56 protein-coding genes (1 of these 56 cut by a window edge) are annotated in these 57,475 nt (G+C 64.3%); 25 read left to right on the top strand and 31 right to left on the bottom strand.

All coding sequences use genetic code 11. The features are described 5' to 3' along the window. The 3 genes from QF777_10015 to QF777_10005 all read right to left on the bottom strand — a co-directional run. Window positions 1-167, bottom strand: the 5' portion of a protein-coding gene (locus tag QF777_10015) for a hypothetical protein (GenBank protein ID MDP6911883.1). Its footprint begins 616 nt before the window's first position; only the first 167 of its 783 coding nucleotides appear in the window; the start codon lies at window positions 165-167; the stop codon falls past the left edge of the window. Continuing rightward, entirely contained in the window at window positions 164-1,096 is a 933-nt protein-coding gene (locus QF777_10010) for a class II glutamine amidotransferase (protein MDP6911882.1), read from the bottom strand. The genes QF777_10015 and QF777_10010 overlap by 4 nt, the downstream gene beginning before the upstream one ends. A gap of 86 nt (window positions 1,097-1,182) precedes the next feature. Further along, complete coding sequence (locus tag QF777_10005) at window positions 1,183-2,592, bottom strand: glutamine synthetase family protein (protein MDP6911881.1); 1,410 nt, start codon at window positions 2,590-2,592, stop codon at window positions 1,183-1,185. Window positions 2,593-2,914: 322 nt separating this feature from the next. Between QF777_10005 and QF777_10000 the strand changes: the two genes are divergently transcribed. After that, complete coding sequence (locus QF777_10000; GenBank protein MDP6911880.1) at window positions 2,915-5,227, top strand: DUF1989 domain-containing protein; 2,313 nt, start codon at window positions 2,915-2,917, stop codon at window positions 5,225-5,227. Here QF777_10000 and QF777_09995 read toward each other — a convergent pair. From QF777_09995 to QF777_09955, 9 genes are all read right to left on the bottom strand, one after another. Beyond that, window positions 5,224-6,441: an FAD-binding oxidoreductase gene (locus QF777_09995; GenBank protein ID MDP6911879.1), complete on the bottom strand. Its 1,218-nt coding sequence runs from the start codon at window positions 6,439-6,441 to the stop codon at window positions 5,224-5,226. The genes QF777_10000 and QF777_09995 overlap by 4 nt on opposite strands. 63 nt (window positions 6,442-6,504) lie before the next feature. Further along, window positions 6,505-6,855 (bottom strand): hypothetical protein, encoded by a 351-nt coding sequence (locus tag QF777_09990; protein MDP6911878.1) that lies wholly within the window; start codon window positions 6,853-6,855, stop codon window positions 6,505-6,507. A gap of 30 nt (window positions 6,856-6,885) precedes the next feature. Beyond that, window positions 6,886-7,050 carry a hypothetical protein gene (locus tag QF777_09985; GenBank protein ID MDP6911877.1) on the bottom strand — a complete coding sequence of 55 codons (165 nt, stop codon included), beginning with the start codon at window positions 7,048-7,050 and terminating at the stop codon, window positions 6,886-6,888. Window position 7,051: 1 nt separating this feature from the next. After that, on the bottom strand, window positions 7,052-7,270 hold the full coding sequence (locus QF777_09980) for a hypothetical protein (protein ID MDP6911876.1): 219 nt from the start codon (window positions 7,268-7,270) through the stop codon (window positions 7,052-7,054). A 17-nt stretch (window positions 7,271-7,287) separates the two neighbouring features. Continuing rightward, window positions 7,288-7,413, bottom strand: a complete 126-nt coding sequence (locus QF777_09975) for a hypothetical protein (protein ID MDP6911875.1) — start codon at window positions 7,411-7,413, stop codon at window positions 7,288-7,290. A 3-nt stretch (window positions 7,414-7,416) separates the two neighbouring features. Further along, complete coding sequence (locus QF777_09970) at window positions 7,417-8,790, bottom strand: hypothetical protein (protein MDP6911874.1); 1,374 nt, start codon at window positions 8,788-8,790, stop codon at window positions 7,417-7,419. A 246-nt stretch (window positions 8,791-9,036) separates the two neighbouring features. Then, window positions 9,037-9,336 carry a hypothetical protein gene (locus QF777_09965; GenBank protein ID MDP6911873.1) on the bottom strand — a complete coding sequence of 100 codons (300 nt, stop codon included), beginning with the start codon at window positions 9,334-9,336 and terminating at the stop codon, window positions 9,037-9,039. Window positions 9,337-9,356: 20 nt separating this feature from the next. After that, window positions 9,357-9,569, bottom strand: coding sequence for a hypothetical protein (locus QF777_09960; protein ID MDP6911872.1), 213 nt, complete (start codon window positions 9,567-9,569; stop codon window positions 9,357-9,359). A gap of 5 nt (window positions 9,570-9,574) precedes the next feature. Then, on the bottom strand, window positions 9,575-10,186 hold the full coding sequence (locus tag QF777_09955; protein MDP6911871.1) for an XRE family transcriptional regulator: 612 nt from the start codon (window positions 10,184-10,186) through the stop codon (window positions 9,575-9,577). Between the two features lie 174 nt (window positions 10,187-10,360). On the opposite strand from QF777_09955, the gene QF777_09950 reads away from it, so the two are divergent. Continuing rightward, on the top strand, window positions 10,361-11,632 hold the full coding sequence (locus QF777_09950; protein ID MDP6911870.1) for a cytochrome P450: 1,272 nt from the start codon (window positions 10,361-10,363) through the stop codon (window positions 11,630-11,632). Next, window positions 11,629-11,919 (top strand): DUF167 domain-containing protein, encoded by a 291-nt coding sequence (locus QF777_09945; GenBank protein MDP6911869.1) that lies wholly within the window; start codon window positions 11,629-11,631, stop codon window positions 11,917-11,919. Before QF777_09950 ends, QF777_09945 begins: the two co-directional genes overlap by 4 nt. Before the next feature lie 12 nt (window positions 11,920-11,931). On the opposite strand, the gene QF777_09940 is transcribed toward QF777_09945, so the two are convergent. Next, on the bottom strand, window positions 11,932-12,903 hold the full coding sequence (locus tag QF777_09940; GenBank protein MDP6911868.1) for a YHYH protein: 972 nt from the start codon (window positions 12,901-12,903) through the stop codon (window positions 11,932-11,934). Further along, the gene (locus QF777_09935; protein ID MDP6911867.1) at window positions 12,860-13,138 is read right to left on the bottom strand and encodes a hypothetical protein; all 279 of its coding nucleotides are present in this window, start codon (window positions 13,136-13,138) and stop codon (window positions 12,860-12,862) included. The genes QF777_09940 and QF777_09935 overlap by 44 nt, the downstream gene beginning before the upstream one ends. A 394-nt stretch (window positions 13,139-13,532) precedes the next feature. Here QF777_09935 and QF777_09930 point away from each other — a divergent pair, with 394 nt between their 5' ends. Then, the gene (locus tag QF777_09930) at window positions 13,533-13,799 is read left to right on the top strand and encodes a hypothetical protein (GenBank protein ID MDP6911866.1); all 267 of its coding nucleotides are present in this window, start codon (window positions 13,533-13,535) and stop codon (window positions 13,797-13,799) included. A gap of 37 nt (window positions 13,800-13,836) precedes the next feature. On the opposite strand, the gene QF777_09925 is transcribed toward QF777_09930, so the two are convergent. Together QF777_09925 and QF777_09920 are read right to left on the bottom strand one after the other, a co-directional pair. Continuing rightward, window positions 13,837-15,066 carry a reductive dehalogenase domain-containing protein gene (locus tag QF777_09925; GenBank protein MDP6911865.1) on the bottom strand — a complete coding sequence of 410 codons (1,230 nt, stop codon included), beginning with the start codon at window positions 15,064-15,066 and terminating at the stop codon, window positions 13,837-13,839. Further along, window positions 15,063-16,514, bottom strand: a complete 1,452-nt coding sequence (locus QF777_09920) for an aminotransferase (GenBank protein MDP6911864.1) — start codon at window positions 16,512-16,514, stop codon at window positions 15,063-15,065. Before QF777_09920 ends, QF777_09925 begins: the two co-directional genes overlap by 4 nt. Before the next feature lie 175 nt (window positions 16,515-16,689). On the opposite strand from QF777_09920, the gene QF777_09915 reads away from it, so the two are divergent. Beyond that, entirely contained in the window at window positions 16,690-18,339 is a 1,650-nt protein-coding gene (locus QF777_09915; protein MDP6911863.1) for a gamma-glutamyltransferase family protein, read from the top strand. Window positions 18,340-18,390: 51 nt separating this feature from the next. On the opposite strand, the gene QF777_09910 is transcribed toward QF777_09915, so the two are convergent. Then, window positions 18,391-19,050: a hypothetical protein gene (locus QF777_09910; GenBank protein MDP6911862.1), complete on the bottom strand. Its 660-nt coding sequence runs from the start codon at window positions 19,048-19,050 to the stop codon at window positions 18,391-18,393. Between the two features lie 75 nt (window positions 19,051-19,125). On the opposite strand from QF777_09910, the gene QF777_09905 reads away from it, so the two are divergent. Beyond that, window positions 19,126-20,007 carry a phytanoyl-CoA dioxygenase family protein gene (locus tag QF777_09905; GenBank protein MDP6911861.1) on the top strand — a complete coding sequence of 294 codons (882 nt, stop codon included), beginning with the start codon at window positions 19,126-19,128 and terminating at the stop codon, window positions 20,005-20,007. Further along, window positions 20,000-20,470, top strand: a complete 471-nt coding sequence (locus QF777_09900) for a DUF6130 family protein (protein MDP6911860.1) — start codon at window positions 20,000-20,002, stop codon at window positions 20,468-20,470. The genes QF777_09905 and QF777_09900 overlap by 8 nt, the downstream gene beginning before the upstream one ends. A 198-nt stretch (window positions 20,471-20,668) precedes the next feature. On the opposite strand, the gene QF777_09895 is transcribed toward QF777_09900, so the two are convergent. From QF777_09895 to QF777_09885, 3 genes are all read right to left on the bottom strand, one after another. Then, complete coding sequence (locus tag QF777_09895; GenBank protein MDP6911859.1) at window positions 20,669-21,541, bottom strand: alpha/beta hydrolase; 873 nt, start codon at window positions 21,539-21,541, stop codon at window positions 20,669-20,671. Between the two features lie 34 nt (window positions 21,542-21,575). Next, complete coding sequence (locus tag QF777_09890) at window positions 21,576-22,445, bottom strand: aldo/keto reductase (protein ID MDP6911858.1); 870 nt, start codon at window positions 22,443-22,445, stop codon at window positions 21,576-21,578. A 64-nt stretch (window positions 22,446-22,509) separates the two neighbouring features. Further along, window positions 22,510-23,490 carry a Gfo/Idh/MocA family oxidoreductase gene (locus QF777_09885; GenBank protein MDP6911857.1) on the bottom strand — a complete coding sequence of 327 codons (981 nt, stop codon included), beginning with the start codon at window positions 23,488-23,490 and terminating at the stop codon, window positions 22,510-22,512. A gap of 198 nt (window positions 23,491-23,688) precedes the next feature. On the opposite strand from QF777_09885, the gene QF777_09880 reads away from it, so the two are divergent. Continuing rightward, a complete protein-coding gene (locus QF777_09880) occupies window positions 23,689-24,576 on the top strand; it encodes a haloalkane dehalogenase (GenBank protein MDP6911856.1) in 888 nt (295 codons plus the stop codon). A 109-nt stretch (window positions 24,577-24,685) separates the two neighbouring features. Here QF777_09880 and QF777_09875 read toward each other — a convergent pair whose 3' ends face one another. Then, window positions 24,686-25,543: a phytanoyl-CoA dioxygenase family protein gene (locus tag QF777_09875; GenBank protein ID MDP6911855.1), complete on the bottom strand. Its 858-nt coding sequence runs from the start codon at window positions 25,541-25,543 to the stop codon at window positions 24,686-24,688. A gap of 234 nt (window positions 25,544-25,777) precedes the next feature. Between QF777_09875 and QF777_09870 the strand changes: the two genes are divergently transcribed. Then, window positions 25,778-26,581, top strand: a complete 804-nt coding sequence (locus tag QF777_09870; GenBank protein MDP6911854.1) for a crotonase/enoyl-CoA hydratase family protein — start codon at window positions 25,778-25,780, stop codon at window positions 26,579-26,581. A gap of 401 nt (window positions 26,582-26,982) precedes the next feature. Here QF777_09870 and QF777_09865 read toward each other — a convergent pair whose 3' ends face one another. Next, a complete protein-coding gene (locus QF777_09865) occupies window positions 26,983-28,095 on the bottom strand; it encodes a mandelate racemase/muconate lactonizing enzyme family protein (protein MDP6911853.1) in 1,113 nt (370 codons plus the stop codon). A 78-nt stretch (window positions 28,096-28,173) separates the two neighbouring features. Then, a complete protein-coding gene (locus QF777_09860) occupies window positions 28,174-30,597 on the bottom strand; it encodes an FAD-dependent oxidoreductase (GenBank protein ID MDP6911852.1) in 2,424 nt (807 codons plus the stop codon). 80 nt (window positions 30,598-30,677) lie between these two features. Here QF777_09860 and QF777_09855 point away from each other — a divergent pair, with 80 nt between their 5' ends. From QF777_09855 to QF777_09800, 12 genes are all read left to right on the top strand, one after another. Continuing rightward, window positions 30,678-31,595, top strand: coding sequence for a MurR/RpiR family transcriptional regulator (locus tag QF777_09855; GenBank protein MDP6911851.1), 918 nt, complete (start codon window positions 30,678-30,680; stop codon window positions 31,593-31,595). Window positions 31,596-31,599: 4 nt separating this feature from the next. Then, a complete protein-coding gene (locus tag QF777_09850; GenBank protein ID MDP6911850.1) occupies window positions 31,600-32,706 on the top strand; it encodes a histidinol-phosphate transaminase in 1,107 nt (368 codons plus the stop codon). 44 nt (window positions 32,707-32,750) lie between these two features. Further along, on the top strand, window positions 32,751-33,806 hold the full coding sequence (locus tag QF777_09845) for an aromatic ring-hydroxylating dioxygenase subunit alpha (protein ID MDP6911849.1): 1,056 nt from the start codon (window positions 32,751-32,753) through the stop codon (window positions 33,804-33,806). Further along, window positions 33,803-35,182, top strand: coding sequence for an MmgE/PrpD family protein (locus QF777_09840; GenBank protein MDP6911848.1), 1,380 nt, complete (start codon window positions 33,803-33,805; stop codon window positions 35,180-35,182). Before QF777_09845 ends, QF777_09840 begins: the two co-directional genes overlap by 4 nt. Continuing rightward, window positions 35,176-35,970, top strand: coding sequence for a hypothetical protein (locus tag QF777_09835; GenBank protein ID MDP6911847.1), 795 nt, complete (start codon window positions 35,176-35,178; stop codon window positions 35,968-35,970). The genes QF777_09840 and QF777_09835 overlap by 7 nt, the downstream gene beginning before the upstream one ends. Beyond that, window positions 35,971-36,702: a hypothetical protein gene (locus tag QF777_09830; protein ID MDP6911846.1), complete on the top strand. Its 732-nt coding sequence runs from the start codon at window positions 35,971-35,973 to the stop codon at window positions 36,700-36,702. It begins immediately after the preceding gene. A 6-nt stretch (window positions 36,703-36,708) separates the two neighbouring features. Next, window positions 36,709-37,968, top strand: a complete 1,260-nt coding sequence (locus QF777_09825; GenBank protein MDP6911845.1) for a Coenzyme F420 hydrogenase/dehydrogenase, beta subunit C-terminal domain — start codon at window positions 36,709-36,711, stop codon at window positions 37,966-37,968. Between the two features lie 289 nt (window positions 37,969-38,257). Continuing rightward, complete coding sequence (locus QF777_09820; GenBank protein MDP6911844.1) at window positions 38,258-39,796, top strand: aldehyde dehydrogenase family protein; 1,539 nt, start codon at window positions 38,258-38,260, stop codon at window positions 39,794-39,796. Further along, on the top strand, window positions 39,793-40,917 hold the full coding sequence (locus QF777_09815) for an aromatic ring-hydroxylating dioxygenase subunit alpha (GenBank protein MDP6911843.1): 1,125 nt from the start codon (window positions 39,793-39,795) through the stop codon (window positions 40,915-40,917). Before QF777_09820 ends, QF777_09815 begins: the two co-directional genes overlap by 4 nt. After that, entirely contained in the window at window positions 40,914-42,119 is a 1,206-nt protein-coding gene (locus tag QF777_09810) for a CoA transferase (protein MDP6911842.1), read from the top strand. The genes QF777_09815 and QF777_09810 overlap by 4 nt, the downstream gene beginning before the upstream one ends. After that, on the top strand, window positions 42,112-43,242 hold the full coding sequence (locus QF777_09805; protein ID MDP6911841.1) for a thiolase family protein: 1,131 nt from the start codon (window positions 42,112-42,114) through the stop codon (window positions 43,240-43,242). Before QF777_09810 ends, QF777_09805 begins: the two co-directional genes overlap by 8 nt. Continuing rightward, complete coding sequence (locus tag QF777_09800) at window positions 43,224-43,643, top strand: OB-fold domain-containing protein (protein ID MDP6911840.1); 420 nt, start codon at window positions 43,224-43,226, stop codon at window positions 43,641-43,643. Before QF777_09805 ends, QF777_09800 begins: the two co-directional genes overlap by 19 nt. Before the next feature lie 242 nt (window positions 43,644-43,885). Here the strand turns inward: QF777_09800 and QF777_09795 are convergent, their stop codons facing one another. The 8 genes from QF777_09795 to QF777_09760 all read right to left on the bottom strand — a co-directional run bounded on the left by QF777_09795 (window position 43,886) and on the right by QF777_09760 (window position 52,347). Beyond that, a complete protein-coding gene (locus QF777_09795) occupies window positions 43,886-45,433 on the bottom strand; it encodes an AMP-binding protein (protein ID MDP6911839.1) in 1,548 nt (515 codons plus the stop codon). Between the two features lie 200 nt (window positions 45,434-45,633). Further along, window positions 45,634-47,058 (bottom strand): aldehyde dehydrogenase family protein, encoded by a 1,425-nt coding sequence (locus tag QF777_09790; GenBank protein MDP6911838.1) that lies wholly within the window; start codon window positions 47,056-47,058, stop codon window positions 45,634-45,636. A 16-nt stretch (window positions 47,059-47,074) separates the two neighbouring features. Then, the gene (locus tag QF777_09785; protein ID MDP6911837.1) at window positions 47,075-48,163 is read right to left on the bottom strand and encodes an alkylhydroperoxidase-related (seleno)protein; all 1,089 of its coding nucleotides are present in this window, start codon (window positions 48,161-48,163) and stop codon (window positions 47,075-47,077) included. Beyond that, window positions 48,163-48,630, bottom strand: coding sequence for a hypothetical protein (locus QF777_09780; protein MDP6911836.1), 468 nt, complete (start codon window positions 48,628-48,630; stop codon window positions 48,163-48,165). The genes QF777_09785 and QF777_09780 overlap by 1 nt, the downstream gene beginning before the upstream one ends. Further along, window positions 48,609-49,250 (bottom strand): nitroreductase family protein, encoded by a 642-nt coding sequence (locus QF777_09775; protein MDP6911835.1) that lies wholly within the window; start codon window positions 49,248-49,250, stop codon window positions 48,609-48,611. Before QF777_09775 ends, QF777_09780 begins: the two co-directional genes overlap by 22 nt. A 9-nt stretch (window positions 49,251-49,259) precedes the next feature. Then, window positions 49,260-50,318, bottom strand: a complete 1,059-nt coding sequence (locus tag QF777_09770) for an LLM class flavin-dependent oxidoreductase (GenBank protein MDP6911834.1) — start codon at window positions 50,316-50,318, stop codon at window positions 49,260-49,262. 62 nt (window positions 50,319-50,380) lie between these two features. Then, window positions 50,381-51,109, bottom strand: coding sequence for a sulfite exporter TauE/SafE family protein (locus tag QF777_09765; GenBank protein ID MDP6911833.1), 729 nt, complete (start codon window positions 51,107-51,109; stop codon window positions 50,381-50,383). Between the two features lie 119 nt (window positions 51,110-51,228). Then, a complete protein-coding gene (locus tag QF777_09760; GenBank protein ID MDP6911832.1) occupies window positions 51,229-52,347 on the bottom strand; it encodes a TetR/AcrR family transcriptional regulator in 1,119 nt (372 codons plus the stop codon). A 235-nt stretch (window positions 52,348-52,582) separates the two neighbouring features. Here QF777_09760 and QF777_09755 point away from each other — a divergent pair, with 235 nt between their 5' ends. Genes QF777_09755 through QF777_09740 form a run of 4 tightly spaced genes read left to right on the top strand, consistent with a single transcriptional unit; the run spans window position 52,583 to window position 57,348 of the window. Then, window positions 52,583-54,907 (top strand): ABC transporter substrate-binding protein, encoded by a 2,325-nt coding sequence (locus QF777_09755; protein ID MDP6911831.1) that lies wholly within the window; start codon window positions 52,583-52,585, stop codon window positions 54,905-54,907. Window positions 54,908-54,953: 46 nt separating this feature from the next. Continuing rightward, a complete protein-coding gene (locus QF777_09750) occupies window positions 54,954-55,724 on the top strand; it encodes an ABC transporter permease subunit (GenBank protein MDP6911830.1) in 771 nt (256 codons plus the stop codon). Continuing rightward, on the top strand, window positions 55,721-56,551 hold the full coding sequence (locus QF777_09745) for an ABC transporter permease (GenBank protein ID MDP6911829.1): 831 nt from the start codon (window positions 55,721-55,723) through the stop codon (window positions 56,549-56,551). The genes QF777_09750 and QF777_09745 overlap by 4 nt, the downstream gene beginning before the upstream one ends. Beyond that, complete coding sequence (locus QF777_09740; protein ID MDP6911828.1) at window positions 56,548-57,348, top strand: ABC transporter ATP-binding protein; 801 nt, start codon at window positions 56,548-56,550, stop codon at window positions 57,346-57,348. The genes QF777_09745 and QF777_09740 overlap by 4 nt, the downstream gene beginning before the upstream one ends. Window positions 57,349-57,475: the final 127 nt, after the last annotated feature.

Below are 57,475 nucleotides of genomic sequence, written 5' to 3'. Positions count from 1 at the left end.
CCCTCGTCGTAGACGATCCGCTTGAGTTCCAGGTTGATCTTCCTGGTGGTCAGATCGGTAGCGTCGATGACGGCGCTGTCGCCGTCGATCTCAGCGGTCATCGGCGGCTCAGGATCCGGCTCGACCAGACCCCGGGCGTCGTAGATAACCCCACTCTTGGTGTTCATACCTGCCACGTCAGGACCTCCCGCTCGAACGGATCGCGGCTCTCGACCTCACGACCCATCAGCGCCCGGATCGCCATCTCCTCGGAGGCCATGACGACCAGGTCGTCGGTCTCCATGAGCACCAGCGGCTTGGCCGCCATCTCGTCCTTGGCCACACCCAACTCGTTGCCGGTTGCCACCAGGTAGGTGAATACGCCGTCAAAGTCATCAAGGCTGTGCTTCATGGCCGTTTCCAGCGGCATGCCGTTTTCCAGTTGCTGGGCCAGGTAAACGGCAATGATCTCCGAGTCGCACTCGGACTGGAACCGGTGGCCCATGCGCTCGAGACGACGGCGCCATACGTGGTAGTTGGTGAGCTGTCCGTTGTGCACGACCGATACGTCGGCGAACGGGTAGGCCCAGTAGGGGTGAGCGCTGGCCAGGTCCACGTCTGACTCGGTCGCCATGCGTACGTGCCCGATGCCATGGGTGCCCTTCAGGTTGTCCAGCTGGTACTGCTCGTGGACCGACTCCGCGTCACCGAGGTCCTTGACGATCTCCAACGAGTTGCCCAGCGAGAGCACCTCGCAACCGTCGATGTCCTCCAGATAGTCGGCCAGCGGCTTCAGGTCACCGCCGTACCGGATGGTGGCCCGGAAGGCGTAGCCGCCGGACTCGGTGTGGATGGTGGCCAGGTCTGCACCGACCTTGGCCAGGCGGGCCTCGACCTCGGCCCGATTGCGCTCCATCTTCTCGTCCATGCCGAAGCCACCGACCTCGTTGGGCTCAGCCAGCATGAACCGTACGACGACCAGGTCGTCGGGCGGGCCGTACATGGCGTAACCGGTGGAGTCGGGACCCCGGTGCTTCATGGACTGGAGCATCGCGGTCAACTCGGCGCCGATGTCGGCCGAGCCGTCGCGATGGATGATGCCGGCGATGCCACACATAGGGGTCTCCTGATCTCTCGTATCGCTCTGTGGTCTGTTCCGTATGACTTAGGTCAGGGCCCGAAACAGACTCCCGGGAATTGGCCCTACGGCAGAATGTCGAGGTATTCCTCGACGTCCCAGTCAGTCACGGTGTGCATGAAGCGCTCCCACTCGTCGCGCTTGTAGTGCTCGAACACCTTGAACATCTCTCCGGGGAGAGCGCTCTTGACGACCTCGTCGGCCCTCAGAGCATCCAAGGCCTCGCCAAGGTTCATCGGGATCTTCTTGACTTCCTTGCCTTCTTCCATGGCCTCGTAGATGTTGCGCTCCTCAGGCGGGCCGGGATCCAGGTTGCGATCCATCCCGTCATCCATGGCCTTGATGAGGGCAGCGAAGGACAGGTAGGGGTTGACCGCCGAGTCGACCGAGCGGTACTCGAAGCGGCCCGGAGCGCTGATGCGCAGCGCGGTGGTGCGGTTCTGGAAGCCCCAGTCGGCGAAGACGGGTGCCCAGAAACCGGTATCCCAGAGTCGTCGATAGGAGTTGACGGTTGGTGAACCCAAGCAGGTCAGCGCATTGAGGTGCTCCATGATCCCGCCAATGGCCTTCATCCCGATCGCTCCGGGGATCTGCGGGTCGTCACCCTCGGGCATGAACTTGTTCTCGCCACCCTCGTCGGGCTCGCCGGTCCACAGGGAGATGTTGTGGTGGCAGCCGTTGGCCGACACGCCCACGAAGGGCTTGGGCATGAAGCAGGGGAAGGCACCGAGTTCTCTACCGACCTGCTTGCAGATTTGGCGGTAGGTGGTGAGCCGGTCGGCGGTCAGCTCGGCCCTGTCGAAGTTGAAGTTGAGTTCGAGCTGGCCCGGAGCGTCCTCGTGGTCACCCTGGATCATGTCGAGGCCCATGGCCTCGCTGTACTCGACCACCCTGTGGATGAGCGGCTGGAGCTCGGCGAACTGGTCGATGTGGTAGCAGTTCGGCTTGGTCAGGCCCTCAACGGTGGGCTTTCCGTCGGCATCAGCCTTGAGCCACATCATCTCGGGCTCGGTCCCGGCACGCAGGTGGAGGCCGGTCTTCTCCTCGAACTCCTTGTGGATGCGCTGGAGGTTGCCGCGACAGTCCGAGGTGAGGAACATCCCACCGTCGACCTCTTCCTCACGACCCCGGAACAACGTGCAGAAAACCCGAGCCGTCTTGGGGTCCCAGGGGAGCTTCATAAAGGTGTCTACTTCGGCTACGCCGACCAACTCGCGGGACTCCGGGCCGTAACCGATGTATTGGCCATGACGGTCGACGAACAGGTTGGCCGTGGACCCGTAGACCAACTGGAAGCCCTTGTTGGCGATGGTACCGAAGTGCTTAGCCGGGATGCCCTTGCCCATGATGCGCCCGGTCACGGACACGAACTGGCAGTAAAGGTACTGAATGCCCTCTGCCTCGATGCGCTTTTGGACCTCAGCGACCTGCTCGGCACGCCCCTCTGCCTCGATGAAGGCCTGGATGTCGGTCATGGTCTCCCCCTGGCGCCCGAGGGCGCATCGCTAGTGACGGTTTCGCTAGAACGTCGACCCCCTCGGGAAGAGGGCCCGAGCCCGGGGTCACGCTTCCCGGACCGGCGTACCATACCAATCAACTACAGTCCCTGCCAGTGAAATCTTTCGTGTGAGTGGAGGACATCTACGCTCACGGGGGGTGGGGCGGAAGCCGCCGTCCAGACACTTTGTTCGGTGTCATGATCGGGATCGGATCCAACGGAACCTGCGCCCTAGGTACAACGGAGAGCACGAAATGACGATCACAATGGCCGAAAGACCTCGGCTTCTCATGCCGGGGATGGCCGGCCTAGCGCCCGGCGTGGAGCGCTACCGGGTTACCGGCGGCGCGGTAACCGCGGTGCTCCTAGGCGCAGGCGACCGGTTGCAGATCATCGATCCCGAGGGTTGCCAGCCCGTCGAGGTGGCCGCGTTCGACCGGGACGGCAACTCCGACCCAGGCTTGCTGGGCGATCTGCCCCATGGTGCATCGGGTGCCCCGGCAACGGGCATCACAGCGATCCTGGCCGCCAACCAGCATGACGCCCAGCGGGTTGCCGACGCGCTGGCCGCCAAGGGCATCGACCTCGCTACGGCTACTGCCGTTCAACTGTTCGCCCCCGATTCCCCTTCCGGCCTGGAAGCCTGGTTGACCGCCACGGCCGACGTGGTCTGCGTCATCGGCGTGACCGGCGGGAAGATGCTCCCCCACGAGCAGAACCCGCCCACCGACATCATCGCCTTCGTTCACCGCACCGCCCCCCCGGTACCGGGCCTCGAGGTCCTCCCCACGCCACTAGCCGACCAGAATCAGGATCTCCGAATCGACGCGGCCACCGCCCGGGTCTACGAGGTGAAGGCCGGCGAGTTCATCCAGGTCATCGACGTCGAGGGCCGGGAGTGTTCCGACTTCCAGTGCTTCGACGCCGCCCGTCTGGACGGTGGCGTGGAAGCCGCGCTGGACGCCACTATCACCCGCAGCCTCATGGGCGCCAGCTACCCCATGCCCGGCCTGTTCGCCAAGTACTACTCGCTGGACTTCCAACCGATGGTGGAGGTCGTCCACGACACGGTGGGGCGCCACGACACCTTCAACACGGCCTGTAACCCCAAGTACTACGAGGACATGGGCTACCCGGGCCACGTCAACTGCAGTGAAAACTTCAACCGGGTTCTGGCCCCCTACGACATCGCTCCCCGCCGAGGCTGGGAGGCCATCAACTTCTTCTACAACACCAACCTGGACGACGCGAACCAGCTCTACTTTGAGGAACCGTGGTCCCGACCCGGCGACTACGTACTCTTGCGGGCGCTGACCGACCTGGTCTGCGTCTCGTCGGCCTGCCCATGCGACATCGACGCCGCCAACGGCTGGCAACCCACCGACATCCACGTCCGGGTGTACCCGGCGACCAACACCTTCAAGAAAGCCACGGCCTTCCGCATGTCAACAGATTCCGACCCCGAACTGACCAAGGAGACGGGATTCCACGCCCGAACCTCGGAACTCACCCGCAACTTCACGGAATACGCCGGCTACTGGTTGGCCAACAGTTACACCAACCATGGCCCCCTCGACGAGTACTGGGCCACCCGCCAGAAGGCGGGGATCATCGACCTGTCGCCGCTGCGCAAGTACGAGGTCGTAGGCCCCGATGCCGAGCTCCTCCTCCAGACATGCGTGACCCGCAACGTCCGCAAGCTGGCCGTCGGCCAAGTCGTCTACACGGCGATGTGCTACGACACCGGAGGAATGATCGACGACGGGACGATCTACCGCCTCGCCCAGGACAACTTCCGGTGGATCGGCGGCAGTGACTCCAGTGGACTGTGGCTCCGGAAGCAGGCTCAGGAAATGGGCCTCCACGTCTGGGTACGTGACGCCACCGACCAGTTGCACAACGTGCAGGTCCAGGGGCCGCTCAGTCGGGAGATCCTCTCGGAGGTGATCTGGACCCGACCGGACCAGGCTTCGATCGACGAGTTGGGCTGGTTCCGCCTCTCAGTGGCCCGCATCGGCGACGAACACGGCATACCGATCGTGGTTTCCCGTACCGGCTACACCGGTGAGTTGGGATTCGAGGTGTTCTGCCACCCATCGGACGCTCCGGAGGTGTGGGACGCGATCTGGGCCGTCGGCCGCCCAAAGGGCCTCACACCCTTGGGCCTCGAGGCACTCGACATGCTCCGCATCGAGGCCGGCCTGATCTTTGCTGGCTCCGAGTTCAACGACCAGACCACTCCGCTGGAGGCAGGTATCGGCTTTACCGTGCCTATCAAGACCAAAGAGGACGACTTCATCGGTCGTGACGCGCTGGTTCGCGGCAAGGAACACCCCCAGCGCACCTTGGTCGGATTGGAACTCTCAGGGGACGAGCCAGCCGGCCCCGGTAACCCGATCATGATCGCCCGCCAGCAGGTGGGTACGATCACCAGCGGAACCCGTTCACCCATCCTGGGGAAGAACATCGCTCTCGGCTGGATGGCCGTCGAACACGCTGAGATTGGTACCGAGGTCGAGGTGGGGCAGATGGATGGCCACCAGAAGCGCCTCCCGGCCACCGTGGTGCGCTTCCCGCACTATGACCCCGATAAGGAACGCGTGCGGAGTTAGTCCAGGAATCGGACCCGGAACAGTTCCCGGTCGACTTCGGTCGGCCAGTCCCGACCAAGGATCAGCCCTGCCGCCAGTTCCCCGAGCGCCGGAGCACACTTCGCCGCGAACCCGTTCCCGCCGATTGCGCAGTAGGTCCGGCCCTTGACCTGGTCGCCCAGCAGATCGATGAACGGAAAGCCACTAGGCGTGTAGGTGGTGACGCACGACGTGGTCCTGCGCCCCATGTCACGGAGCCCGGGAAGCAACCCTCCCAAGATCCGCTCAAGCCTCAAAGCCACTACAGGGTCACCGTCGGTCCGGAACCAGGCAACCAACTCGGCTGCCGTAGCCCGCACATGGTCGTCCTCTGGTACCCCCACCTTGAGGATGTGACGGTCCTCCGAACCAGGAGGGTGTCCGACAAGATGGTCACGCACGGGAGGCGTCAGGTAGAAGTCGTCGACTGGGTCGGGGAACTTACCGATGATGCTGGGCATGCCGGCCAACCTGTCGACCTCGGCAGCATCCAGGTGGACAAGCAACTGGGTGTGTAACGCGTACTCCAGGTCCAAGCCGGCCGCTGGGGACTTGCCGTACCCGGAGAATGCACCGGTAGCCAGCAGCACGCGGTCGGCGGCGATGACGCCCATGTCGGTGGACACCGAGACCGGGCCGACCGCTCCCTCGAGGACCGAGTCAACAAGGGCGACCACTTGGGTGGCCCCGGCAGCCACCGCGGCGGCGGTCTCGGAGGCTACGTGGGCCCGGGGGTCCACACTGCCCGCCGGTGGTGGCTCCCACAGGGTCTCGCACTCATCAGGGAGCGAGAGAAACTCCATGCTCTCAATTGCTTCGGCTGCACCACGTCGTTGGCAACACAGCCCATACCGGACGTCGGCTTCGGCCAGCAGGTCGATACCGGCAGGCGAGTCCACCCAGAGGTGGCCCACAGGGTTGACGGGGTCGATGCCGGTACGGGCTGCCACTTCCGTGAACTGGCTGACCGACCGATAGCCCAGCCACGCCCGGACCGGATCCGGATCGATAATGCGACTCACCCGGGCGACGTCATGGTGACTGCCGAAGACGCCCCCATGGGTCTGTCGATCGGTCGGTTCGGCCTGACCGACGAGCACCACGTCGCAGCCGGCGTCGGCTAGGTGTCTGGCCGCCGATGCACCCAGCATGCCGGCACCAACCACCGCCACCTCACAGCGACGCTCCCCCGTCACCGGCTCTCCATCATCGGCCCATCGTCGCTCATGAGAACCTCCGACGCCAACAAAGCCACCTATCTACGGGGCATTCTCCCGGATGTCGGCCAGCAGGTTCCAGACCAGAAGGCCGACGGCCACAGAGGCCGCCAACGCGCCAAGCAGCGGGCCGAGGCTCTGGAGGCCTACGTCATCCTCAAACCACTGGCGCCAGAGGACAGCGGCGGAGAATCCGGCGGCAAACCACGCCAAACGGCTACCAAGCCGGATCATCACGATCGTCACCACTGCGGTGAGGACGATCACCTGACCGTCGCCGACCTGAACGCCCCTCAGCGTGCGGTCGTCCTCGACGGTCCAGGGCAGGAACGACGAAATGACGACGATGGCGGCGGCCACCTCCGCAACTCGGAGGCGCACCGCCGCCGTCATTCGACTGCTTCGCCTACTGCTCGTCAGGGACTAGCAGGACATCGCCCATGTATCTTCACCGCACGTGGGGCCACTGACGACGTTCACAGCGATGATGACGAACACGATGCACGCGAGCGACAGGATCAACATCCCACGCTCGTAGGACTTCTTGTGCGTGTGGTTCTCCTTGAACTCAATCTGCTTTCCAGCCATCTCACTCACCTCCCATCGATGTGTCCCGGGCCGCCAGTCGGCTGGCCGCATGCTTGAGGTTCCTGTCCTCGGTCCTGATCAGGTGGATGAAGCTCAACACGAAGGCTGCGATGCCCAGACCAGTGAGCACAAAGATTGCACTCTCATTGTCGGCCCAGGTGAAGATCGCACCATTCGCTTCTAGCGCCTCCGTCCAATCGGCGTAGGGAAAGGTATCCATATCGATTCACACTCCTTTCAAACTGAACTGTCGATGTCGTTGTCTGCCGCCTCACGCAGGGCCCGCGACTTGCGCGTTGCCCAAATGCCCGCCGTCAGCACGACGGCGTACATCAGCGCAATGGCCCCGATGAGTTCCAGCATCAATCAACCTCGGATGATCTGACTGGCGGCATGAGCAAGTACCGGTCCGGCTGGTACCTCAGTGCCATCGGCTTCCACGATGACCTCGGTGGTGCCAGCGAAGTCCGGGTAGAAGTCCCCACCGAACTCGGCGACGTCGAGACCCTCCAACTCCACCTCGGGCGGCACCCGAAGCAGGTTCGCCTGCTTCAGCAGCCACGAGATGATGTAACCGGAGAGGAACGCCAGCGGAAGGAGGGCGGCTATGCCGACCAGCTGGCCCAGGATGGTCACGGTGATCTGGTTCCCAGCGCCCGATGCGGCCGGGTAGCCGCTGGCAAAGACGCCCATGAGCAGGACACCCAGGAAGCCCGTCCAACCGTGGACGGCGACCGCCCCGACGGCGTCGTCGACCCGCATCTTCTCCTGCTGCCAGGTACCGATCCACACGGCGAACGCCGCGCCCAGCATTGCCAGCAGGTAGGTCAGCGAGGGCGCGTAGACGTCCGCACCGGACGACACGGCGATCACGCCAGCCAGGCCACCGGACAGGGTCCAGAACGGATCACCCTTCGAGCAGATGTAACCGCTCATGAAGCCACCAGCGAACGCGATCGTGATCGTGAACGTGATGGCACCCAGCGTGGTCGGGTTGTAATAGATGTTGTTCCAACCCGGAGCCTCACCCGGCAACACCGCCAGGCAAGCCGCGTAGAAGGCATAGAAGGCGGTGAAGATGATCATGAGGCCCATGAGGGTCATGTGGAGGTTGTGAGGCTTGAATGCCCTGGCACCCCCGTTGTCATCGAACGCACCGATCCGCGGTCCCAGATTGAACAACACCCCGAGGGCGAAGAGCCCGGCAATGCCGTGCACCACTCCCGAGGCTGCGAAGTCGTGGAACCCGAAGTGGATGACCAGCCAGCCGTGCCAGCTCCAGCCCCAGGCAGCGCCGATGATCCACACGAATGAACCGAGGAACACGGTGAGTATCAGGTAGGCGGTGACCCGAATGCGCTCGATGGTCGCTCCCGACATGATCGAGCCGGTGGTCCAGGAGAACAACAGGAACGCCGCCCAGAAGACGGCCAGCACGTGGTCTCCGATGTTCGGGCCCATTAGCTCGCCCCACGGGTTGCCCCAGGTGCACTCTGCGCCGTGGACGGCATCGCCGACCGTCGGGATGAAGCCTTCGGCCATGCACAGGTAGGTCCACCACCCGGCGTAGTAGAAGGCCGGCGTAACCACGGCGATGGTCATGATGTTCTTGATCGCCGTCGACATGACGTTCTTTCGGCGACTTACCCCGGCCTCGTAACACATGAAGCCGACGTGCAGGAACCACATGAAGACCACGGTGACGAAGTAATAGTTCTCGATGAAGAGGTCATCACCCATCATTGGATCCTCACCTCCCCACCCGGACTGCGTACTGACATGGACATTCGTCCTCCCCTTAGCTACTGGCGCGCCTTACGGCACGGGTCTGAAATTGGGTCGATGCCGGTCCCAACTCGCCCACCCGGGAGCTGTCATTCACATCTACCACTGGTATGACGAGGGTCACAGTAACAGTAGGTAACGATCCGTGCTGGGAAAAGATTCTCCTCAGAGGAAAGTGAAAGTAGAAGGAGTTCCGGCGTGTCAGTAGTCGACGTGGACCGCTATGACGTCGCCGGTGCCAGCGTCCACCTCGACCGCTGTCCTCCGTTCGAACCCGCCCTCGCCGTCAGCAGCCGGGATCCAGAACGTGACCCCCCAAACGGCCCGTGGCGGAAAGCCCTTTTTGCCAAGTTCGGCATTGATCTCCTCGGGTACGAAGTCGATCTCGGCACGAGCGATACGAACCGCTTCGTCCCCTGATACGGAAGTTCGACCGAGGCACCCGCCCAGGTAGCCGCCCACCACGACCACGAACAAGACGATGAATACCTTTGACGCCATCGACCACTGCCTAATGGGGGTCACCGTTCTCTCCGTTCGTTGACTGCAACCCAGGCCCTAAGAGCCAGGTAGCCGAGAACATGGGTCATACCGACCACCGAGATCCACCAAAGGGTTAAGCGTCGGTCAAAGCCCTGCTGACGCGCTTCCCAGAACGTCAGCCCGATGGCAGCCAGCAGCAGCAGAAAGAGGAAGCCGCTCTGATGGGCCCCGAGGAGCCAGAGAACTCCCACGACTACTACTCCCCCGCCGGGAAGACCTTGACCGACATGAACCGGACCGGGAGATCCACCAGTCTCACCGGTCCGTGGGCCACCTCGCCGTGGATCTGGATGGTGTCGCCGGCTGCAAGGCGATAATTCTTGGGCCCATAGCCGTATTCCATGGCTCCCTCCAGCATGTGAAGAAATTCCACGCCTTCGTGCTGAAATAGTGGGAACACCTCGTCGCTGGACTCCAGTGTGACCATCATCGGCTCGATGATTCGAGTCTTGCCTCGCAGCGATCCGAGGTCCTCGTATACGTGGCCCTCGCGAGTTCCCTCGTGGAGGATCTCCATGCGTTCGCCTTCCCGCACGATCACCACATCATGCTCCTCGTCGAGTCCACGGAAGAAGGCCGTAATGGGCACACGGGAGGCATGGGCCAGTCGCGTCAGGGTCGACAAACTGGGAGAGGTCTGCCCATGTTCGATCTTGGACACCATGCCCAGGGAGATCTCAGCCGTTTCGGCGAACTGGGCCATGGTCAAGCCGAGCGCACGTCGAGCGTCTCGCACACGCTCCCCCACGACCCGGCACACGTCGTCAGACGAAAATACATGCCCAACCTCATCATCCTTCTGGATCATCGTTGTGAGCCTTTCGTCCGGACCGCTGCCTAATCCCGATGCTAATGAGAACCCTTCACGGTAGTGGTAAAACCCACGCGAGTAGAAGGCTGGCAGCCAGACTTCCCAGCCGGTCGAGGCGGCAGACAACACGACCGCTCTCTTGGCCGGTGCAGCCGTCCTACGCTCCGGAACGTGTCTCCAACCAACTGGTCCAGCCAGCCTGACCAGCCCACGGGGTCCGACAGGACTACGCCGCCCACCATGTATCCGGTCGGGGCATCAATCACGCTGGACGACCTGGCGGGCGACGTGCACCCCCACCTGGCCCGACTGCGTGCCACCGAACCCGTGTCGTGGCTTCCGGCCCTTGGAGGTTGGCTGGTCACCGACCGAACCTCAGCACTCGAGGTGCTGAGAGACGCAGCCACCTACACCGTCGACGACCCACGGTTCTCGACGGCCCAGGTGGTCGGACCGTCGATGCTCTCCACCGACGGCGACGAGCACGCTCGCCACCGGACACCGTTCGCCCCGCCGTTCCAACAGGCCGCCGTGCGAGAAGGCTTCGAGGATTGGACCGGATCGACAGCCCGGCAGCTGGTAGAGACACTGGCCACAAGGCCCGAGAAGCGAACTGCTCCACGGGCCGACCTCCGGAGCGAATTGGCCGGACCGCTGGCTGTAGCTGCCATCGCCCGGGCGCTCGGACTGGTCGACGCCGATCCCGACCGGGTGCTGGGCTGGTACCGGGCCATCGTGGTCGGCGTTGAAGGGGTGAACGCCGGGCTTGAGGTGGGAGACGACACCCGGCGGGCGGTGGCCGACCTGAGGGCCGAGGTGGACCGGACCGTGCGAGAGGCCGCCGGATCGATGCTGGCCGGAGTGGCCGGAGAAAGTTCACTGACCGCCGACGAAGTCTTCTCCAACACTGCGGTGCTCATGTTCGGAGCCATCGAGACCTCGGAGGGGATGACAGCCAACGCGCTGGCCCACCTGCTGACCGACCCCGACCAGACCGATGCCGTACGCAGTGACCGGTCCCTGGTTGCCGGTGCTGTGGAGGAGTCGCTGCGTATGGAGCCCGCTGCGACACTCGTGGACCGCTACACCACCGTCGAGGTGGTTCTCGGAGACGCACTCATACCGGCCGGCGACCTAGTGACGGTTTCGTTGGCCGGCGCCAACCGCGACCCGGAAGTGTTCCCCGAGCCCGACCGTTATGACGTGCGCCGGGACAACGCCCGGCTCCAGCTGGCTTTCGTGAAGGGACCGCACGTGTGCCTGGGCCTGCATCTAGCCCGCCTGCAGACGATCGCCGCGGTGGATGCCGTACTCAACCTGCTCCCCAACGTGCACCTCGACCATGCGTCACCAGACGGGGGCTTCGAGCCTGCTCGGGGCCTGGTGTTCCGCAAACCGGCACGGGTTCCCGTGAGCTGGAACGCCTCGGGTAATGCCCGATGAGCCCAGCAACCGGCGAACCATCCGAGCCCTCGTGCGTGCTGGAAGTGCGGGTGACACCAAAGGCCCGCCGCACCGACTTGCGTCTGGTGGACGACGTGATCCGCGTCCGGGTGGCCGAAGCCCCCGAAGACGGTAAGGCAACCGAAGCCGCCCGCCGCTCCCTAGCCGCGGCTCTAAACCTCCGTCGACCAGCAGTCGCCCTCGAATCAGGCGGCACCTCGCGCACAAAGCGCTTTCACGTCACCGGACTCACTGAAGACGAGGCACGCTCCCGGCTAGCCAACTGACCGGTTGACGAATCAGGGACGTCCAATGAGTTCCCGCAGGGCTTCGATATCTACGCCCAAAGTGGCTGCTGCTCCGGCAATATCGGGCGGTGGAGGCCCTAGAGCGGCTTGGAGTTCGGCAACGGTCACGCCGAGAGCCTCTGCCGCCACCGTCAAGTCGGGTGGGCCACCGGGGCCATCACCAGGAACACCTGCGCCGGGATTACCGACCGGTCTACCTGCACCGACACTCACCTCACCGTTCAGGCAGCGACCTACGTACGGGTAGTCATCGGTGATGACGTACAAGTACTCGTCACCGATCGTGATGCCGTTGCAACTATCGAGCCCACCACTTCCCTCGTTGTAGACCCAGTCAGAGGTATAGGTGCCGTCAGGGCTTGTTCCGCCGATATCGACCGCGTTCCCGGGGGGAAGGCTGAGTACGCAATCCGCGCCAGTGCGATCTGCCGTTGTCAACTCATAGCCGGACTCATAAGTACCGGCTTTTGAGTAGTACATCAAAAAGCCGTCAGCAGCGAAACCCACAAGAACGAGATCGTCGCCGTGCTCATAGGCCTCCACCAGGAGCTGAGAGACACCGTGATAGTGGTACTCGCCTGTCGGTTGAACGTGAGCATTGTTGAAATCAAACCCGAGGTTGTAGATGTCCTGAAACGCCTCAACCCGGAAGGTCTCACCGGTTGCACACGTAACAGTCTCCGCAGTGCCAGGCTCAAACTTCACCCCATTGACCGCAACACCTGTGACGCTGACACCGGTAGCAGTACCCGTGTAGATCGGTTCGATAGCGAACTCGTAACTGGCGTCCTGCTCAGAAATGGTGTTGGGATTCCCACTATTGGGAAAGTCGCCAGTCGCATGATCGGGCAGCGCATTGCTGTCGATGATTCGAACCGAACCGTCGACGACCACTGTCACCATCGTGCCGAACTCTTCGTCAACCAGGGTGTACGAACCCAAATACTCGGAACCGGTAGCCATGGTCTTTTCCGCAGGTGCGGTGGTGGTAGTCGTCAAGGCCGGAGCCTGAACCTGAACCGCAGTCGTGGTGGTAGCCGTCGTAGCCGGGGCCTGAGCCGTAGTCGTGGTGGTAGCCGTCGTAGCCGGGGCCTGAGCCGTAGTCGTGGTGATAGCCGTCGTAGCCGGGGCCTGAGCCGTAGTCGTGGTGATAGCCGTCGTAGCCGGGGCCTGAGCCGTAGTCGTGATGCCACCGCACGCGGTAGCCAGCAGAAGCACAACCAGGACAACAAAGCGCTTCGCTGTCATATTTCTCTCACTTCATCCTCTTCCGCACAGGGATTCCGAGTTGAGATTCCTCGGCTTACCGGCACAGGAACTAACAACGGGCATCCACTTCATACAGTCTTGGCTGACCGTCCAAACGAGGCGCAACTGCTGAACTGGTCCAGACCATCTGAGCTAATTCTGAAATTGGTCCGAACTACCGTTATCCAACTGGGTTTCGTTCCAACTCCCACACCGCTTAAGGCTGGGCCGCCCGAATCATGGACGGACGGTCACAGGCTCTACGGTGACTGTATGGCCCAGGCCGAGCGGCGGGCCGGAAATGGAGCAAGACGATGGGCGCCGACGGCACCTGGAACGTAACCATGAAGACCCCTATGGGCGATCAGGCGGGAACGCTGACTCTCGCCACTGATGGCGGCACTCTCACCGGCTCGATGTCTGGGCCACAGGGTTCGATGGAGATCGAAGACGGCACGGTCGACGGCGACACCTTGTCGTGGACGGTGAACATGACGTCGCCCATGCCCATCAAGGTCGAGTCCACAGCCACGGTCAATGGCGACTCGATCACCGGGGAGGCCAAGCTAGGAGCGTTCGGCACCGCCTCATTCAGCGGTACCCGCGCCTGACCCGGCAAGTAACCCCCACCAACGGGACGACTGACCATCAGGTCCGTCGTCGGGTGGCCCCCTCCCACCAGTCGCGCGGTCGAAGTCTCCTGCCATAACCCAGGCGATCGTGTAACCAACCCATCATCCGGCGTAGTCGAGTGGCGGCCAACCGCCGACCCAGACGGTTATGCCACTTTGAGAAGTTCTTGTTGTACGGGCAGACCCGAATGCAGATCATGCAGTCGCTGACGATCTGGGCCCAGTACGAAAAGCACTTCTCTCCGTCGGTCGTCCACTTTCGAACACCGCCGATCGTCGACCGGTTCAACTTCACCGATGTCGGCGACCCGTCGGTGATTGCTCCCGGCGGACACGCCTCGGTGCAACGGCGACATGATTCGCAGAACTCCGTCACCCCAAACCGGGACGGTGAGTCGTGGTGTAGCGGGGCATCGGTGAAGATCTTTCCGAAGCGAACCCGTGGACCGAACTCGGGAGTGATCACCAGTCCGTGACGTCCGTACTCGCCAAGCCCAGCTTGGATTGCGAGCGGTATGGCCAGAGCGGTGTCGTTGAGGCTCGGCACTGCCCGGTAGCCGAGGTTTCGAAGCCACTGCGCAGTTGCCAAGAGGACCATCACGTCCTTGGAGTACCCAAGTCCGGTGGCCGCTCCGGACAAGGCCGACGGCACGGTGTCGACCAGATCGTGGTCCATGGCCTGACCCACCACGATGACATTGTCCAGGTCCTCGTCCAGACCCAACGGTCGACCCTCGTTGGCACGGCGGGCGTACCGCTCGCTGTATAGCCACCGGTCGTCGTTGGCACAGATCCCAACCAGATCGGCCCCGAACACGGTGGCCACCTGTTTCACGGTGGCTGACGCCTCAACCGGTGACCCCAGATCGAAGCGTTCGTCAGGCCCGTCGCGTAGTTGACTCAACGGACTTAGGAAGCCGTCACGCAGGTCATCGGCGTCGTGCATCTCGGAGAACACCCCGACTACGTGCCAAGCGGCGTTGCGGATCGCATAGTCGCGTTGCCTGAAGCCGGCAGCGTTGCGCCACTCAAGGAGGTCCTCCCGATATGAACTGAAGAACCGACGGGCCTCGTCGGTGGCGATCTCCGGGTCCCAGAAAGCCCGGTTGAACACGTCATCGACCTGGCTGAACCGTTCGAAGTCGTCCAGCACCTCCCAGGATGGCCCCTGAGGCCGACGCCCCCGGTAAAGGCCTACTGGGACCTCGCTTCCTGCGTCGGCGGTGCCGACTTCGGACCCGGTCACTCCGGCGACCAGAGCCCCTCGGCAATCAGGTCGGCCTGGACCTCAATGATGCCCTCGCGCAGAGTTTCGACCATCCAGTCGATCTGCTCGACGGACAGCACCAACGGGGGCGACATCACGTTCAGGTGGGCAATGGGTCGGACGATTAGCCCTCGCTTCTCACAGGCGTCGGCCACCCGGTCGCCCACGTGGACCGACGGGTCGAAGAGTTCCTTTGTCTCCTTGTTGGCCACGTTCTCTACGCACTGCATGAAGTGGCTGCCCCGGACGTCGCCGACGATCCCCAGGTCCGCCAGCGTCGCCAGTTGCTCACCGAAGTACGGGCCGACCCGCTGGACGTGCCCGCAAATGTCCTCGCGTTCGAGGATGGCGATGTTCTCGAGTGCAGCGGCGCAGCACACCGGGTGACCCGAGTAGGTGAACCCGTGGGCGAAGACCGACCCCTCGGCCTGTGGAACGCTGATCACGTCGTAGATCTCGTCGGAGATGATGGTGGCCGACAGCGGGGCGTACGCCGAGGTCAGGCCCTTGGCCGACGAGATGATGTCGGGCACGATCCCGAAGGCGTCTTCGCTGGCGAACATGTGGCCGAGGCGTCCGAAGGCGGTGACCACCTCGTCGGATACGTAGAGGATCCCGTACTCGGTGCAGACCTCGCGCATGCCCGGTAGGTAGCCGGGGGGCGGCATGAGCACGCCGCCGGCACCCATGATCGGTTCGGCGAAGAAGGCGGCCACGTTCTCTGGGCCAAGACTCTCGACCTTGGCCCGAAACTCGGCAACCAGTTGTGCCCCGTACTCCTCCGGTGTGGTGTCCTCGGGTCGTCGGTACAGGTCGGGCCCCGATACCCGCTGGATGAGCGGCTCGCCGATGACGTCGAAACCAATGTGGTCGTACTCCACGCCGGTCAACGACATGGCCATGTAGGTGGACCCGTGGTACCCGTTGGTGCGGGTGATCAACATTTTCTTCTCGGGCTTGCCGAGCATGTTGAAGTAGTAGTGGATGAGTCGCACCGCGGTGTCGTTGGCCATCGACCCGCCGGAGCCGTACAGCACGTGGTTCAACGGCCCCGGGGCAAGGCGGGCCAGCACTGACGACAACTCGGCCACAGGAATGGTCGTGTGGTGTCCGAACGACGAGTAGTAGGTCATTTTCGTGGCCTGGTCGGCCATGGCCTGGGCAATCTCGCTTCGGCCGTATCCGGTGTTCACGCACCAGAGTCCACCAATGCCGTCGAGGTAGCGGCGGCCGTCGCTGTCATAGATGTAGGCGCCCTCGGACTCTGCGACAACGAGTGATCCCTTTTCGTGAAAAGTGGCGAAGTCGGTCCACGGGTGGACGAAGTGGTCCTTGTCCTTCTGCCAGATGTCCTGGGTGTCGTAGGAGGCGAACCGAGCGGCCGCCTCGGCATCGGCGGCTACTGAGATCTCACGTTCGATAGTCATGGCGTTCCCTCCTGGAATAGGCCGCAGCCCACGAGCATCACCGACGACTGTCCCGATGCCTAATCCGGCCCCTCTGGTACCTCCCACAGCCTGCCATGTGGACCACTGGGCACTTCTACCCAACCGGCCCATGCAAGGATCAAGCATCCTTGACCACCTACGAGGGGACATGAGGATGAGCCCATTCGCGACCGGGATGGTGGTGGCCGCTCAACCCGAGGCGGTGGAGGCCGGTGTCGAAGCGCTACGGGCCGGTGGCAACGCTGTGGATGCCGCGGTGGCCTGCGCCCTTGTGGCCGGCGTGGTCGATCCCCAGATGTGCGGCATAGCCGGATTCGGGAGCGCCCAGTTGTTCTTGCCCGCCGGCCGCCCAGGCGCCGATTCTGGTGAGACCATCCACACCTGTGTCGACTTCCATGGCACGTCGCCGGCCGCCGTGCGCCCCGACATGTGGGAGCACCTGCTGGTCGGCGAAACCCGAGACGGGTTCGGCTTCATCCTCGACGGCAACGTCAACGACGTTGGCTACCAGTCGATCACCACGCCCGGCTCGCTACTGGCCTACTACGAAGCACAGAGCCGCTACGGCCGTCTCGACTGGGCTGACGTAGTAGCTCCGGCCATTGCCTGGGCAGCCGACGGCTTTGCGATCCGGCCGTCGGTGTTCCACTGGTGGAAGGAGGGCGCCACGCTCGGCCGAGCCGACAACGTCGGGCGTCTGGCCCACACCCCGGCCGGGCGCCGCATCTACTTCGACGAGAACGGGTCGCTTCGACCCATCGGTGAGACGCTCCGAAACCCCGATCTGGCCAGGACTCTGACCCGCATCGCCGAAGGTGGAGCGGACGAGTTCTACCGGGGTGGGATCGCAGCGGAGATCGATGCCGACATGGCGGCCAACGGCGGTCTACTGACGGCCGCCGACCTCGACGAGTACCAGACCGTCTGGGGCGAGCCGCTGCGCACGACCTACCGGGGACTGGAGGTGGCCACGAATCAGCCGCCTGGCGGTGGAGTCATGGTGGCCGAAATGCTCAACATCCTCGGCCTCTTCGACCTGGGGGCCATGGGGCACAACAGCGTCCAATACGTCCGGACGGTGGCTGAGGCCATGAAGTGGGCCACAGCCGACAAGGACGCCCACGTCGGAGACCCAGCCTTCGTCGACGTGCCACTGGACCGGCTCTTGTCGAACGACCACGCCGCCGAGATGGCCCAGCGCATCATGGCCGGCGAACGTGCCCACGTGGATCGCATGGCTGGTGAGCCACCCGACACCACCCACGTCTGCGTGGTCGACGCCGACGGCAACGCCATGTCGATGACCCACTCGCTGGGTATGCCGTCCGGCGTCGTCACCGAGGGCCTGGGCTTCATGTACAACGGCTGCATGGGGGTGTTCGACCCCCGTCCGGGACGACCCGGTTCGCTGGCCCCCGGCAAGCGCCGCTTTACCTCGCTCTGCCCGACCCTCCTTCTGGACCGAAGACTCCCAGACGACGAAGCGCTGCGGTTCGTAGTCGGCGCTCCAGGGGGTACCCAGATCGCCATGGGCGTACTGCAGGTGATCCTCAACGCCGTCGACCACGACATGCCGGTGCTGGAGGCGATCTCGGCCCCCCGGTTCTCGGCCACGAGCGACACCATCGACGTCTGCAACCGAATCCCCCGATCGGTGACCCGAGAGCTGGAGGCCGACGGCTACGAGGTGGTCCGGTGGCCCGGCAGCTACGAGTTCGCCAGGGTGCACGCCATCGCCGTGGGACCCAGTGGGTTGTCCGGAGCCGCCGATCCGGGCGGCGACGGAATGGCGCTCACTCCCTGACGACCACCCTCGTAACGACGGTGGTAGCCAGTCGGCCCGGAGACGAGGCGGTCAGGAACCCGCCGGGCAGGTCAGGTCGAGGTCCTCGCCCATCGCAGCATTGAACCCCTCACGGCCGTACATGAAGAGGGCGACGAACCACTTGGCGACGTCCTCCTCGACCAAGCCGGCCAGCAAGCAATCGGGGTCCTGTGGGACGCCGAGGTCGGCCATGTCAGCCTTCATCAATGCCAGAAGGTCGGTGCAATAACCCACGGGTTGTACCAGGGACAGAGCGTCCTCGACGGCCATGCCGCCCACTGAGGCGCCGTTCATGAGCGCACCGGTCCGGCCGATCCCCTCTACCTGGAGCATGGTGACCACGGCACACTCGGCTTCGTCCTCGGTCCAGTGTCGACCCAGAACGGGATGCGACTGATGATTGTCCATCCAGTTGGCAAAGAGGGAGAACTGCTGGTCGACAACCTCGGTGTCCACGCCGCGCTCCATGAGTTCGTCGGCACGAATCTCAGCAGCCTCCCGATCCAGGCCATCACGCTCCATGACCAGACGCACGACATTCTCGCGAACACCATCCATCGCCTCGTCGACGTCGTAGGTGCTGGTCGGCACAGCAGTGGTTGTCGGTACAGCCAGCTCGGGCTCGACGTCGTCAGAACACGCTCCCGCAACGATGCAGGCCACGACCAACAGGATCAGACGAGTGCGCATCCGGCAGTCTCACACCGGATCAGTCCGACCAAAACTCGGCTCGGGACTCGTCCGGACCATTACGCTCCGCTGCTGATGTCCGAACCCTCGACGCCGGTGCTCTCCGCTGAGCAGGTCAGCCAGTACGAGACCGACGGATACCTGTACCTAGAGGACGCGCTCACCCCGCAGCAGGTGTCCGACCTGCGAACGGTGTTCGACAATTGGGTCGAGGAAAGCCGCTCCCATGCGGGGCCGTACGGCGAAACCTTCGATGGGCGCCCCCGATTCGACGTCGAGCCCGGCCATACCGCGAAAAGCCCGGGCCTTCGCCGCGTCGCCTCGCCCATCGAGGTGTCCGACGTCTACCTCGACGCGATGCGCTCCAACCGGGCCCTGGAAGCCGTGACCCAGTTGGTCGGTGCCAATCTGCGGTTCCGTGAGTCCAAGATCAACTCAAAACTGCCTGGAACGGCCACCCACCTGAAGTACCACCAGGACTTTCCGTTCGGCCCGCTCAGCAACGACGACCTGATCACCGTGCTGTTCCACCTCGACGAGGTCGGCTCCGACAACGGCCCACTGGAGGTTGTGCCGGGTAGCCACAAGGGGCCGCTGCTTGAGCACTGGCACGACGGGGTGTTCACCGGCGCGGTGTGCCCCGACATCGAGGCCGAGGCTCGGAAGCGAGCCGTTACCTGCCATGGGGCCGTCGGCTCGGCGTATCTCATGGACGCCCGGGTGTTGCACGGCTCGGCCCCAAATCTGTCCGCGTCACCCCGAACGCTGTTCATTGTCCAGTACCACGCCGAGGACGCCCACCCGTTGGCCCCCAACCACCTGCCCAGCCGCTTTGACCAGGAGGTGGTGGCTGGCGTGGCCACCGGACGAGTACGCACCTCGGACTATGAAATGGCACTACCCGAGATGCCCACCGTGGCCTCCTTCTTCGCCGTCCAGGCGGTGAAAAGTGGGTAACTCGAAACTGCTACTGGCCGTAGCCCTCCTTGCGGCGTGTATTTCCTCCTGCGGGGGAGACACGGCAGATGGGGAAATGGGCGACCACGGCGACCACGGCGACCACAGCCATGACCACGGCTCGGCCATCGACCTCACCGACCTCTCGGTTCGACCTGAGGTATCTCTCGTCGCCGAGCCCGACGGATCAGGCGGGATCTTGTTGGACATCGAAGTCCATGGTCTGGAGTTGGTGCCAGCCGATGCAGGAGTCGACCACCAACCCGGAGAGGGACACGTGCATGTGATGGTCGACGGCTCGTCCGTGGCGATGATCGCCGATACCAGTTACCACGTCACGGGCCTAAGCAACGGTAACCACACGGTCATGGTCACGCTTTCGGCAAACGACCACAGGGACTACCACGTTGATGGGAAGGTCATCAGCGACATGACCTCCGTGGTGGTCACCGGAGGCACATGACCGCCTAGGACCAGGGCGACAGCGAGGCCATCGTCTCCCTGGGAGATGGCGTTGACCAAACCACCCCCGTGGGCCTGCGCTCACCTCTGTAGCAGGCAGCGACTTCTTCCATCCCCGCCCAGTCCGGGCACTCAAGGCCTCGCCGCTAGGAGAGACCGGGAAGACACCGATCTCGCCTGGACCGGTTAACCAATGGCACTAGTTGGCGCGTCGACAGTTCTCGATAATGGCGTCGCATATCTCCGGCCAACGCTGCTCTGGTAGGTCGTGTCCCATGTCGGGTATGCCTAGGAACCGCGATCCCGGCACCGCCTTGGCTGTCGTCAGACCACCACTGGGCTTGACCAGTGGATCGACCAGTCCGTGGATGACCAAGGTCGGGGCCGTAACTGCTTCAAGCAATTTCGTTCGATCACGGGTGCTGGAGATGGCGGCCATTTGCCGCTCCAACCCCTCCGGTTGGAAACTTCTATCCATATTGAGTCGAACATGCTCCCGGTACTCGTCAGCATCGAAATGGGGCCCGGAAATCAGGCGGAAGACCTCGACATTGTCTTCCACGGCGTTTTCCAGCGAGGGTTTTTGCCGCCACGCGAACTTGGGAATCAGCGAGGCCGCAATACCCCCATTTCGGCGGTCACCAGTGTTCGACATGATGGAGCACATGGTCCGGACGCGATCAGGATGGTTGAGCGCAATCTCCTGGACGATCATCCCGCCCATCGAGAGGCCGACGACGTGAGCCGAATCGATCTCGAGGAAGTCGAGTAGACCGGCGGCATCGTCCGCCATGTCGACCATGGAATAGGCCACTCCCTTCACCGGTTGCCTGGTGAGGAGAGCGCGAGTAATGGTCGATTGGCTGGGTGGCTTCCAGGTCCCCTGTGAAGACAACCCGCTATCACGGTTGTCGTAGCGGATGACCTTGAAGCCCCGATCGACGAACAGGCCAACGAACTCATCTCGCCAGTCCGTCAACTGGCCCCCAAGTCCCATGACCAAGAGCAATGGCTCGCCATCGCCTTGGACGTCGTATTCGATAGCAATCCCGTTGACTTCGGCCTTGGGCATCCCCGGACCGTAGTTCTGGTGGACGATTTCCCGGCTACCGGTCCCCATCTTCGAGCCACTGGCGCTCTTCGCTGGTGAGTTCTATCTTCGCTGCCTGAAGATTCGCGGCGGCCTCCAGGCCATTGCGTGCAGCGCAGACGACATGGGCGCGGAAAGGCGAAGTCGCAACGTAAGCAATGGCGACCTGCTCTGGACTGCATCCCCGCGAGGTCGCTAGTTGCAGCGTCCGGTCCCTTCGATCCCGGTTCTGCACCGAGTCATAGCAGCGGGTCGTTTCCGCATCAGTGGCCGACTCCGGTCTCCGTGCTGCGGTAAGGAAACCGCCAGCCAAGGGCGACCAGGTGATGACCGAGATCTCGGAATCGGCAAGGCGAACCCGTTCTTCAGCATTGGCTGGCCCCGTGATAGTGGTGACCCCTGGCCAAGGCTTTGCAAGTTGATCAACCAGCGAGAACTGCGGGCTGGTGGCTACCGGCAGAGCGACGTCTGCCCTACTTCGAGCCTCCCAGAATCGTTCGGCTGACCAGTTGGACACTCCCCAGGCTCCAATGGTGCCCAGGGCCACCTCGCGCTGGGCAGCATCTACCAACTCGCCGACAGGCACGGTGTCATCGTCCCTGTGGAACAACCAGAGGTCGAGCCTGTCGGTACCCATCCGGTCGAGGGTCGCTGCGATATCGACGGCCACTGTCTCGGGCGAGACTCTGGACGCCGTCCAGTCGGGTGGCCCGGGATGACATCCCTTCCCGATAAGCGTGATCGATTCGCGGACACCTCGGCTGGCTACCCAGGCGCCGAGGCGTCCATCACACGTACCGCCTTCGTCTGCGTAGACGAGACCCGAATCGAAGGCACCGACCCCGGAGGCGTGGACCTCATCGAGAAGTCGGTCTGGGTCTGGCACCAAGGTTGCTCCGAATAGGGGCGTTGCCCCCTGAATCACAGTCGGCAGCATTTAAATAGACCGTTCACGAGAGAACCTCTGCGTCGCATGGGTAGACGACTCCGATTCGAGACCGGATCTCGTCCATCAGGACCGCCATGGCCAATGACCACGACCCGGGGACTATTGGACTCTCCATCATCCCGGCCTCAAGGCATCGGGCCACTTCGGTGATCTGGTATTCGAAACCGTTGACTCGATGAGCCACATGCACCTCGTCGACCTTTTCGCCTTCCAGAGTTGTAAGCGTCATCTGCTCGGCACGCCAGAAGCGTGGAATGTCGACATGGCCCTTGGACCCGACAATGCGTCCGTCGACGCCAAGGTCGGTATTGATCGCAGAGTTGAGCTTGGCCAACCCACCGGTGGGGTATTCGGCAGTCACGGAAAGGCGGACATCCACACCATCGGCAGATAGTTCAGCCTCAGCGTCAAAGGAAAGAGGCGGGGACTGGAATACCAGTTCTGCCAAGGTCAAGGTGTAGATCCCGACGTCGAGCAGGCTGCCTCCGGCCGATTCGGGCGCCCAAAGACGACTATTCGGGTCATAGGGGGCGTTGAAGCCGAAGTTCGCTTCGACCATTTGAATCTCGCCTAGACGCCCTTCCTCGATCCACTTCCTGCATGCCGCCATGACAGGAAGGTGCCGAGTCCACATGGCCTCCATGAGAAAGGTCCCCGATAGTTGAGAGATCTCGATCATTTGTCGAACCTGGGCGGCGTTGACCGCCATCGGTTTCTCGCACAACACGGGAACCCCGGCGTCCAGGAGAGTCACGGAAACGTCTCGATGACTGCTGTGCGGGGTGGCGACGTAAACGGCGTCCACCTCGCCTACGAGGTCGCCTAAGTCGCAACTCGACGCGCCGATACCGTGATCGTCTGCGAAAGCCGCGACCTTGGGGGCATCACGGCCAACGACAGCGACGACCTCATGGCCGACTCCTCTGGCCGCGCTAAGGAACGTGGAGACAATGCCCCCATGTCCAACAATCCCCCACCGCATCAGGCCAGCATCGCACCTTGACCCAGAGTTGGGCCTCCCCTGGGCCACGGCCCTCGAAGTGAGCAAAGCATCAAGATCTTGACCGTCTTGGTGCCAAGGTCCGAGCCGCTGGCTGCGGTGCGAAGCCGTTCCCTGCATCTGCTGGTTGACGAGCCACTTCCTGAAGGTATACGGACGGTAGGACTACGGTCCGTCGGTATGACCCCGACCACAGGAAAGCACCCGATCGACAAGCGATTCGCCACCGTCAATGGCAAACGGATGGCCTACGTGGAGGTCGGTGAGGGCGACCCGATCGTGTTCTTGCACGGCAACCCCACGTCGTCGTACCTCTGGCGCAACATCATCCCGTACGTGGCCGACCTCGGGCGTTGCATCGCCCCCGACTTGATCGGCCAGGGCGATTCGGAGAAGTTGGACGACTCCGGCCCCGGCTCGTACCGATTCGTGGAACACCGAACCTACCTGTGGGAACTGTTGGAACAGATCGGCGTGACGGAGCGTGTGACCCTGGTCGTGCACGACTGGGGCTCGGCTCTCGGGTTCGACTGGGCCGCCAACCACCCCGAGGCGGTAGCCGGGGTCTGCTACATGGAGGCCATCGTCCGGCCCATAGCCACGTGGGACGAGTGGCCCGAGTCCGCACGGGGCATCTTCCAGGCCTTCCGGTCGGCGGCGGGCGAGGACATGGTGCTAGAGAAGAACCTGTTCGTTGAGGCGGTCCTCCCCGGGGCGACGATCTGCGACCTGGCACCCGAGGACCACGACGAGTACCGACGACCGTTCACCGAACCGGGTGAAGGGCGGCGCCCCACCCTCACCTGGCCCCGTGAGATCCCAATAGCTGATGAGCCGGCCGACGTGGTGTCGATCGCCTCGGCATACGCGAACTTCATGGCGTCGGCCCCGTTCCCGAAGTTGTTCGTGAACGCAGAACCCGGCGCCATCCTGACCGGCGCCCAGCGCCAGTTCTGTCGTACCTGGCTCAACCAGACAGAGCTCACAGTCGCCGGAAAACACTTCATCCAGGAGGACTCCGCTGATGAGATAGGAACAGCGCTGGCCGACTGGCACACGCACCTGTAGGTAGCAGAACCCGGTTCCAAGCCCTCACGTTCCTCGAGCACCGAGCGACAGACGTAGATGGCTGGTGCGTGCTGCGCTCTCCGACATGGAACCAGAAAGGGCTAGCCGGTCAAGCCTGGTCCTCGATGGGTCGAACGTGCCGGAGCCACAGCCCACCGCCGATGTGGGGGCGCGGGTCGTAGGAGCGATGTCCAAGCAGTCTTTGCACGCGTGGTGACCGGCCATCGAGTTCACCAGGGGCGTAGTCGAGCGCGTTGGCCTCCTCGGGAGTGAGCCAGCCAACCACGAAGCTGAGGTGTAGTGCACGTCGCCACCGGTCGACAGTGAGGTTGGCCCCTCCCCCATGGAGGGTCTTCCCGGAGTAGACGAACGCATCGCCGGGGGCGAGTTCGGCTGGAACGGACTCTGCCTCAAAGTCGTACACCTCCAACTCGGGCCACCGGTGGCTTCCAGGAACCGCCCGGGTCGCGCCGAGCTCTTCGGTCACTTCTTCGAGGGCAATCATGGCGCTGATGGTCACCTCCGGCGTGTCAGGCCAGGTGGGTTCCACGTGTTGGAACCAATTGTCGGCGTCGCGGTGTAGCACCTGAGCCGGCTCGCCGGGTCCGATGAACATGACCTGTGCCGTGTTAACCCAGTACGAGCCGCAGTTGGGCAGGAGAACGGCGTCCGCAAGGGCGGCGTAGACCTCGTTGTCGAGCAGATCGAAGTAGGCGGGAGTGATCCTGCCGAGGCTTGAGAAGCGAACAGTGTTCGCGCCAACGAAAAATTTTCCCGCTTCGCCCATGCCCTGATTAGCGGCACCCGGTTGAACGCCCTTCGCGAACGCCGTCGTTGCACGGAGCAGTTCATCTATCACGCCCCCGCCGACCATGCCCTCGACGACCATGCCGCCATCGGTGTCGAAGACCTCAAGGGCCGACGCGAGCAAGCCGTCAGCCGAAAGTCTGGTCAGTGCCTGTGACATCGATCCTTCTCCTCCCCAAGAAAAGCGTACCTACGCGATACAGAGCGACCTTCGGGCCGATTGAGATGATCAGGAATGCAGCCTTAAGACACCGTCAAGGCGCCTGGGGTTCACGCAAGGCGACTTGACCTATAGCCCGCCCTATCCCTTCCGACTCCCGTACCAGTACTGACGAATTCCAGCCGGGTACCAATATCAGGTCGGCTACAGGTCGAGCCGTATACCGTGCCGATCATGACCGTCCACACCAACTCCGACGGACCGGTGACTGTCATCACCATCGACCGCCCCGAGGTTCGCAACGCCGTCGACCGAGACACCGCCGAAGCCTTGGGCTCGGCATTCGACGCAGTTGATGCCGACGAAGACACCTCGGTCATCGTGCTCACCGGTTCAAGTGGCACGTTCTGCGCCGGGGCCGATCTCAAGGCCCTCTCAGACGGTCGCGGTAACCGGGTGACCGAGCCCGATGTAGCCGGGATCGTCGACTCGCTGGGCCCGATGGGGCCGACGCGCCGGGCGCTGTCCAAGCCGGTGATCGCCGCCATTGAGGGCCATGCCGTCGCCGGCGGCCTGGAGTTGGCGCTGTGGTGCGACCTGCGAATCGCTGCCACCGACGCTGTCTTCGGTGTCTATTGCCGACGCTGGGGGGTCCCCCTGGTAGACGGTGGAACGGTTCGCCTCCCCCGTCTAATCGGACATAGCCGCGCCATGGACCTGATCCTTACCGGACGAGCGGTGGGTGGCGACGAGGCACTCCAGATGGGTCTGGCCAACCGGCTGTGCGAATCCGGTGCTGCGCTGGACACGGCCGTCGAGGTCGCCAGGGAGTTGGCGACGTTTCCGCAACGATGCCTGCGATCCGACCGTCTCTCGGCTATCGAGCAGTGGGGGCTGGATCTAGGACCTGCGCTCGCCAACGAGGTCCGCCGGGGCATGGCGACCATTCGTAGCGGCGAGACCCAGGAGGGTGCCACCCGCTTTGCCGATGGTGAAGGGCGTCACGGCTCATTCGCTGCGTTCTCCCCCGGTACCTAGACGAGGCGACAGAAGGCATTTCTCCAGTGGACCCCGACGACGAGAAACCGTTCCCTCTAACTACAGAATGGTTTGAGCTCCAACGCCAGGAAGCGGTAGAAAACGCTAGGGCGAGTAAGGCTCAGCGCGAGCAGGATCGGGCCAATAAGGGCAAGACGAGGGGTCGGGAGTATCGACTCCTGCGATGGTGGAAATCCAGGCTGCCACCGCCCCAATAAACGGACGCGAACAGGGTTGTTACTAGGACCGCCGTCAGGCGCACCGTCGCGACGTTAGGCCTACCAGCCAGCCGGATCCGCCCCAAAGGGCCAAACCGGGCCCACCGGTAACCTTCACAGCGAGGAAGACCGTTACCGGCAGTAACGCGCCACATAACGCGCCACCCTCACCGAGGGGGCTATTTACCGGTCGGCCTCAAAGATGGCCAGCGATTGGCCAAGCGCGGCCTGGTCGGGAACCGCACCGATGCCTGGGGAGTCCGGGGCGGTAGCTGTACCCCCGTCGTTGGCCACGCCCCCCTCCACCGGGTTGTCAGTCAGGTGGTCGAAGCACAGCCAGGTGGCGCGCCGCAACGGTTCAGGAGTCGCCTGGGCCAGATGCACCGCAGCGCTTGCCGACAGGGCGGTGCCCCCCGTGTCCTCGATGTTCATCCGGATCCCCGCTGCCGCCGCCACGTCCCGGATGCGACGGGCCGGGGTGATCCCCCCCACTCTGCCGATCTTCAGACCGACCACCTCGCAGGCCCGGTCGCCGACCGCCCTGATCATGTCATCGACGGTGACGAGCGACTCGTCAATAGCCAGGGGCTGGCCGACCGCGGACCGCACTGCAAGATGTTGCCCGTAGGTCTCGCAGGGCTGTTCCACCACTCGGAGAATCTCCCGGGTGGCGCTCAATACGCTGATTGCCTCGGCGGGAGTCCAGGAGCGGTTGACGTCGAAGGTGAGTTCCTCGCCTGGGACCATGGCTGCGTCGAGGATCCGCATGCGTTCAACGTCAACTTCTACATCGGCGCCGATCTTGGCCGAGTGAAATGTGTAGCCCTCGGCCCTAGCCAAGTCGATCTCGGCTAGGAGTTCGTCGGGGGTGCCGGATGGTATGGACGAGTGGAGCCGCACTGAGCCATCTGTTCTCCCGCCCAGCAGGTCACAGAGCGGGAGGCCAGCCGCCTGGGCGGCAAGGTCCCAGCAGGCCATGTCGACGGCGGACTTCACGTAGCCATGACCGGGTAGCGCCAGGTCCATGGCCCTGTAGACGACGTCGGTACGACGGGGGTCTAGTCCTAGAACGGTGGGAGCCAGTTCAGCCACGCCGGCTCGGATACCGCCGGCAAAGGCCGGCAGGTAGGTGGACCCCCATGGGCATCCTTCGCCCCAGCCGACGAGCCCCTCGTCGGTGTCGAGCCGCAAGATGGTGGAGTCAAGGCGCTCGAAGTGGAGGCGCCCGCCCGATAGCGAGTAGGGCCGCTTCAGGGGAAGGTCCAGCCCCCACATCGTGATCCGGGTGATCCTCAAATCACACCCCCTGGTCGTCCCACGCCGGTCTGAACTTTCCCCAACTCTGGAGCCGGCCGATTCCGGGCCGATCCACCCCTAGCTCCGGAGCCGTTCGTTCCCGGGATCGTAGACGGCCTCGGCGAGCACCCTGGCCGGGTACCGGTCGCCAAGAATCATGACCTCCAGGTCGGTGCCGGGCACAGCGTCGTCGGGTGACACGAAGGCGAAGGCGTACACCCTGCCGGTGGTGTAGCCGTGACCGCCTGACGAGGTGAGGCCCACGGCCCGGTCGCCACGAAACACCCCTTCACCGCCGATGCACTCGGCGATGTCGCACTCGACCTCCAGATATGCCGACGCCCAGCGGCGGGACTGCTCGTCACGGGCTAGCAGAGCGTCCCGGCCGACGAAGTCTCCCTTGTCACGCTTGATAAAGAACCCGAGGCCGGCCTCGACAGGGTCAACGTCGTGGGTCATGTCCCGCGAGGTGCGGTAGCCCTTCTCCATGCGCAGGCAGTTGACAGCGTGGTGGCCGGCGTTGACGACCCCGAGATCGGTACCAGCGGCCCACAGACCGTCATACAGGGTGCCCATGTCGGCCAGCGGGGCATGAAGCTCCCAGCCCAACTCGCCGACAAAGCCCACCCGCAGGGCCCGCACCTCCACCCCGCACACGATGATCTGCTGAGCGGTCAGCCACGGGAAGGCCCTGTTGGACACGTCAGCAGCGGTGCATCCAGCCAGCAGGTCGCGAGCCGACGGCCCGACCACCGACAGCACACCGAAGGCCTCGGAAACTGTGGTCAGGATGGCGTCGAGCCCGGTCGGCCAGTGGGTGGTCATGTACTCGCGGTCCTTGAGCTCCCCCACCGCAGCCGACACGAGGTAGAAGTGGTCGTCGGCCAAGCGGGTCACCGTCATCTCGCTCTCGACTCGTCCGGTTGGGGTGAGGAAGTAGTTGAGGCCGATGCGGCCTACCTTCGGGAGCCGGTTGGCGCACAGCCCGTCCAGTACCTTGAAGGCGTCCGGACCCATCAGGTCGAACTTGGCGAACGCTGTCATGTCGAGCAGCGCGACCCCCTCCCGCACGGCCCGGACCTCCTCCCGTACCGGCTCGAACCAGCGCACGTGCCTAAACCCGACATCGTCCTCGACGGGTAGTCCGGCGGCCCCCGGATACCACTTAGGGCGCTCCCAGCCGTACACCTGGGTGAACACGGCACCCAGCTCGGCCTGGCGTTCGTAGGCCGGCGTGGCCTTCAGGGGGCGGAGATGAGGGTGTTCGAGGCCCGGCACCGGTGTCTGGTGCCGGTACATGTAGTCCTCGACGCCCTTCTCCCGCCCGTAGTCGCCGTCGGGCACGAACCCAAACCGGCGCGGGTCGTAGCTCCGCACGCTGAGAACCGTCTCGCCATGAACCATCCAGCGGGCTAGCTCCCGGCCCAGCCCGGGGCCGTCTGCCAGGCCGACCTGGGCGCCGCAAGCCATCCAGAAGTTGGGGATGCCTGACATGCCGAGCATGGCCTCGCCGTCCGGGGTGTGGGTGATGGCCCCTCGGATGGTCTGCTTGATGCCTCGGGGCTCGAGGCACGGCATGCACTCGAAGGCCCGCATGAGCCGGTCGCCGATGATGTCGTAGTCGATCGGGAACAGCGGGTTCTCCAGTTCCCACCCCGGCTGGTCATTCCAGGCCGCCTCGGCTCCGACCTGCTCGTAGATGCCGATGAGGCCCGACTCCTGTTCCTGGCGGATGTATCCCGAGAGGTAGTCGTCGCGCATGACCGGCAGCTCACGGTCAAGGGCGGTGATCTCAGGCACCGGCTCGGTGATGACATAGGCGTGAAGGGCGTTGGCCATCGGCACCCGCAGGCCGGCCATGCGGGCCACCCGGTCGGCGTAGCAGCCGGCGGCGTTGACCACGTGCTCGCAGGTGACGGTGCCTTGTTCGGTTACGACGTCCCAGTCGCCGTCCGGGCGTCGGTTGATCTCGAGGACCCGGTTGCGGCGAGAGGTGGAGGCACCCCGGTTGCGGGCCCCGGTGAGCATGGCGTTGGTGGCGCCTGACGGGTCGACATGGCCGTCCCGTGGCGTCCAGATGGCGCCCACGACGTTCGACACGTCGTAGAGAGGGTGGTGCTCGGCGACCACTTCGGGGCCTACCCAGTCCATCTCGAGCCCGGCGTAGGCGCCGACCCCCAGTTGGCCCTTCAACCAGTCGACCTCTATGGGCTCGTAGGCCACCCGGAAGGAGCCTGTTTCGTGCCACGAGGTAGCCACCCCGGTCTCGGCCTCGAGCTCTGCGTAGAGCTCAGTGGCGTACTTGCGCATGAAGGCCAGCGTGTAACTGGACACTGAGTGGGTGACCTGGCCGGCGGCGTGCCACGTGGAGCCGGACGTGAACTCGGCCTTCTCTATGAGTAGGGCGTCGGTCCATCCCTCCTTGGCGAGGTGGTAAAGGACACTGGCACCGACGATGCCACCACCGACGACGACGACCCGGGTGTGATCGGGCATGGCCATGAAGGGACTCCCACGAAACGACTAACGAGATTACGGACATTTGTCCGATCTGATTTCGAGAATGGTACACTTGTACGATCATGAACGCGACGTCTACGGCCTCCAAACCGCTGTCATCCAAGAAGTCGCTGTCGTCAAACGAGTTGCTGGACCGACTGGCCGACGCCTACAACGACCTCACCCCCCAGGTCCGCCAGGCGGCCCGCCACATCCTCGACCGTCCCGAACAGGTCGCCGTGCTCTCGATGCGCCAACTGGCCGAAGCGGCCGGCGTCAAGCCCAACACCCTGGTCCGCCTGGCGCGGGCTGTGGGCTTTGATGGCTACGAAGATCTGCGTGATCCGTTCCGCCACGAGGTCACCGCCCCCGGAACCTCGTACCCCGACAAGGCCCGCTGGCTCCAGACTCTGGCCGGGGCCGAGCATCACGGCGACCTGCTGGCCGATCTGGCCTCATCCAACCTTGGAATCGTCGAGCAGGTGTTCGAAGACCTCGACACCGTCGAACTCCAGACGGTGGCCGACACCATCCTCGCCGCCCCTCGCACCGGAGTCTTCGGCGTCGGCGCCCTGCTGCCCCTAGCCCGCCACTTCTGCTACGTCGGCTCTATGGCCGTCCCCGGACTGTGGACCCTCCCCACCAACGAGGGCCTGCCCATCGACGACATCGCCCGCATGGGCGCCGGCGACGTGCTAGTCGCCATGACTTTCGCCACCTATAGGGCCGAGATCGTCGAAGCCACCCGCCTGGCCCGTGCACGCGACATCACCGTGGTGACCGTCACCGACAGTCGAACCGCACCGCCGGCCCTCGACGCCGACCACGTGTTCACCACCCCCGTCGAGACCCCGCTGTTCTTTGCCAGCGTGCTGGGCGTCGTCGCCCTGCTCGAAACCCTGCTGGCGTTCATGGTGGCCGACAGCCGCACCGAGGCCGCCGAAGCCATCGATCAGTTCCACCGGCACCGACGCGCTGCCGGTGTGTACGTCGAGGAGTGACCCTATGGACCTCCACCTGGCTAACCCCAACCTGAAAAACCCCGAGTTCTATGTGCCCGGCCTGCCAGCGGACTGGGTGACCGCCCACTACGGGATCCCCGCCGACGAGGTCGCCAAGCTGGGCTCAGCCGAAAACCCGTTCGGCCCCTCCCCCAAGGCCATGGCCTCGATCACCGCCGAGTTGGGCAACGTCCACCTGTACTCGCCGTGGACGGCCGAACCGCTGCGCGAGGCCCTAGCCGCCAAATACGGCTACACCCCCGAAAACTTCGTGTGCGGCTCCGGCGAAACCGAAGTCATCGCCCTCATCATCCGGGCGTTCGCCGAACCAGGCGGCCAGGTGCTCATGACCCGGCCGTGCTTCCCGATGTACCACCTGTTCGCCGAAGCCGAAGGCCGCCACCCGGTGTACATCGACACACCCACCATGACCTGCGAGGTTGACGCCTACATCGACGCCATCGGACCCGACACCCGCATCGTGTTCGTCACCAACCCCCACTCACCGTCGGGCACGTGGCTTGAAGAGGCCGACGTGCGCCGCATCGTCGAGGCCGCCCCCCACGCTCTGGTGGCCCTCGACGAGGCATACGTGCACTACTCGGACACGCCCGGCTACATCCACCTGGCTGCCGAATACGACAACCTCATCGTTCTGCGCACCTTCTCCAAGGCCTTCGGCCTGGCCGGGCTCCGACTCGGCTTCGGTGTGGCCCACCCCGACCTGATCCCGCCGCTGCTGGCCGTCAAGCCCACCTGGAACGTGGGCCGACTCCAGATCGCCGGCGGGATCGCCGCCCTGACCGACGACGAGCACGTCGACCGCACCATTGCGGCCATTCTCGAGGGCAAAGCCCACGTCACCGCCCGCTTCGGGGAACTGGACCGCTTCCGGCTGGTGCCCGGCACCCGCTCCAACTTCATGCTCATCGAAATTCTCGACCCCGACACCGACTCCACACTGGTGTTCGAAGGCCTCCTCGAGCGAGGCGTCATTGTCAAGGACGGCTCGGTGTCCTTCCGGGGTCTCGAAAAGCGCTATCTACGAAGCGACATCAACCTCCCCCACCGAATGGACCACCTGGTGGACGCCCTAGCCGACCTGCCCTAGCCTGCGCCGGCTGAGTCGCCCCTTTCACCGTCGAGGAGCCCCCATTGAGTAGCTACCGCCGAGCTCTCTCCGGCGACTGGTACACCGACCCGGTCGTGTTCGCCGACGAACTGGTCAGCATTTTCGCCCGCACCTGGCAGCTAGTCGGTCACGTCGGCCAACTCGCCGAACCCGGCGACTACCTCACCGCTTCCGTCGGCGATCAGGGGGTGGCGGTGACCCGGCTGGCCGACGGCTCGCTGCACGCCATGTACAACGTGTGCCAGCACCGTGGCCATGAACTGTTGACCGACGATGCCGGCCACACCAGCAGCCTGACCTGCCCGTACCACGCCTGGAACTACGACCTCGACGGCCGCCTGCTGCACGCTCGCGGCGAGTCGGTCGGCGAGATTTGCGTGCCGTCGGTCCGGCTAGACACGCTCGGTGGTTTCCTGTGGGTCAACCTGGACGATGACGCAGCCAGCCTGCCCGACACCGTGCCCGACATCGAGGACGAGCTGCTGGCTGTGGCACCCAGCGCGGCCAGCCGCACCCTCACCCATCGGCGCACCCACCTAATCAGCGCCAACTGGAAGTTGGCCGTCGAGAACTACAACGAGTGCTACCACTGCCCCAACGTGCACAAATCGTTCACCAAGGGCGTCGTGTCCCCCGGCAGCTACCGCATCGCCGGTCGCGGCCAGGCCATCCGCCACAGCGCCGAAGCGCCGGCCAGCACCGGGTACTCCCTGGCCGAGGGAGGCCAGGCGTACGAATCGTTCTACGTGTTCCCGGTGTCATCGATCCAGTGCTATCCCGGTGAGGTGCTCAACACCTTCCGATGGGTGCCCCTGGCCGTAGACCGCACCCTCTTGATCCGTGAGTGGTGGTTCGACGGCGATACCCCGACCGCTGAACAGGACGAGATCATCGACCTGGACTGGCGGACCACAGTCAGCGAAGACTTCTCAATCATGGATTCCGTCCAACGGGGTCTGCGCAGTCGGGGCTACGTCCCCGGTCCGCTTATCCAACGTCCCGACGGCGTGGCCACCGTCCACTCCGAGGACGCAGTCCCCCACCTGCACGACCTGGTCCGCGCTGCGCTGGGACGATGACCGCTACCCGAGAACTGGGGGGCTTCCTCACTGACCCTGAACTGCGGATCAGCGACGATCACATCGACCGTGCCGTCGACTGCCTAGTCGACACTCTGGGATGCATCGTGTTCGGAGCCGGCCAGCCGTGGAGCCAGCGGGCAGCCGCCCACGCCCGTCGCACTGGTGGTGACGGTGGTCCATGTCCGGTCGTCGGCTCAGGGTTCGCTACCTCGGCTCCAATGGCCGCCTTCGCCAACGGGGCGTCAGGCCACGCCTTCGAGTTGGACGATGTGCACGAGGAGGCCATCTCGCACCCCGGAGCGGTCGTCATCCCAGCAGTGCTCGCCATCGCCGCCGAAACCGGCGCCTCGGGGCTGGCCGTCCTGGAAGCGATCGTGGTTGGGTACGAAGCGATGGGACGAGCCGGTATCGCCGTTGGGCCGGCATCCCACATGCTGGCTGGCTACCACCCCACCGGCCAGTCCGGGGTGTTTGGTTCTGCCGCAGCGGTTGGGCGCCTTCTGGACTTCGGATCCGGGATGATGACTCACGCCCTGGGAATTGCCGCCACCTTCTCGTCGGGAACCACCGAGTTCAACCAGAGTGGAGGAGACACCAAGCGACTCCACGCCGGCAGGGCGGCGGAGGGCGGGTTAACGGCCGCCCTACTAGCCGCCGACGGCTTCGACGGGCCCGCTGACGGGCTGGCCGGCAGATATGGGTTCTGCCGGATCTCGACAACCGAACCCGATGTCAACCTCCTCACCGACAACCTCGGTGATCGCTGGATGATCGACGAGATCACCGTCAAGCCGTATGCGGCCTGCAGCGATATCCACCCGCTCATTGACGCGGCCCTCGAGATCCGCGGTCGGGGCGTCCGTGCCGACGACATAGCCGAGATCCACGCCGAGGTGCCGACCAAGGCCGCCGAGCAGAACTCCCAGGATGGAACCACCTCGGTGATGGCGTCCCAGTACAGCGGACCGTTCAACGTGGCGGCCGCCTTTCTGGCTGACCCGTCCGACCCGTCCACCTATACAGCCGAACGCATCGCCGATCCGGCGCTAGCCGACCTTCAAGCCCGGGTGGTCTCCATGGCCGCCGCCGAATGGTGCGATGCCAGCTACGCCTGGAAGATGGCCGGCGGCCTACGAGTGGTGTGCACGAACGGCACGGAGCACCACGTGCGGGTATGCGGCCAGAGGGGCTCAATGCACCAGCCCCTCACCTCCGACGAGTTGGAGGCCAAGTTCCGGCTGCTGGTCGGCAACCGAATCGACGCCGACGTCATGATCGCCACCGCCCGCGACCTTCGCCATGCGCCGGACCTGACCAGCTTCTGGACGGCGCTCGCCAACAGCCCCAACGAACCCCAGGAGGACACGTGTTAACCACCGACATCACCCGCAAGCGCTACATCGGCTACTCGGGCTTCGTCACGACACCCCGCTATTTCGACGACGTGGTGCAGCAGTTCACGGCCGTCGCCCCCGAAGGGGTAGGCGCCATGCAACGGGCGCTTCACATCCCCGGCTACGAGTACCACCTCAACGACCGGACTCGCAATTTCGACCTACTGGACGAAGCGGCCACCTGTCTGGCCGAGTCGCATTGCCAAGTGATCGGCCAGGCCGGCAGCAACTGGGTGCACTGCACCGGTACGACGCCAGACCAGATCACCAGGTTCTGCGACGACCTCAGCGAGCGGATCGGTGCCCGCTTCCTCATGGCTGGACACTGCATCGTCGAGGCACTACGCCACCTCGGGGCCAGGCGGATCGCTGTCAGTAACGCCTACTACCGAGACGACTGGAGGGACGGCATCAACCGCTATCTGGAACAGGCCGGATTCGAGATCCTGTCCAGCGGCCACATGCGCGACCAGGGCCTTTACGCCACCCTGGAAGAGCAGTTGGAGGTCGAGGACCAGACAGTGTGGGACCACCCGGACCGCGACGTCATGGAGAGCATCCGCCTAGCCCACGAGGCGGCCCAGGACGCTGACGTCGTGGTGCAAACCGGCGCCGGCTTCCGGACGGCACCTCATGTACCGGCTCTGGAAGCCATGTTCGATAAGCCGGTCGTGGCATCCGACAACGCCCTCTTCTGGGGAATGCTCCGCGAGCTCGACCTCGGGATCCCCGTCCGCGACCACGGCCTACTGCTCGGGACCCTCTGAATGCACACGATCCTCGCCCTGTGGGCGTTACCCCGCTCACGATCCACGGCCTTCGAGCAGATGATGCGCGAACGAAAGGACCACCACTGTCTCCACGAACCGTTCGGCGAGGCCTGGTACCTCGGCGAGGACCGGCGGTGCCCTCCGCAACGGGCGGGCGGACCGAAACCCGGGCTGACCTCGGCCTCGGTCTGGTCCGACCTCCGGGCGGCCGCCGAAACGGGGCCCGTGTTCGTCAAGGAGTTCCCGCACTACGTAACCCACATGGCCGACGACGACTTCCTCGACCACTTCAACCATTCCTTCCTAATCCGTGATCCGGCCAAGACCCTGCCCTCGATGTACGACAAGTGGCCGGACTTCGAGATCGCCGAGACAGGCTTCGCCGAGCAACGGTCCCTGTTCGACCGACTCACCGAACACCGGGGTACACCACCACCCGTCATCGACGCGGAGGACCTCATGGCCGACCCGGATGGCATCACCTCGGCGTGGTGTGACGCTGTCGGTATCCCGTTCCTGGCCGAGGCCCTGCACTGGGCGGCCCCCAGAGAGGAGGCCATGAGTTGGTACGACAGCGGTTCATGGCACGACAACCTGCGTGCGTCCACCGGGCTCACCTCCCAGCAGCGCGATTACGTATCGATCGACCACAACGACCTCCTGAGGCACGCCTACTCAACGTGTCGCCCCCACTACGAGGCGCTCTTTGCGCATCGTCTGATGGCCTGACCAGACATGCACCGGACCGCAAACAGCATCGCCGAGGTCGTCACCAGCGGCCTGTGCGTCGGCTGCGGCCTCTGCGAGACCGTGACCCAAGGCCGCATTCCCATGGTCATGACCCCAACGGGCAGTTTGCGGCCCACCCCGGCCGAACGGTTCTCGCCCGAAGAGGAGGCAGTGTTGCTGGCCGCCTGCCCGGGTGTGGTAGCCGCCCCACGCCAGACGCCCGACCTTGAAGCCGACCCGGTGTGGGGGGCCTTTTCGACAATGCGCTACGGGTGGGCCGGCGACCCGAAGGTCCGGTTCCGTGCGGCCACCGGAGGCGTGTTGACCGCCCTCGGCATGCACCTCATAGACACCGGAACCGTCGATACGGTGCTTCACGTCGGAGCCGACCCGAAATACCCGATGCGCAGCCACTGGGTGCTGAGCCAAACCGCCAAGGAGGTGCTCGCCAATACCGGATCCCGTTACGGACCGACTGCCCCACTAGCCGGCCTGGGCCCTGTCCTCGACCGGGCAGAGCCGTTTGCCGTCATCGCCAAGCCCTGTGACCTGGGAGCCCTTCACGCCCACGCGGCCTCCGACCCCCGGGTCGACGACCTGTGTGTGGCCCGACTGGCCCTGGTATGTGGCGGCCAGTCCCGTCTCGAGAAATCAGCCGATGTGCTCGCCGAAGTAGGTGTAGACGAGGATGAGGTATCTCTGTTCCGCTACCGCGGCCACGGAAACCCCGGACCCACCCGGGTCGAGACCACCGATGGCAGGTCGTTCGAAAGGACCTACCTCGAGATGTGGGAAGACGAGGCCGGCTGGAAGGTTGAGACCCGCTGCAAGTTCTGCCCCGACGCCCTTGGCGAAGCGGCCGACATAGCAGCCGCCGACGTCTGGCCCGGTGGGGCCCCAACGGGCGATGACGAGGGTTTCAACGGGATCATCGTCCGCACCCCTACTGGCGAGGCCCTAGTGCGGTCAGCAGTGGAAGCTGGCGCCCTGGTGCTCGGTAGGCCGATAGACCCCCGTGAGTTCGACGAGCTCCAACCCCACCAGGTCCGTAAGAAGGAGGCCCTAGCCTCGCGTTTCGCTGGCCTAGCGGAAGCCGGGATCCCGACAATCAACACCACCGGACTGCGGGTCGACCTCCTCGGTCGTCGTCTCAACCCAGAAGCCCGGCTCGCCGAGCAAGCGGGGACGCTCCGCCGGGCCACCGAAGGCCGGTTCACCGAACCACTGCCCGCCTCTCCAACCGATAGGCCCAGCGACCACGCCTGACCTGTTGTCGCGTTGGGGGCCTGAAAGGTTCCTTGACTGCTTTTCCGAGGCGATCGCCGACCCACTGCCACGCTTCGGGCAGCTCGCACACGTGAGCCCAGTTCACGATCCGATCAGTGCCGCCGTGCCCGGCCAGCACCTCGGTGCGCAGCGACGCCGTTGCTGCCAGCTGACTGATCGTGATCGTCACCAACCGCGAACCTGCCGCCCCACGTAGTGTTGCCAAATGCCCTCAGAGACGATTTGACACCGCTAGCTCCGCCTCGACCCGAACCCAGGAAGTGAACCCATGAGTGGACTGCAGACCTTCACCGACTACAACCGGACCGTCCTCATCGACGGCGAGTTCCGTCGTAGCGACGCCACCGCAGGCCGTGACGTCATCGACCCCGCCACCGAAGCGGTGCTGACCGAACTGGCCGAGACCAGCGTCGACGAGATCGATGAAGCGGTCGCCGCGGGCCACGCCGCTCAGGCCGCTTGGTGGGCGTTGAGCGGGCTTGAACGTGCCGAGGCGATGCACGACATCGCCAACGACCTCGCCGCCATGAAACACCCGCTGGCCGAAGCTCTCACCCGCGAGATGGGCAAGCCGTACAAGGAATCGGCCGACGAGGTCGACTGGTCGGTGTCGGCCATCCGCTATTACGCCGAGATTGGCCGCAACGACATGGGACGGGTCATGGGCAACGCGGTCGCCGGTCATCTCAACTACACCCTCAAGCTGCCCCTCGGGGTGGTCGTCTCGATCCAGCCGTTCAACTACCCGATGACGTTGTTGGCATGGGAGGGCGCCGCCGCGTTGGCCGCAGGAAACGCGGTCATCGCCAAGCCCTCGGAGTACACGTCGATCACCACGTTGCTGTTTGCCGAAGCGTTCAACAAGCATCTGCCGCCCGGGCTCTTTCAGGTCGTCACAGGGGCGGGAGAAGCGGGGCGGCGCCTTGTCGAGCACGAGAGCACGAACATGGTGGCATTCACCGGCAGCGTGCCGACCGGCCGGGCCATCGCGGCCACGTGCGGGCAGATGATGAAACCGACCCTCATCGAGACGTCTGGTAATGATCCCTTCATCGTCATGCCGTCGGCCCCGATAGACGTCGTGGCCCGCGGCGCCGCCTTTGCGGCCTACATGAACTGCGGCCAGATCTGCGTGTCGGCCGAACGCTTCTTCGTCCACGAGGACGTGCACGACGAGTTCGTCGAACGGCTCGCCGCCCACGCCAGAGCCTTGCGTGTCGGCAACGGCCTCGACGCCGTCGACATGGGCCCGATGGTGGCCGAAAAGGAACGCACGCGCTACGAGGGCGTGCTAGCCAGAGCGCAGGATCAAGGCGCGACCCTGACCTTCGGTGGCGGAAGGCCGGACGGTCAGGACAAGGGTTGGTTCGTCGAGCCGACCATCCTGACGGACTGCACGCCGGACATGGACATCTTCGGCAACGAGAGCTTCGGCCCCGCCGCCCCCATCTGCAAGGTCGACAGCTTCGATGAGGCGCTGGCTGCCGCCAACGATTCGATGTTCGGCCTCGGCGCCTGTCTGTACACGACCAACATGAAAGAGGCGATGCGCGCCACTGAGGAGCTCGACGGCGGGATGGTGTGGATCAACGCACCTTTGCTCGACAACGACGCCGGCCCCTTCGGTGGCACCAAGTCCAGCGGGCTCGGGCGTCAGCTCGGCAATGAAGGCCTGGAGACCTTCCGGTCGACCAAGTTGGTGTGGATCGACCCCGACTGCGAGCCACAGGACTTCTGGTGGTTCCCGTACGCCGATGCTGAAGCCTTCGCGGGCGGAGCCGGCGACGATGGCGAGGACGCTCCATGACCGATACGCGACTCGATCCTTTCGAGCACGGCCTCACCGGCGACGCGGCCAACTCGAATTCGCTACCGGCCCGCTTCTACACCGATCCGGCCGTGGTCGCCCTCGAGCGCGAAGAGATCTTCTTTCGCAGTTGGATTTTCGTGGGTCACGTCTCGGAGGTGGCAGAACCGGGCGACTACTTCACGACATCGGTGTTCGAGCAGAACATCATCGTCATTCGAGCCGAGGACGGGTCGATCGGTGCGTTCTACAACGTGTGTCGCCATCGAGGGCACGATCTGCTGTGCGACTCGGGTCACGTCAACCGGATCGTGTGTCCGTATCACGCCTGGATATTCGACCTCGACGGCACTTTGGTCAAAGTTCGTAACTCCGACAATGTGAGTGGTTTTTCGGCTGCCGAGCACGGCCTCAGCACCGTCGGAGTGGAGGTGACGGCGGGACTGGTGTTCGTCAACCTCGACCTCGACGCCGCACCCCTTGCCGAGCAGGCGGCAGGGCTCGAAGCCGAGATAGCAGCGTTCGTACCAGAGCCGGAAGCACTCGTGCTCGCCCACACCGACAGCCACATCATGAAGTGCAACTGGAAGATCCCGGTGGAGAACTGGTCGGAGTGCTACCACTGCGCGATCGTGCACCCGCCGCTGGCGGCCGAGTTCATCGACTTCACCACGTTCCGTATCGAACTCAACCCGCTCTACCAGCGCCAGCGCATGAAGCTGCGGGATGAGAAGACCCAGGCGGCGGCCGCCAACGCCCACATCGACAGCGACGAACAGGCCAGTTGGACGGTGTTGCCAAACCTGGGGATCCAGATCGTGCACGGTGGCTACATCATGACTTCGCAGTGGCGACCCGTGGACGCCGATCATTGTGAGTTCGTCGAGAACTGGTACTTGCCAAACGCCGAGCCGACTGAGCATCACCGAGAGCTGTTCCGGTTTCGGGCCGAGAACACCCAACCCGAAGACGTGGCGGTGTGCGAAGGAGTGCAGCGTGGACTGCACAGCCGCGGTTTCGGTCACGGGCGGCTGATGGTCGACGCCGAACGCACCGAGCTGAGCGAACACGGATCGCACCACATCCAGCATTGGGTGGCGACCAAACTGGCCGGTCGATGACGGCACCGCATCAGGCGGCCGGGCCGTTGGTCGGCATCCGCATCCTCGATCTGACCTGGATGCTGTCCGGACCGTATTGCACGATGCTGCTGGCCGACATGGGTGCCGATGTCATCAAGGTCGAGAACCCGACCGGCGACCCCATGCGAGCGGTAGGGCCCTATATGGCCGACGACTCCGAGCGCCACTTCGGCGGCTACTTCCAAAGCATCAACCGCAACAAGCGCAGCATCGTGGTCGATCTCAAGACCGATGATGGCCGCGCCGAGCTGTTGGCGCTCGCCAGCACCTCCGACGCTGTGGTCGAGAACTTCCGCTCGGGAGTGCTGGAGAGACTCGGGGTCGGCTATGAGACGCTGCGGGAGGTCAATCCGGCCCTGGTGTACGCCTCGCTTCGAGGGTTCGGCGATCCCCGCAGTGGCGCGACCGAGCTCAACGATCGCCCGGCGATGGACTACATCGCGCAGGCCATGAGCGGGTTCATGAGTGTCACCGGCCCGCCGGGTGAGCCGACCAAAGCCGGACCCGGAATCGGCGACCTCTTCCCGGGTGCGATCACCGCGCTCGGCGTCGTCAGCGCCGTGCTGTCGGCCCAACGCACCGGCGAGGGCCAGTACGTCGACATCGCCATGTACGACGCCATGGTCTCGCTGTGTGAACGCATCGTCTACCAGTACGGCTATACGGGTGAGGATCCGATCCCGGCCGGCAACCGCCATCCCCTGTGGTCGCTGTACAACACGTTCGAGGCCCGGGACGGCTTCGTGTGCATCTCCGCTGTGTTCGCTCACGAATGGGCCAACCTGGCCGACGTCATGGGCCGGCCCGAGCTAGCCGTCGACCAACGCTTCGCCTCCGATGAGGCCCGTCTCGTCCACGACGACGAAGCCAACGAGATCGTGGCCGCCTGGATCGCGTCGCGCACCAGGGCCGAGGTGCTCGATGCCATCGGCACCAGGGTTCCCGCCGCCCCGGTGCAGACGGCGAGCGACCTGTTCAGCGATGCCCATCTGCGCCAGCGGGAGATGATCGTTGAGGTCGAACATCCCGGCTCGGCACGCCCCGCCGCCATCGCCGGAAGCCCTTTCCGGTTCGCCGAAACTCCGGCCGGCGTCCGTACCCGTGCCCCGTTGCTCGGCGAACACGGCGACGAGATCCGCCAGGAGTTGGCGGCAGCCGCGACGGACGGGGCCTATGGCTGAGCGGCACCATCCACTACGGGGCGCAGCATCGATCATCGGCGTCGGCTCCACCGACTACGCCGCCCTCAAGGTCCGATCCGAGGCGGTACCGCCGCTCGATCTGGCCGCCATGGCCATCGATGCCGCCTTGGCCGATGCCGACCTGGCCCGCGCCGACATCGACGCGCTCACGACCATGGGGCTGCCCTGGGATCAGCTCGCCGTGCGCGAGGGGCTCCGCGATCTGCGGGTCACCGTCGAGTACGCCTCGGGTGGCCGGTGGGTCGTGCCCGCCCTGCAGCACGCGGTGCAGTCTGTGGCAGCTGGCTCCGCCGACACGGTTCTCCTGGTATTGGCGTTGTCGCGGCTGGCCACCTACGAGGATTCCGCTGCGCCTGGCACCAATACGTTGTTCGAGGCCATGCACGCCATGGGGGGTCCGGCCGCACACTCGGCGCTGATGGCTCGCCGTTACAGTCACGAGTTCGGCGACTGTTCCGCCGCCCTTCGTCAGGTGGCCCGTTCCAACCGGGCCAACGCCGCTCTCAACCCGGCGGCCGTGTTCCGCCAGCCGATGACCGACGCCGATTACGACGGCGCCCGGCTCATCGCCGAACCGTTGCGGCTGTTCGACTACTGCATGGTGAACGATGGGGCGGTGGCGCTCATCGTCACCAACACTCCGGCGGGTCCGGCCGGGCGAGCAGTCGCCATTGGGGGACTGGCCGCATCAGCGGATCAGGGCGCCCACTACAGCGCGGCCGACTTCTATCACCGCCCGTCGCAGGCCGCCGCAGCCGAGATGTTCGCCATGGCCGGCCTTGCCCCGAGCGACATCGACCTCATCCAGATCTACGACAACTACACCCCTTCGGTGCTGTTCGCCCTCGACGGCTTCGGCTTCACCCCGCGTGGCGAAGCGGCCCGGTTCGTCGAAGCCGGCCACATCACCCGCGACGGATTGCTACCGCTCAACACCAGCGGTGGCCACACTTCAGAGGCCTACATGCAGGGCATGAACCTGGTGGCCGAAGCGGTCCGTCAGCTGCGGGGCGAGGCTGGCGAGCGCCAGGTCAGCGGCGCCCAGACCGCCTGCTACATGTGCGTCACTCCGATGGCCGGGGGGTGCGTGCTGTGGACGTGAGCGGTCACCTTCCTCCCCGCGAGCCAGCCGCTGAGCCGTTCTGGGCCGGGCTGGCTGAAGGCGTACTGCGGCTATCTGGCTGTGACGGCTGCGGCACCATGGCGTGCCCACCTGAGAGCGACCCATGCCCGCGGTGTGGGCAACCGGCGACGTGGCGCGACATGGCCGGCACCGCCCGTCTGTGGTCCTGGACCACCTTTCACCGCGAGTACTTCGCCGGCTACCCGCTTGCCCCTCCTTACACCGTGTTAATGGTCGAGCTCACCGAAGGGGTTCGAATGCTCGCCACCCTGCCGACCGACATCGACCCGGCCTGCCTGTATTGCGACCAGCCCATGCAGTTCCGCGCGTTCGAGCTCGAACCGGGAGCGTCCATCCCCGGCTTCGCCCCTATCTCATGACCAGCTCCCAACGGGCCAAACCGGGCCCACCGGTAACCTTGACAGCGAGGAAGACCGTTATCGGCAGTAACGCGCCACATAACGCGCCGCCCTCGCCCTCGTAGAGGGTGGCGCGAAACCCCCACACCCCTACAACGAAGGGGTTCTCGGAGATGCTCCGGTGGCCCTGGGAACGCGTTTTGGGCGAATCAGGAACGCGCTAGATCCAATCGATCGGCATGAGCTAGGCCGATCTCATGTGATCACGCGCCGCTGCGAAGGAATCGGCGGAGGATCTTGCCGGAGGCCGACTTCGGAATCTCGTCGATGAACTCGACGGCTCGCAGTTGCTTGTAGCTCGCAACCTTGCCGGCTACGAACTCACGCAGGTCAGCCTCGTTAGCGGTCGCTTCGGGATTCAGTACGATGAAGGCCTTGGGTAGTTCCCCGGCCTCGTCGTCGGGAATCCCAACGACGGCGCAGTCGACCACTGCGTCGTGCGTGAGCAGGAGGGCCTCCAGCTCTGCGGGGGCAACCTGGAACCCCTTGTATTTGATGAGCTCCTTGAGCCGGTCCACGATGAACAGGTGACCGTCGCTGTCGATGTGGCCGACATCGCCGGTATGCAGCCAGCCGTCGCGATCAATGGTCGCAGCGGTTGCCCCCTCGTTGTTGAGATACCCCTTCATCACTTGCGGTCCCCGCACCCACAGCTCACCGTCGTGGCCCGCAGGCACGTCGTTGCCTGCCTCGTCGACGATCCGTGACTCGGTGTTCGGGATCGTGACGCCAGAAGACCCGGCTTTGCCCTGGCCGGCCAGCGTTGCGTGACTCACCGGAGAGAGCTCGGTCATGCCGAAGCCCTGCACGACCTCGCATCCGACCCGTTTCGCGGCATCATCGGCTAGGTCTCCTCCGAGCGGCGCCGCTCCGGACATGATGAGTGACAGCGACGACAGGTCGTAGTCGTCGACGATGGGCTGTTTGGCCAGGGCGAGAATCATCGGTGGGACGGCGTAGAACTTCGTGATGCGGTGCTCTTGGAAGAGTTCGAGAGCACGCACGAAGTCGAATCGCGGCAGTGTGATGACCGTTGCACCGTTGGCGAGCAGGTTGTTCATCAGGACCTGCATCCCGTAGATGTGGAAGAACGGCAGCACAGCGAGGGTGGCTTCCCCATGGTGTACGTCGAGGACTGGCCCACACTGAGCGAGGTTCGCCACGAGGTTCTTGTGAGTCAGCATGACCCCTTTGGCCAGGCCAGTAGTGCCCGACGAATACGGCAGGGTCACCACGTGTTCATCCACGTCGACGGCTACCTGATTGCTCGGGGTCCCGTACATGCCGACTAGGCGCTGGGACCCTTCGGCCTTGTCGAGGAAGATCACGTCGGTGACAGCTGTCCCTTCGATGGCCTCGGTGGCGAGCGGTGCCAGCGCCTCGATCGTGAAGAGCAGGACTGCGCCCGAATCGATGAGTTGATGGCGAATCTCTTCGGCGGTGTAGGTGGGGTTCAGCGTCGTCGTCGCCAAGCCCGCCACGGCTGCACCATGGAACACGATCGCGAACTCCGGCATGTTCGGCGCCATCAGCGCAACGATGGCGCCTACCTCAAGGCCGCGAGCTGTGAGCCCGCCCGCTAGGGCACGGATCGCGGTGGTGAGCTCGGCGAAGGTGTGGCTCGAGCCGGTGACGCCGTCGATCATCGCTACAAGGTCGGGGTGGGTGCCGGCGCTGCGGAACACGTAGTCGGTGACCGTGGAATCGGGGATCTCCACATCGGGTAGTGGCGAAAAGTGGATGTTGGTCATGGGTTGCTCCCAGTGGATCAGTCGAAAGCAGCGACGCCGGGGGCCATGGCGCTTTCGCGCAGCCGGCTGATCCGGCCCTGGCCCATGTACTCATTTTCGCTCATGACCGAATCATCTGCGTCCTGGCTGCGACGATCTCCGCCAGCTCTGTCAGCATTGCCATGTCGTGGTCGGTCATGAATCCCCTCTCCGGCCAGTCCTCAACTCCCAGCTCCCAGCACTGCCTTGGTCTCCAGGTACTCCTCGAAGCCGTGCCTGCCCCATTCACGGCCGTTGCCGGACTGCTTGTAGCCCCCGAAGGGTGCGTGGAGGTCGGGGCCGGCTCCGTTCAGGTGCATGGCTCCAGTCCTGATCCGGCGGGCGACCGCAAGTGCCCGGTCGTGACTACCCGAGATGTAGCCCGAGAGCCCGTACGACGTGTCGTTGGCGATGTCCACGGCGTCGTCGTCATCCTCGTAACCGATGATCACCAGAACCGGACCGAAGATCTCCTCCCGGGCGATGCGCATGTCGTTGGTGACGTCGGCAAACAGGGTGGGTCGCACGTAGAAGCCGGTGTCCAACCCATCGGGTCGCCCGCAGCCCCCGCAGACCAGGGTGGCACCCTCGTCGATGCCGATCTGGATCAACTCCTGGATCTTGATCCACTGGGCTTCGGACGCGACCGGCCCGACGGTGTTTGCCAGGTCTTGTGGATCGCCGACGGACAGCTGGTCCATCCCCAGCTCGGCCAGTCGGGCCGCCTCGTCCATGCGGTCTCGTGGGACCAGCATGCGGGTGCCGGCGTTGCAGGACTGGCCCGAGTTGAGGCACATCTCGAACGCGTCACGGCTTATCGCCTCCTCGAAGCAGGCATCGTCGAGGATGATGTTGGCGGACTTCCCACCGAGTTCCTGTGCGACGCGCTTTACGGTCGGTGCCGCATTCTTGGCGACCTCGATGCCCGCCCGGGTCGAACCGGTGAAGGACACCATGTCGATGTCAGGATGGGCCGACAGGTATGCACCCACGTTCAGCCCGTCACCGTTGACCAGGTTAAAGACGCCAGCGGGAACTCCTGCCTCGTCGAGGGCTTCCGCGAAGACGATTGCGCTCAATGGCGAGACCTCCGAGGGCTTCACCACCATCGTGCACCCGGCCGCCAAGGCTGGAGCGACCTTGCAGGCCAACTGGTTGATGGGCCAGTTCCACGGGGTGATCATCCCAACCACGCCCAGTGGCTCTCTCACGATCAGGGCTGTGTCCTTGACGTACTCGAACTCGTAGGTACTCAGCACCTCCATCGCCGTGGTGACGTGGTAGATCCCCATCTCTGCCTGCATCGCCCTCGCCAGGCCCCGTGGTGCCCCCATCTCCAAGGTGATCGCCTCGGCGAACTCCTCGAGGCGGGGTCGGAGGGCCGAACGGACCCTGTCCAACAGGTCCAGACGCTCGTCGACGGTCGTCAGCGAATACGTCGCGAACGCGGCCTTCGCCGCTGCTACCGCGGCATCCACATCGGCCGGGCCGCCCATGGCGATTGTGGCAACGGATTCCTCAGTCGCCGGGTTGATCACGTCGAGCGTGTCAGCGCCCACCGGGGACACCCAACTTCCATCGATGTAGAACTGCCCCGTGTTCTTCATTGAGCCAGCGACCGGATCATCCCGGTGCGTCCACGCGGCTGAGGAACTCGTTCGCCCCGAGCACGCCCGCAACTGCCTTCGTGGGCTCGACCATGAACGGGTCGATTGGAGCACCGGTCGCGTTGACCAGCCGGTTGGCCATGTGGAAGCCAGCTATCACGGTCAGACAGTCGACGAGGACAGCGTCACCCATGGTCGACCTGACCTCCGCCTTCACCTCGTCCAAGTCACCTCGCCCGAATGTCGCGTCGACCAACCGCGCCACCAGCTCACCGTTGTCGACCCCGCAATCGCCGTGTCCGGGTCCCGTCGCCACCTCCAGCGAAATCTCCTCACCTTGCCCACTCTGACCGAGTAGGACCGCGTGGGTGGTCGCTCAATAGAAGCACTCGTTAAGAGCAGAGGTACGGGTGGCGAGCAGTTCGAAGTGTGGACGCTCGATCGACCAGTTCCGGCCGGAATCGAGCTCGCTGAGGATTCCTCCGGCGATGTAGTGGGCGTCTATGAGCATCCACAAGATCGCGGCCTCGGCGGGAACGAGGTTCAGGGTCCGGCGGACGTTGGGCGCCTCCATGGGCATGTCCGGGGACCAGTGGGTGTCCTCGAGGGAAGCGGTCGGAACCCAGTGCCGGGCGATCTCGACGCCGTCGGGTCGGTATCGACTCGGCTCTCCGGCTCGGGGCTCGGATAGGGCGAGGCGATCCATCGACAACGAGTCGGCGAATCGGTCAACCATGTTCGCCATTGAGACCAGGCTGAGAACCTCCACGTACTGTTCTGCGCTCACCTGGTCCGGGACAAACGAGTCGTACCAGTCGCGGGTGAGCGTCGAGGTGTGGTTGGTGATGCGCCAGATGATGTCCACCACCGCAGCCGGCAGCACATGGTCATCGGCCACGAGGCCATCCACGGTCGAAGGCCTGACCCACGGCGACAACTGGTCGGCGTCCCAGGCCGTACGCACCTCGTTGACGATGGCGAAGCGCTCGGTCGCCGACCACCATGTCCCCGGGGAGGCCCAGTGCTCGAGTAGTGCCGCGTGGGCCTTCAGGACAGCGTCCCGAATGGGCAACTCGGTCTCGTAGATGCTCGTCTGTGTCACCACTACACCAACCTCGCTTCTGTCGGATCCGGCTGCTGGTACTTCCAGTAGGTGCTCTTCGTGAGCATGCGCTCATCCTCCGTGATGTCGTAGAGGTCAACGACGTCGACCTTGAAGGCCCGCTCTTCCTTCACGTCGATGGCGGACATCCGGAAGGTCTGCACCACCAGGCGGGGAGCGAAGCGTTCGGCCAGGAAGTTGAACCGGACACGGGCCCAGTTCTTCTTTCGCCATCGAAGCTCTTCGATCATCTCGTCCAGACCGCTGAGGACCCTGCCGGTCGGCAGCGGATCATCAACGTTGAAGTAGTGGAGGTTCCACCTGAAGCCGGGGGCCAAAACCTCTGCGAGGCCCTCGGTGCTCATGCTGACGTAGGCCCACCGGAACCGTGTCATGAGGCCGCGGTAGTCAGGCATGTCCGATGCCCCCTGTTGGCCCTGATCGTCCACTACAAGGCTGGGTTCCAGCATGGCTGGTCCACTTTCCAGTCGACAGGGTTGCCGAACGTCTCGTCGTAGGTGAAACGGTTCACAGGGGGACGCTTGGCGAGCCCCCAGTTGCCCAGCGGCTTTCCCACCGGGATCATTGCGTGGAACTCCCAGTCGGAATCTTCGGGAATCCCGATGAGTCGGTCGGTCTCCTCTTGATGGAACCGGAGCACGGTGGTGAAGGTCGTCCCGAGACCGCAGGCACGGGCAGCGAGACAGAACTGCCAGGCAATCGGGAACGACGTGGAGCCGAACCCCGGGAGCCCGACTACGAAGATCAAGACTGGGACGTCCACCAGGTTTTCTGCCAGCCAGCCTGCGGTCTTGACGGTTGCAGGGTCCGGTGGCCCCGCCGGGTCGTTGGGGTCCGGTGGTGGGGCCGGTGCACTGTAGAGCTGCTTCATCCCGTCCGCGTAGAGCGTCTGGAGCTCGGACTTCGTACTGCGGTCGCGGACTACGACGAACCGGACGCGCATCCGGTTACCCCCCGACGGTCCGCGCATCGCGGCGTCGAGGAGTTTGGCGATAGTTTCGTCGTCGATGGGGTCCAGGGCCAGGCGACGCATGGCCCTGGTCGTGTACAAGAGCTCGAGTGCATCCATTGCTGACTCCTATGCCTGGGCGAGGGCGGGTGCCGGTTGCAGCGCTCGGACCTGGTCCATCACACCGCCGAACAGATCGAGGGAACGCATCACCAGTGGCCAGGGCTGACCGCCATAGTCACTCTGAATGGTGAAACGATCGATCGGCGCGAGCGAGGTAAAGGCGCCGATGCGGTCGACCACTTCTTCCGGGCTGCCGTTCACCACCGCACACTCGGGGCTCGCGAAGTCGGTGACGCGAGCCGGAAGCTCGACCTCGTCTTCGTGCACGCCCATCCGCTTGCCAAACACCCAGCGTTGGAAGGGCGCCTGGTAGATGCTGAGATGATCTCGAGCCTCCTGCGATGTTGGTGCCACATGAACGTGAGCGTGGAGGTCTACCCAGGGGTTGTGCGCGTGGCCGGCGTCGGAAAAGGCCTCTTGGTAGGCAGCAACCACTGGGGCGAGCTGGTTGCGGTCGAAGGACAACATGGTGATCGAGATACCGAGGCCGAGCTCAGCTGCGGCGATAGCTGACTCTTCGCGTGAGACGGCGACCTTGATGGGGATGCATGGCTCCTGCACAGGCCGGGGCTGCAGAGTGACACCGTTGAGCGGTGGCCGGAACTCGCCCGACCACGTCACATCGGATTCGGTCCACAACCGCAGCAGCAGTTCCAGACCCTCCCGTTGCATATCAACAGCTCGTTGAACGTCCTGACCGAAGTAGGTATAGGCGTACGGCTCAACCCCTCGTCCGACCCAGACTTCAGCCCGGCCGTCTGACACGACGTCGACGGTGGCAAAGTCCTCGGCGACCTTCACCGCATCATGATGAGGCAGCAACGTCACGCCGGAACCCAATGTGATCGTCGAAGTTCGCCCCGCAAGCCACCCCAGGAACACAGGCGGCGATGCAGTGATGAAATCACTGAAGTGGTGCTCCCCCACGAACACCGCATCGAACCCCGCCGGTTCGGCGTAGTCGAGGTACTCCAGTATGTCGCGATGGCGTTCGGCCTGCGTGGTGCGTACACCTGTCGCCGGGTCAGCACGGTGGTCGCCGAGAGTCAGCAGTCCAAGTTCCATAGTCGAGTGTTTATCCAAACGGTAAGGTTCTGTCAACCATGGGTTTCCCTCGAGCCGATGCCTCAGGAAAGAGCCGCGACCATCGTGGCCAGAGCAGCCAGGACCAAAAGCCCGAGAATCAGCCGACGAAACGCAACGGGAGCAACGTGTCCTCGCACCCGCAGCCCGATGGACCACCCGAGAATCATGGCCGGGATCGCGACGACGGTCACCCCCAGTACCTCATCCGTCAGCCGACCGGCAAAGCCGAACAGCGCCACACCCACGGCCGAGGTCAGACCTAGGACGGCACTCGTGGTCGGGCGAAAGGCATGTGGCGCCAGTCCCCGGGCCTGGAGCACCAGCACGGTTGGCGGCCCGTTGGCACTGAGGCTCGTGGTCAAGACCCCGGTGGCGAAGCCGGCGCCGAACTCGACCGAGGCACGACTGCCGGAGAGCTGGACACCCGACCCCAGGATTGCGACCGCTGCGAGGATCGCGCTCGCCAGGGCGAAGCGCAACGCAACGACTGGCATCGCCGCGAGCAGCGCTAGGCCCACAGGAAGGCCCGGCAACGCACCTAGAAGAAGTAGCCGAACCGCCCCTCGGTCGATGTGGCGCCGCTCACCCCACGCAAGGAGCGCACTGTTCGCAACCAGCAACACGGTTGCTACCGCCACTGCCTCTTTCGGGTCGATGACGAGTCCGAGCGGCGGCACGGCGAGCAGACTGAACCCGAAACCGGCAACCGTCTGGCCGAACGCCGCGAATGCGACGATCAGGGCAGACACGAGGACGACTTCGACGCTCATCCCAGACTGCCTGTAACCAACGCCCCATGCCCTCCTGTGGCCCTAGGATCACAGCACAGGATGTTAGCCCATCGGTAAGACTTGTCGATTCTGTCGCCTCTTCAACTGCGACATGACGATCACTCTGAGCCGTGAACCAGCCACGCGTTGATCGCCTGGAGGTGCGTCGCGATCTCGGCCATGCCGCGGGGATCGACGGCCGAAGGCAAGGGCCGCAAGATCGTCCATCCCAACTGGAGCGCGATAGACGCGAGGGCATCGCCGGCGGTATGGAGGTGAGCTGCCCGATCGCGTAGCCCGATACCTCGCGCGGCCAGCATCTCCTCCATGAGCCGTTCCATACCGCGCAACTCGAACTCGGGCGGCGGCCGGTCACCAAGGAGTCGACTGGCCCAGGCCCGAAGGAAGGCGCGGTGCCGAGAGAACACATCGAAGACACCGTGCGCCATCGCATCCTCGACATCGAGGACATCCCTCAAGAAGCGCTGGTGGAGGTGCACCAGAGCTTCGTCAAAGACGGCAGTCTTCGTGCCGAAGTAGTGGTTCACGAGGCCATAGTTGACCCCTGCTGCGGCAGCAAGCTCACGCCCAGTTACTGCAGTTTCGAGACGCGTCTCAAGAAGCGTTTCGGCGGTGTGCAGCAAGCGCTCCCGACCGCGGCCACCCGGAAGCGTTTCATCAACCGAACTAGTCGGCTCAACCCGTGTTGGAAAGAGTGGAAGGGCCGCTACGTCGGCCAAAGAGCGAACCCGGTCACCGAGCCGAGTCCAACACGCGCCCCAGTCTTCATCGCTAATCCCGAGTCCCCTACATAGCGGATCGGCGAAGACTAGAGCGCCCAGCGGGATCGCCGCCCACGTCGCTGCTATAGCGGTCTCGAACAGCGGGTCACGATCTGGGCCAATCGCCGTCAACCGACCACGGATCAACTCGACGGGTCCACCGTCAGCGAGGACGCTGAGATCGACGGGACCGGGGTCGAGCAGGACTTGGGCGATGGCGCGCCAGAACTCCGGGTAGTCGGCAGCTGCGAGCGGGTCGGGCAGGTCACTCGAGTTACCGAGCGTCTCTTGAATAAAGCGATCCCGCTCTTCTAGGACTGCGAACGTGACGAGATCGTCAACCGATCCGAACATCTGCTGGACCTGGGCATGGTGTACCTGAGCGGTACGAGCGATGGATCGACCCGATACCGATGATGGACCGTTGGCAGCCACGGCCTGCAATGCGCTGGTCATCAACCTGCGGCGGCTACCCCCTCTGATCCAGGGCCTGTCGTTCACTACCCGGACGGTATCAATGATGCATTGACCCGAACCCTGAAGGACCCACTTGCGTCAAGAGCAGACCTAGTTTATCCTCTATCTTACCATATGGCTAATACATAGGGCTGAAGTCCGGCGACGGAGTCGGAGGAAATTATGACTGGGGGACCTCATGAAGTTTGGACGTAGAAGCACTTGGCGTTTGCCGTTGGCGATTCTCACTGCACTCGCCCTGATGGCCGCGGCATGCGGCTCTGACGCCACCGAAGACACCGCTGCTTCTGTGGCTACTACGGCTGCACCAGCTACTACGGCTGCACCGGCTACTACGGCTGCACCGGCTACTACGGCTGCACCGGCTACTACGGCTGCACCGGCTCCAGAGGAGGTCGCCACGGTTGCCGACCATCTGGGTGATGGTTCGTTGGGCACTGTTGAAGTGGATTCCGGTGAGGACATCCAGATTCGGTCGTTGAACGCGATTTCCGGTGATGTGGCGTTCCTCGGCATTCCGAACCAGCGCGGTGTCGAACTCGCTATTCGCGACTACGGATCCATTGGTGGCCACGACGTCACGATCGGCACGGGTCTGGACGACCTGTGTTCGGCTGATGGTGGCCAGGCGGCCGCTCAGACGATCGTGGCCGACGAGGACGTCGTGGGCGTGATCGGTACGTCGTGTTCGGGCGCTGCGGCTTCTGCGGCTCCGCTGATCAGCGAGGCCGGCATGGTCATGATCTCGGGATCGAACACCTCGCCGTCGCTCACCAGCGACCTGGCTGGCACGGCCGGTTCGAACAACTACCCGGGCTACTACCGGACCGCTCACAACGACCTGTACCAGGGCGCGGCGGCGGCTGGCTTCGCCATCGAGGTGCTCGGTGTGACGACGGCTGCGGCGATCCATGACGGAGATCCGTACACGCAGGGTTTGGCCCAGGCGTTCGCCGATGCGTTCGAGGCCCACGGGGGGGCAATCACTACGTTCACCGCGGTGAACAAGGGCGACACGGACATGGTTCCGGTGTTGACCGAAATCGCAGCGGGTTCCCCGGAGATGCTGTTCTTTCCGATCTTCCAACCCGAGGGTGACTTCATCATCCAGCAGGCAAGCCAGGTCGCTGGCTTGGGTGACACGACGATGATGGCGGCCGACGGCCTGCTGAACAGCAACTTCATGGCTATTCCGGAATCCGAGGGCTTGTATTTCTCGGGTCCGGATATCCGCTACGGCATTAACACGAACCAGTCGACCGGCCAGACGGCCGATTCGTTCCTGGCTGCCTACAACGCCGAGTGGGGCGAGGACCCAGCGGCGCCGTTCTGGGCGCACAGTTATGACGCCACGACGCTGCTGCTCGACGCGATCGCTGCGGCCAGCTACGACGACGACGGCACGCTGGTCATCGACCGGGCTGGGGTACGCGAATACCTGAGTTCTGTGACTGACTACTCGGGGATCATTGGCCTGATGTCGTGTGACGCGTTCGGCGACTGTGGCTCACAGAAGATCACCGTGATCGGTCACGCCGATTCTGGTGACATCGCGGCGTCCAACGCCAACGTCATCTATGAGTACGCCCCAGGCGGCTCAAGCATCGTCGGTACCGCTCTGGTCGCAGTCGACGCTGAGTGTCCGCTTGGTCGGTCGACAGAGGTTGCCGATGACGTGCTGCCCTTGCGTGTCGTGGTCGTGCCGATCGTCGACGTCGCTCCGATCATTTATGCCGCCAGGTGTGGCCACTATGCCGCCCACGGCCTGGAGGTGGCCATCGAGACCGCCGCGTCGGGGCCGGCAGCCGCGCAGCTCGTCGCCGCCGGTGAAGGCGACATGGGTATCACCGCGTGGCATCCGCTCGCCGCGATGTGGGCCAACGGCGCACCGTTCAGGGCCGTCATCGACGGCGCGGTACTCGCAGCGGCCCAGGGCAAGGTCTTGGTCAGCCCGGACTCCGACATGGAGACCCTCGCCGACCTCGCCGGTCGCACCGTGGGCGTTGGTGCGATGGGATCTGTGTTCCACGTCGCGCTGCTGACGGCATTCCAGGACGCCGGCATGGACGCCTCGACCGTAGAGATCGTCGCCGTTCCAGTAACCGAGCAGATCCCCGCGGTCATGTCGGGGTCGATCGACGCCATGCTGTCCCTCGAACCGTTTACTACGATCGGCCAGATGCAGGGCCTGAAGGTCATCGCCGACGACATGTTCGGTGGTCGGGTCGCGCAGGGTACGTCCGGTGGCTTCATGGCCATGGCGCCATGGGCAGGTCAGAACGAGGAGACCATCCGGCGCGCACGCGCCGCATGGTCCGAGGTGGTGGAGTTGATGCATGCCGACGAGGCGGGCTTCCGGGCCTTCCTCCCGACCTACACGGCCCTCACCCCTGAGTTGGCGGCGGTCATCGCCCTCACCGAATACCGGACCACCACCGAGGTCGCAAACATTCAGCCCTCGGTAGACCTGGCAGCAGAAGTCGGCCTCATCGCCGAGACCTTCGACGTTGAACCATTCGTCGCCTTCCCGGAGGGCTGAGCAAGGCAAATAGATCGGGGAGACAGCATTGCCTCCTTTAAAGCGGTTGCCACCGACCGCCCCACGGATCCGCGGGGCGGTCGGTCTGGCCGTCTTCGTCGGCATCCTGGAGTTAGCCGTAGCACTCGGCATTGTCGATGTCGGGTCGATTCCGCGACCATCGGCCATCTTTGCCAAGATGGGCATGCTGCTCACCGACCCCTCATTCCTCGGAGAGGTCTGGGTGACGGTGAAGGGTGTAGCGGTCGGGCTCGGTGCGGCCATCGTCTGCGGGGTCACGCTGGGGGCGCTCATTGCCACCTCGACGATTGCCCGCAAGCTGTTGCTGCCGGTCATCGAGATGGTCAGGCCGATGCCCGGCATCGCTTACGCCCCGCTCCTGATCGCCGTTTTCCAGCGAGGTCTCATGAGCAGGTCTGTGACCGTCGCCATCGCGTGCACGTGGCCCATCTTGTTCAACACGCGCACCGGCTTCGCCTCGGTCGACCCAGTCGCAAAGCAGACGGCACGTAGTTTCAGCGAGGACAGATTCGGTGTGATCCGGCGAATCAGCTTCCCCTCGGCGTCCCCGTTCGTGTTCACGGGCATCCGCGTCGCTGCCTCGATAGCGATCGTCGTCGAGATCGCCGTCGAGATCTTCATCCCCGATGGCACCGGTATCGGCGGATACCTGGCCCACGTCGGCATTGGCGGTGGCGACCTGGCCACCATCTATGGGGCCACCATGGTCGCCGGCGTGCTCTCGCTCGCACTCAACTTCGGACTGGGTGCGATCGACACCAGGTTCTTCGGCTGGAGGGTGGGGCTGGACGCATGAGGATCCGCGAGCGTGCCATCACCGGCGTTGCGGCAACTATCTCGATCGGTGGCGCCCTGCTGCTGTGGCAGTTCTTCACCCAGCGGTCCGAGTCGTATTTCTTCCCTAGCCCGTCGACGGTGTTCCCCCATCTCTGGGCCGACACAGGTGGCTTCGGTGAACCGGCGTACCTGTCTTCGTCGGCCTCCGACCTCTTCCTTGGCGACGGGTTCTTCGAGGACGTGGTTCCCAGTATGTGGCGGATGCTCAGGGGCTACATGCTGGCGGTCTTTCTCGGGATCACCATCGGTACGGCACTCGGACTCAGCGAGGTGGCCCGGCAGTACACGAGCTGGATCATCAACTTCGTCCGGGCGATCCCACCACCGGCACTCCTCGGCATCTGGCTCGTCGTCTTCGGGATCGGCGACGGTCCCAAGGTCTACCTGATCGCCTTTGCCGTCATCTGGCCGGTGCTCATCAACACCATCGACGGCGTTGCCGCCGTCGATGAGCAGCGGAAGCAGGTCGGCGCTTTGTTCAAGGTGCCGTTCCACAGGCAGATCACGGGAATCTTCCTTCCATCGGCGGCGCCCAAGATCTTCGGGGGGATGCGGATCTGCGTCGGGTTCGCGCTGATCATGACGATCATCTCGGAGTTCGCAGGGGCCACGAACGGGCTCGGGCTGAGACTGCAGGCAGACCTGCTGTTCTTCGACTACCCCGACCTCTGGGCGACCATGATCGTCCTGGCGGTCGTGGGATTGATCCTGAATGGCATCCTCATGTGGGTGGAAGGTCGACTGCTGCATTGGCACCACGGGATGGCGAGGATCGCCGAGGCATGAGTGTCACAGATGGGATGGAATATCCGAATAGGGGACACGCACTGGCCGTGGACCGGGTGCGTCACACCTACGGTCAGGGTCAGGCCGCCTTCGAAGCGTTAGGGGAAATCTCCTTTGAGGTGCCCGCGGGCTCCGTGTCCTGCATCGTGGGGCAATCGGGGTGCGGCAAGAGCACCCTGATGCGCATCATGGCCGGGCTCATCCGGCCGAGCCAAGGCACGGTGACCGTTCGTGGCACGCCGATCGACGGAGTGCCAGAGGAAATGGCGATGGTCTTTCAGGACTACGGCCGATCGCTGTTTCCATGGCTCCGCATACGGCAAAACGTCGAGTTCCCGCTGAAACACCTGAACCGGGCGACACGACGGGAGCGGGCGGCCGAGGCCCTCGAGAGCGTCGGCCTCACCGGGCACGAGGGCAAGTATCCGTGGGAACTCTCCGGGGGAATGCAACAGCGCGTCGCAATTGCCAGAGCGCTGGCGGTGAACCCTCGCATCCTGCTCATGGACGAACCCTTTGCCTCCGTCGACGCCCAGACCAGAGCGGGCCTTGAAGACCTCCTGCTCAAGATTCACGCCGACCTGGGAATCACGGTCGTCCTGGTTACACATGACATCGATGAGAGCGTCTACCTGGCGGACCGGGTCGTCGCCCTCGGGAAGTCACCCGGCACCGTGCTCGAAATGATCGACATCGACCTCAGCCGGCCTCGCGATCAGCTCACCACGAAGGAGCACCCCGACTTCCTGGCCTACCGGCACCGGGTCCATCAGCTCCTCCACCGTTCCGACGGTTAACCACACGCGCCCCGACACAGCTAAACCCCCACCAAAGCTCGATCCCAAGAGGCCAAACCGGGCCCACCGGTAACCTTGACAGCGAGGAAGACCGTTATCGGCAGTAACGCGCCACATAACGCGCCGC

The sequence above is a fragment of the Acidimicrobiales bacterium genome, from assembly GCA_030747595.1.
Classification (GTDB): domain Bacteria; phylum Actinomycetota; class Acidimicrobiia; order Acidimicrobiales; family MedAcidi-G1; genus UBA9410.
This window is presented reverse-complemented; position numbering and strand designations above follow the sequence as displayed.

Coding starts and splice junctions, on each gene's coding strand:
- QF777_10010 (MDP6911882.1), bottom strand. CDS start 1,096: ATGTGTGGCATCGCCGGCATCATCCATCGCGACGGCTCGGCCGACATC.
- QF777_10005 (MDP6911881.1), bottom strand. CDS start 2,592: ATGACCGACATCCAGGCCTTCATCGAGGCAGAGGGGCGTGCCGAGCAG.
- QF777_10000 (MDP6911880.1), top strand. CDS start 2,915: ATGGCCGGCCTAGCGCCCGGCGTGGAGCGCTACCGGGTTACCGGCGGC.
- QF777_09990 (MDP6911878.1), bottom strand. CDS start 6,855: ATGACGGCGGCGGTGCGCCTCCGAGTTGCGGAGGTGGCCGCCGCCATC.
- QF777_09985 (MDP6911877.1), bottom strand. CDS start 7,050: ATGGCTGGAAAGCAGATTGAGTTCAAGGAGAACCACACGCACAAGAAG.
- QF777_09980 (MDP6911876.1), bottom strand. CDS start 7,270: ATGGATACCTTTCCCTACGCCGATTGGACGGAGGCGCTAGAAGCGAAT.
- QF777_09975 (MDP6911875.1), bottom strand. CDS start 7,413: ATGCTGGAACTCATCGGGGCCATTGCGCTGATGTACGCCGTCGTGCTG.
- QF777_09970 (MDP6911874.1), bottom strand. CDS start 8,790: ATGGGTGATGACCTCTTCATCGAGAACTATTACTTCGTCACCGTGGTC.
- QF777_09965 (MDP6911873.1), bottom strand. CDS start 9,336: ATGGCGTCAAAGGTATTCATCGTCTTGTTCGTGGTCGTGGTGGGCGGC.
- QF777_09955 (MDP6911871.1), bottom strand. CDS start 10,186: ATGATCCAGAAGGATGATGAGGTTGGGCATGTATTTTCGTCTGACGAC.
- QF777_09945 (MDP6911869.1), top strand. CDS start 11,629: ATGAGCCCAGCAACCGGCGAACCATCCGAGCCCTCGTGCGTGCTGGAA.
- QF777_09940 (MDP6911868.1), bottom strand. CDS start 12,903: ATGGCTACCGGTTCCGAGTATTTGGGTTCGTACACCCTGGTTGACGAA.
- QF777_09930 (MDP6911866.1), top strand. CDS start 13,533: ATGAAGACCCCTATGGGCGATCAGGCGGGAACGCTGACTCTCGCCACT.
- QF777_09920 (MDP6911864.1), bottom strand. CDS start 16,514: ATGACTATCGAACGTGAGATCTCAGTAGCCGCCGATGCCGAGGCGGCC.
- QF777_09915 (MDP6911863.1), top strand. CDS start 16,690: ATGAGCCCATTCGCGACCGGGATGGTGGTGGCCGCTCAACCCGAGGCG.
- QF777_09910 (MDP6911862.1), bottom strand. CDS start 19,050: ATGCGCACTCGTCTGATCCTGTTGGTCGTGGCCTGCATCGTTGCGGGA.
- QF777_09905 (MDP6911861.1), top strand. CDS start 19,126: ATGTCCGAACCCTCGACGCCGGTGCTCTCCGCTGAGCAGGTCAGCCAG.
- QF777_09895 (MDP6911859.1), bottom strand. CDS start 21,541: ATGCCCAAGGCCGAAGTCAACGGGATTGCTATCGAATACGACGTCCAA.
- QF777_09885 (MDP6911857.1), bottom strand. CDS start 23,490: ATGCGGTGGGGGATTGTTGGACATGGGGGCATTGTCTCCACGTTCCTT.
- QF777_09880 (MDP6911856.1), top strand. CDS start 23,689: ATGACCCCGACCACAGGAAAGCACCCGATCGACAAGCGATTCGCCACC.
- QF777_09875 (MDP6911855.1), bottom strand. CDS start 25,543: ATGTCACAGGCACTGACCAGACTTTCGGCTGACGGCTTGCTCGCGTCG.
- QF777_09870 (MDP6911854.1), top strand. CDS start 25,778: ATGACCGTCCACACCAACTCCGACGGACCGGTGACTGTCATCACCATC.
- QF777_09860 (MDP6911852.1), bottom strand. CDS start 30,597: ATGGCCATGCCCGATCACACCCGGGTCGTCGTCGTCGGTGGTGGCATC.
- QF777_09855 (MDP6911851.1), top strand. CDS start 30,678: ATGAACGCGACGTCTACGGCCTCCAAACCGCTGTCATCCAAGAAGTCG.
- QF777_09850 (MDP6911850.1), top strand. CDS start 31,600: ATGGACCTCCACCTGGCTAACCCCAACCTGAAAAACCCCGAGTTCTAT.
- QF777_09840 (MDP6911848.1), top strand. CDS start 33,803: ATGACCGCTACCCGAGAACTGGGGGGCTTCCTCACTGACCCTGAACTG.
- QF777_09830 (MDP6911846.1), top strand. CDS start 35,971: ATGCACACGATCCTCGCCCTGTGGGCGTTACCCCGCTCACGATCCACG.
- QF777_09825 (MDP6911845.1), top strand. CDS start 36,709: ATGCACCGGACCGCAAACAGCATCGCCGAGGTCGTCACCAGCGGCCTG.
- QF777_09820 (MDP6911844.1), top strand. CDS start 38,258: ATGAGTGGACTGCAGACCTTCACCGACTACAACCGGACCGTCCTCATC.
- QF777_09815 (MDP6911843.1), top strand. CDS start 39,793: ATGACCGATACGCGACTCGATCCTTTCGAGCACGGCCTCACCGGCGAC.
- QF777_09810 (MDP6911842.1), top strand. CDS start 40,914: ATGACGGCACCGCATCAGGCGGCCGGGCCGTTGGTCGGCATCCGCATC.
- QF777_09805 (MDP6911841.1), top strand. CDS start 42,112: ATGGCTGAGCGGCACCATCCACTACGGGGCGCAGCATCGATCATCGGC.
- QF777_09795 (MDP6911839.1), bottom strand. CDS start 45,433: ATGACCAACATCCACTTTTCGCCACTACCCGATGTGGAGATCCCCGAT.
- QF777_09790 (MDP6911838.1), bottom strand. CDS start 47,058: ATGAAGAACACGGGGCAGTTCTACATCGATGGAAGTTGGGTGTCCCCG.
- QF777_09780 (MDP6911836.1), bottom strand. CDS start 48,630: ATGCTGGAACCCAGCCTTGTAGTGGACGATCAGGGCCAACAGGGGGCA.
- QF777_09775 (MDP6911835.1), bottom strand. CDS start 49,250: ATGGATGCACTCGAGCTCTTGTACACGACCAGGGCCATGCGTCGCCTG.
- QF777_09770 (MDP6911834.1), bottom strand. CDS start 50,318: ATGGAACTTGGACTGCTGACTCTCGGCGACCACCGTGCTGACCCGGCG.
- QF777_09765 (MDP6911833.1), bottom strand. CDS start 51,109: ATGAGCGTCGAAGTCGTCCTCGTGTCTGCCCTGATCGTCGCATTCGCG.
- QF777_09760 (MDP6911832.1), bottom strand. CDS start 52,347: ATGACCAGCGCATTGCAGGCCGTGGCTGCCAACGGTCCATCATCGGTA.
- QF777_09745 (MDP6911829.1), top strand. CDS start 55,721: ATGAGGATCCGCGAGCGTGCCATCACCGGCGTTGCGGCAACTATCTCG.
- QF777_09740 (MDP6911828.1), top strand. CDS start 56,548: ATGAGTGTCACAGATGGGATGGAATATCCGAATAGGGGACACGCACTG.